Origin of the sequence: Streptomyces montanus (assembly GCF_005786655.1) — a bacterium.
GTDB classification, from domain to species: Bacteria; Actinomycetota; Actinomycetes; order Streptomycetales; family Streptomycetaceae; genus Streptomyces; species Streptomyces sporangiiformans.
Genome location: NZ_VBZC01000070.1, coordinates 1 through 48,227, shown reverse-complemented (window position 1 = coordinate 48,227; position 48,227 = coordinate 1). Strand labels below are relative to the sequence as shown.

The 48,227-nt window shown below is 67.9% G+C and carries 42 protein-coding genes, 2 tRNA genes and 1 pseudogene; 15 read left to right on the top strand and 30 right to left on the bottom strand.

Features of this window, described 5'->3' with window-relative positions:
• The 5 genes and pseudogenes from FE633_RS47935 to FE633_RS39985 all read right to left on the bottom strand — a co-directional run.
• Positions 1 to 550 (bottom strand): annotated as a pseudogene (locus tag FE633_RS47935) (class E sortase); the annotation flags it as partial.
• Positions 547 to 1,185 carry an aminodeoxychorismate/anthranilate synthase component II gene (locus tag FE633_RS39995; protein ID WP_138050075.1) on the bottom strand — a complete coding sequence of 213 codons (639 nt, stop codon included), beginning with the start codon at positions 1,183 to 1,185 and terminating at the stop codon, positions 547 to 549. The pseudogene FE633_RS47935 and the gene FE633_RS39995, both read right to left, overlap by 4 nt.
• On the bottom strand, positions 1,182 to 1,343 hold the full coding sequence (locus FE633_RS47550; protein WP_171060312.1) for a hypothetical protein: 162 nt from the start codon (positions 1,341 to 1,343) through the stop codon (positions 1,182 to 1,184). The genes FE633_RS39995 and FE633_RS47550 overlap by 4 nt, the downstream gene beginning before the upstream one ends.
• 32 nt (positions 1,344 to 1,375) lie before the next feature.
• A complete protein-coding gene (locus tag FE633_RS39990; RefSeq protein ID WP_138050074.1) occupies positions 1,376 to 2,071 on the bottom strand; it encodes a class E sortase in 696 nt (231 codons plus the stop codon).
• Positions 2,072 to 2,089: 18 nt separating this feature from the next.
• Complete coding sequence (locus tag FE633_RS39985; RefSeq protein WP_138050073.1) at positions 2,090 to 2,869, bottom strand: DUF881 domain-containing protein; 780 nt, start codon at positions 2,867 to 2,869, stop codon at positions 2,090 to 2,092.
• Between the two features lie 142 nt (positions 2,870 to 3,011).
• Between FE633_RS39985 and crgA the strand changes: the two genes are divergently transcribed.
• The gene (crgA, locus tag FE633_RS39980) at positions 3,012 to 3,266 is read left to right on the top strand and encodes a cell division protein CrgA (RefSeq protein WP_119101110.1); all 255 of its coding nucleotides are present in this window, start codon (positions 3,012 to 3,014) and stop codon (positions 3,264 to 3,266) included.
• 281 nt (positions 3,267 to 3,547) lie between these two features.
• Here crgA and FE633_RS39975 read toward each other — a convergent pair whose 3' ends face one another.
• Positions 3,548 to 4,444, bottom strand: a complete 897-nt coding sequence (locus tag FE633_RS39975; protein WP_138050072.1) for a rhomboid family intramembrane serine protease — start codon at positions 4,442 to 4,444, stop codon at positions 3,548 to 3,550.
• Between the two features lie 250 nt (positions 4,445 to 4,694).
• The gene (locus FE633_RS39970; RefSeq protein WP_119101108.1) at positions 4,695 to 5,222 is read right to left on the bottom strand and encodes a peptidylprolyl isomerase; all 528 of its coding nucleotides are present in this window, start codon (positions 5,220 to 5,222) and stop codon (positions 4,695 to 4,697) included.
• 330 nt (positions 5,223 to 5,552) lie between these two features.
• Between FE633_RS39970 and FE633_RS39965 the strand changes: the two genes are divergently transcribed.
• The gene (locus FE633_RS39965) at positions 5,553 to 6,275 is read left to right on the top strand and encodes a DUF5324 family protein (RefSeq protein WP_138050071.1); all 723 of its coding nucleotides are present in this window, start codon (positions 5,553 to 5,555) and stop codon (positions 6,273 to 6,275) included.
• Positions 6,276 to 6,465: 190 nt separating this feature from the next.
• Here FE633_RS39965 and FE633_RS39960 read toward each other — a convergent pair.
• Positions 6,466 to 6,538, bottom strand: a tRNA-Ala gene (locus FE633_RS39960).
• A gap of 181 nt (positions 6,539 to 6,719) precedes the next feature.
• Between FE633_RS39960 and FE633_RS39955 the strand changes: the two genes are divergently transcribed.
• Positions 6,720 to 7,268 (top strand): helix-turn-helix domain-containing protein, encoded by a 549-nt coding sequence (locus FE633_RS39955; protein WP_119101106.1) that lies wholly within the window; start codon positions 6,720 to 6,722, stop codon positions 7,266 to 7,268.
• A gap of 133 nt (positions 7,269 to 7,401) precedes the next feature.
• Positions 7,402 to 8,817 (top strand): serine/threonine-protein kinase, encoded by a 1,416-nt coding sequence (locus tag FE633_RS39950; RefSeq protein WP_138050070.1) that lies wholly within the window; start codon positions 7,402 to 7,404, stop codon positions 8,815 to 8,817.
• A gap of 65 nt (positions 8,818 to 8,882) precedes the next feature.
• Here the strand turns inward: FE633_RS39950 and FE633_RS39945 are convergent, their stop codons facing one another.
• Together FE633_RS39945 and FE633_RS47930 are read right to left on the bottom strand one after the other, a co-directional pair.
• The gene (locus FE633_RS39945; protein ID WP_212747332.1) at positions 8,883 to 10,316 is read right to left on the bottom strand and encodes a hypothetical protein; all 1,434 of its coding nucleotides are present in this window, start codon (positions 10,314 to 10,316) and stop codon (positions 8,883 to 8,885) included.
• A 229-nt stretch (positions 10,317 to 10,545) separates the two neighbouring features.
• Positions 10,546 to 10,674, bottom strand: coding sequence for a DLW-39 family protein (locus FE633_RS47930; RefSeq protein WP_003999697.1), 129 nt, complete (start codon positions 10,672 to 10,674; stop codon positions 10,546 to 10,548).
• 326 nt (positions 10,675 to 11,000) lie between these two features.
• Here FE633_RS47930 and FE633_RS39930 point away from each other — a divergent pair, with 326 nt between their 5' ends.
• Positions 11,001 to 11,360, top strand: coding sequence for a DUF6344 domain-containing protein (locus FE633_RS39930; protein ID WP_138050067.1), 360 nt, complete (start codon positions 11,001 to 11,003; stop codon positions 11,358 to 11,360).
• A 431-nt stretch (positions 11,361 to 11,791) separates the two neighbouring features.
• Here FE633_RS39930 and FE633_RS39925 read toward each other — a convergent pair.
• The 9 genes from FE633_RS39925 to dnaA form a co-directional block, all read right to left on the bottom strand.
• Positions 11,792 to 11,868 (bottom strand) — tRNA-Ile (locus FE633_RS39925).
• Between the two features lie 145 nt (positions 11,869 to 12,013).
• The gene (locus tag FE633_RS39920) at positions 12,014 to 12,766 is read right to left on the bottom strand and encodes a DUF3566 domain-containing protein (protein ID WP_138050066.1); all 753 of its coding nucleotides are present in this window, start codon (positions 12,764 to 12,766) and stop codon (positions 12,014 to 12,016) included.
• A gap of 19 nt (positions 12,767 to 12,785) precedes the next feature.
• Entirely contained in the window at positions 12,786 to 15,374 is a 2,589-nt protein-coding gene (gene gyrA, locus FE633_RS39915) for a DNA gyrase subunit A (RefSeq protein WP_138050065.1), read from the bottom strand.
• Positions 15,375 to 15,416: 42 nt separating this feature from the next.
• Entirely contained in the window at positions 15,417 to 17,459 is a 2,043-nt protein-coding gene (gyrB, locus tag FE633_RS39910; protein ID WP_171060311.1) for a DNA topoisomerase (ATP-hydrolyzing) subunit B, read from the bottom strand.
• 309 nt (positions 17,460 to 17,768) lie between these two features.
• Complete coding sequence (locus FE633_RS39905; RefSeq protein WP_138050063.1) at positions 17,769 to 18,311, bottom strand: DciA family protein; 543 nt, start codon at positions 18,309 to 18,311, stop codon at positions 17,769 to 17,771.
• A complete protein-coding gene (recF, locus tag FE633_RS39900; RefSeq protein ID WP_138050062.1) occupies positions 18,308 to 19,432 on the bottom strand; it encodes a DNA replication/repair protein RecF in 1,125 nt (374 codons plus the stop codon). Before recF ends, FE633_RS39905 begins: the two co-directional genes overlap by 4 nt.
• Before the next feature lie 108 nt (positions 19,433 to 19,540).
• Positions 19,541 to 20,416, bottom strand: coding sequence for a phosphogluconate dehydrogenase (NAD(+)-dependent, decarboxylating) (gnd, locus tag FE633_RS39895; RefSeq protein ID WP_138050061.1), 876 nt, complete (start codon positions 20,414 to 20,416; stop codon positions 19,541 to 19,543).
• Positions 20,417 to 20,643: 227 nt separating this feature from the next.
• Positions 20,644 to 21,774 carry a DNA polymerase III subunit beta gene (dnaN, locus tag FE633_RS39890; RefSeq protein ID WP_138050060.1) on the bottom strand — a complete coding sequence of 377 codons (1,131 nt, stop codon included), beginning with the start codon at positions 21,772 to 21,774 and terminating at the stop codon, positions 20,644 to 20,646.
• A 903-nt stretch (positions 21,775 to 22,677) separates the two neighbouring features.
• Entirely contained in the window at positions 22,678 to 24,633 is a 1,956-nt protein-coding gene (dnaA, locus tag FE633_RS39880) for a chromosomal replication initiator protein DnaA (RefSeq protein WP_138050059.1), read from the bottom strand.
• A gap of 421 nt (positions 24,634 to 25,054) precedes the next feature.
• Between dnaA and rpmH the strand changes: the two genes are divergently transcribed.
• The 9 genes from rpmH to FE633_RS39835 all read left to right on the top strand — a co-directional run bounded on the left by rpmH (position 25,055) and on the right by FE633_RS39835 (position 32,149).
• Positions 25,055 to 25,192 (top strand): 50S ribosomal protein L34, encoded by a 138-nt coding sequence (gene rpmH / locus FE633_RS39875; RefSeq protein ID WP_003949374.1) that lies wholly within the window; start codon positions 25,055 to 25,057, stop codon positions 25,190 to 25,192.
• A gap of 19 nt (positions 25,193 to 25,211) precedes the next feature.
• A complete protein-coding gene (gene rnpA, locus FE633_RS39870; RefSeq protein ID WP_138050058.1) occupies positions 25,212 to 25,583 on the top strand; it encodes a ribonuclease P protein component in 372 nt (123 codons plus the stop codon).
• On the top strand, positions 25,580 to 25,945 hold the full coding sequence (yidD, locus tag FE633_RS39865) for a membrane protein insertion efficiency factor YidD (RefSeq protein WP_119101962.1): 366 nt from the start codon (positions 25,580 to 25,582) through the stop codon (positions 25,943 to 25,945). The genes rnpA and yidD overlap by 4 nt, the downstream gene beginning before the upstream one ends.
• A 3-nt stretch (positions 25,946 to 25,948) precedes the next feature.
• Positions 25,949 to 27,256 (top strand): membrane protein insertase YidC, encoded by a 1,308-nt coding sequence (yidC, locus tag FE633_RS39860; protein ID WP_138050057.1) that lies wholly within the window; start codon positions 25,949 to 25,951, stop codon positions 27,254 to 27,256.
• Positions 27,257 to 27,271: 15 nt separating this feature from the next.
• Positions 27,272 to 27,784, top strand: a complete 513-nt coding sequence (locus FE633_RS39855) for a Jag family protein (protein WP_138050056.1) — start codon at positions 27,272 to 27,274, stop codon at positions 27,782 to 27,784.
• A gap of 220 nt (positions 27,785 to 28,004) precedes the next feature.
• Positions 28,005 to 28,721, top strand: coding sequence for a 16S rRNA (guanine(527)-N(7))-methyltransferase RsmG (gene rsmG, locus FE633_RS39850; RefSeq protein ID WP_138050055.1), 717 nt, complete (start codon positions 28,005 to 28,007; stop codon positions 28,719 to 28,721).
• 310 nt (positions 28,722 to 29,031) lie between these two features.
• On the top strand, positions 29,032 to 30,105 hold the full coding sequence (locus FE633_RS39845) for a ParA family protein (protein ID WP_138050076.1): 1,074 nt from the start codon (positions 29,032 to 29,034) through the stop codon (positions 30,103 to 30,105).
• Positions 30,102 to 31,205, top strand: coding sequence for a ParB/RepB/Spo0J family partition protein (locus FE633_RS39840; RefSeq protein ID WP_138050054.1), 1,104 nt, complete (start codon positions 30,102 to 30,104; stop codon positions 31,203 to 31,205). The genes FE633_RS39845 and FE633_RS39840 overlap by 4 nt, the downstream gene beginning before the upstream one ends.
• A 326-nt stretch (positions 31,206 to 31,531) precedes the next feature.
• Positions 31,532 to 32,149, top strand: coding sequence for a GNAT family N-acetyltransferase (locus FE633_RS39835; RefSeq protein ID WP_138050053.1), 618 nt, complete (start codon positions 31,532 to 31,534; stop codon positions 32,147 to 32,149).
• 119 nt (positions 32,150 to 32,268) lie between these two features.
• On the opposite strand, the gene trxA is transcribed toward FE633_RS39835, so the two are convergent.
• From trxA to FE633_RS39800, 7 genes are all read right to left on the bottom strand, one after another.
• Complete coding sequence (trxA, locus tag FE633_RS39830) at positions 32,269 to 32,601, bottom strand: thioredoxin (protein ID WP_119101956.1); 333 nt, start codon at positions 32,599 to 32,601, stop codon at positions 32,269 to 32,271.
• A 42-nt stretch (positions 32,602 to 32,643) separates the two neighbouring features.
• Positions 32,644 to 33,615, bottom strand: coding sequence for a thioredoxin-disulfide reductase (gene trxB / locus FE633_RS39825; protein ID WP_138050052.1), 972 nt, complete (start codon positions 33,613 to 33,615; stop codon positions 32,644 to 32,646).
• A 174-nt stretch (positions 33,616 to 33,789) separates the two neighbouring features.
• The gene (locus tag FE633_RS39820) at positions 33,790 to 34,710 is read right to left on the bottom strand and encodes an anti-sigma factor family protein (protein WP_138050051.1); all 921 of its coding nucleotides are present in this window, start codon (positions 34,708 to 34,710) and stop codon (positions 33,790 to 33,792) included.
• Positions 34,707 to 35,423, bottom strand: coding sequence for an RNA polymerase sigma factor SigM (sigM, locus tag FE633_RS39815; RefSeq protein WP_138050050.1), 717 nt, complete (start codon positions 35,421 to 35,423; stop codon positions 34,707 to 34,709). The genes FE633_RS39820 and sigM overlap by 4 nt, the downstream gene beginning before the upstream one ends.
• A 25-nt stretch (positions 35,424 to 35,448) precedes the next feature.
• Complete coding sequence (locus tag FE633_RS39810; RefSeq protein ID WP_138050049.1) at positions 35,449 to 37,173, bottom strand: protein kinase family protein; 1,725 nt, start codon at positions 37,171 to 37,173, stop codon at positions 35,449 to 35,451.
• 118 nt (positions 37,174 to 37,291) lie between these two features.
• Positions 37,292 to 39,598, bottom strand: coding sequence for a murein biosynthesis integral membrane protein MurJ (murJ, locus tag FE633_RS39805; protein ID WP_138050048.1), 2,307 nt, complete (start codon positions 39,596 to 39,598; stop codon positions 37,292 to 37,294).
• Between the two features lie 46 nt (positions 39,599 to 39,644).
• On the bottom strand, positions 39,645 to 42,002 hold the full coding sequence (locus FE633_RS39800) for a DUF6049 family protein (protein ID WP_138050047.1): 2,358 nt from the start codon (positions 42,000 to 42,002) through the stop codon (positions 39,645 to 39,647).
• A 234-nt stretch (positions 42,003 to 42,236) separates the two neighbouring features.
• Here FE633_RS39800 and FE633_RS39795 point away from each other — a divergent pair, with 234 nt between their 5' ends.
• Positions 42,237 to 43,703: a CCA tRNA nucleotidyltransferase gene (locus FE633_RS39795; RefSeq protein WP_138050046.1), complete on the top strand. Its 1,467-nt coding sequence runs from the start codon at positions 42,237 to 42,239 to the stop codon at positions 43,701 to 43,703.
• Positions 43,704 to 43,819: 116 nt separating this feature from the next.
• On the opposite strand, the gene FE633_RS39790 is transcribed toward FE633_RS39795, so the two are convergent.
• The 4 genes from FE633_RS39790 to FE633_RS39775 form a co-directional block, all read right to left on the bottom strand.
• Positions 43,820 to 44,299, bottom strand: a complete 480-nt coding sequence (locus FE633_RS39790; RefSeq protein WP_138050045.1) for an LppU/SCO3897 family protein — start codon at positions 44,297 to 44,299, stop codon at positions 43,820 to 43,822.
• Between the two features lie 115 nt (positions 44,300 to 44,414).
• Entirely contained in the window at positions 44,415 to 45,680 is a 1,266-nt protein-coding gene (locus FE633_RS39785; protein ID WP_138050044.1) for an MFS transporter, read from the bottom strand.
• 77 nt (positions 45,681 to 45,757) lie between these two features.
• Positions 45,758 to 46,840, bottom strand: a complete 1,083-nt coding sequence (locus tag FE633_RS39780) for an inositol-3-phosphate synthase (protein WP_138050043.1) — start codon at positions 46,838 to 46,840, stop codon at positions 45,758 to 45,760.
• 44 nt (positions 46,841 to 46,884) lie between these two features.
• A complete protein-coding gene (locus FE633_RS39775) occupies positions 46,885 to 47,568 on the bottom strand; it encodes a PadR family transcriptional regulator (RefSeq protein WP_138050042.1) in 684 nt (227 codons plus the stop codon).
• Positions 47,569 to 48,227 lie beyond the last annotated feature (659 nt).

Below are 48,227 nucleotides of genomic sequence, written 5' to 3'. Positions count from 1 at the left end.
TGCGGGAGAGGGGCGCCGCGCCGGGCTCCGCCGACCGCTCCTGCGCCCCGACGGACGCGCCTGACGCGCCCGACGCGCCATGGCGCCCGTGGCGCTTGGCGGACTTGCGCCGGGCCGCACGGCCGCCGGTGGCCGGTCTCGTGGCCGCCGCAGGTATGGCCCCGCTGCCGGGTAGGCGCAGCGCGACGGTCTCTTCGTCGATCGGGGGATGTTCGAACGACGGGGAGAGTGGCTCTTCCTGCCAAGCCTCCCCGTGCTGAGGCTCGTTGTACGAAGCCTCAGCATGCGTAGGCTCTGCGTGCTGATGCTCTTCGTACAGAGTGCCCCCGTGCGAGGGCGAGAGCTGAGGCTCCGCGTACTGCGCGTACTCCTGGTACGGCGGAGGCTCCGGCGAAGCCGTCTGCTCCCCGTACCAGTCCCGCGCGTACCCCTGGGGGTCGTACCACTCCTGCTCCGGCGCCGCAGCGCCTCCGTACACGGCAGCGTCCCCGTACGCGGTGTCCTCACCGTACGGGGCGGCACTGTCGCGCTCGGGGCGCAGGGCGGTCACGCCGTGGCCCTGCCCACCACCGGGGCGAGCCCCGCCGACCTCGCCACGGCCTCCGGGTCGCCGCATTCGACCAGCCAGTTGGCGAGCATGCGGTGGCCGTGCTCGGTCAGCACGGACTCGGGGTGGAACTGCACGCCCTCGACGGGCAGTTCACGGTGCCGAAGCCCCATGATGATCCCGTCGCGCGTACGAGCCGTGACCTCCAGCTCGTCGGGAACCGTGGCGGGCTCGGCGGCCAGCGAGTGGTAACGCGTCGCCGTGAAGGGCGACGGCAGGCCCGCGAAGACGCCTCGGCCCTCGTGATCGACGAGCGAGGTCTTGCCGTGCAGCAGCTCGGGGGCGCGATCCACCACACCGCCGTACGCCACCTGCATCGACTGCATACCCAGACAGACCCCGAAGACGGGGACGCCGGTGGCCGCGCAGTGGCGGACCATGTCGATGCAGACGCCGGCCTGCTCGGGAGCGCCGGGGCCCGGCGAGAGCAGCACCCCGTCGAATCCGTCCTGGGCGTGCGCCGTCGACACCTCGTCGTTGCGCAGCACCTCACACTCCGCGCCCAGCTGGTACAGGTACTGGACCAGGTTGAAGACGAAGCTGTCGTAGTTGTCGACGACGAGAATCCGTGCGTTCACTGGTTGTCCACCGTCACATCGTTGAAGGGCAGCAGAGGTTCGGCCCACGGGAAGACGTACTGGAACAGCACGTAGACCACCGCGAGCACGAGCACGAGCGAAATCAGGGCCCGCACCCACGCGTTTCCCGGCAGATGCCGCCAGATCCAGCCGTACATTGCCGTCCCTTCCGTCGCCGTACCACACCAGACTAACGGCGTAGGGCCTCTGGTTTCCCAGCCTCCGCGGGCTGTGTGGCATCAAGGTGTGCCCAGACGATCAGTCGGTGGCTGTGACCCCATTCCGGTTCACAAGTCGTCAGCGTCAGATAGCGGCCCGCGCGCGTGTATCCGGACTTCCTCGGTACCGGGTCGATGACCGCGATGTCGTTGGGCAGCGTCTTGTAGGGCTCGGTGTCGACGCGGTACGTGAACCATGTCCTGCCGTCGGTCAGCACCACCGCGTCGCCGGGGCGGAGCTTGGGAAAGTCCTTGAACGGGTCCCCGTAGGTGCGGCGATGACCCGCGACCGCGAAGTTGCCCTCCTGGCCCAGCTGCGCGGTGCTCGCGTAGTGACCGAGGCCCTTCTTCAGGGTGTCGGTCTTCGTGCCTTCGAGTACCGGCTTGTTCCACGTGAAACCAAGCCGCGGAATGTACATGACGGCGAAGGGCTTGCCGTCCGTGTACGGAGCCGGCGGCTCGGGGTTCTCGGCGGTGGGCGCCTGGGACGACTCGGAATCGGCCGCGACCGCCCCCTTCGACCACTGGTCCTGGAGATGGTCGATCTGGTCGTCCATCGCGCTGTCGGCCTTCAACCCCGTCCATAACAGTACGTAGACGACGAAGAGTACGATCACGCCGCCCACGGTGATGCACAGTTCGCTGAACGTCCTGATGACCACTCGCACCGGCAACTCCCGACGGGCTTACTCCACAGGCTTCGCGTAGTGGAGATCCACTGTGCCCGAGTAGCCGGGAAGAGTCACCGCCCCCTTCTCCTCGACTTTCCAGCCGAGCCCGTAGACGTTGACGTACACCATGTAGTTCTGGATCGCCGCGGACGCCGTGAGCGCCTTCTGCAGCTTCTCCGGGTCACCGACCGCAGTGATCTTGTACGGGGGCGAGTAGACGCGGCCCTGGAGGATGAGGGTGTTGCCAACGCAGCGTACGGCGCTGGTGGAGATCAGCCGCTGGTCCATGACCTTGATGCCCTTGGCGCCGCCCTGCCACAGGGCGTTGACGACGGCCTGCAGGTCCTGTTGGTGGATGACCAGGTAGTCGGGCTGCGGCTCGGGATAGCCGGGGAGCTTGGCGGTGGCGTTCGGGGGCGCGTCGTTGAGCGTGACCGTGAGGGCCTTGCCCTTGACCTTCTGGGTGCCCGCGTTCTCCTCCAGGGCGGCGAGCTTCTTGTCCTCCGCCTCCGTACGGCCGTCGTCGCGCTCGGCCAGGGCCTCGACGTCCTCGCGCAGCGTCCCGTTGCTCTCGTCGAGCCGACCGTTCTTGTGACTGCGCTCCTGAATGAGGTCGGAGAGCTTCAGCAGCGAGCTGTCCGTACGGATATTGGTGCCTTTGGCCGTGTTGAAGCTGGTGAAGAAGATCAAACCGGCGAGGGCGAACACGGCAGCGGTCAGCACCCGAACCGGCCGGAAACGCCGGATACGACCAGGGCTGGAACCCGCCTGGGGCGAGTCGGCAGAATTGCTCAACGTACCCTTATCTCCTTCGGCACCGCGGAAGCACTACGCTAACGGACGCCCGGGGGAGCGCTAAGAGTCCCCTTGTACGCTGGCCCGGAGCCAGCCCACGTTCCCTGCGCGGCCACGCAGCGCATCGACAGGAGAGACCCTCGTGCCGAAGTCACGTATCCGCAAGAAGGCCGACTACACGCCGCCCCCGGCGAAGCAGGCGACCAACATCAAGCTGACCAGCCGCGCCTGGGTCGCCCCGGTCATGCTGGCCATGTTCCTCATCGGCCTCGCCTGGATCGTCGTTTTCTATGTGACGGACGGCTCACTGCCGATCGATTCCCTCGGCAACTGGAACATCGTGGTCGGCTTCGGCTTCATCGCGGCGGGATTCGGCGTTTCCACGCAGTGGAAGTAACGCGGCTTCCAGGTGTCGGCAGCTTGTACAGCAAGCCCTGGCCCAAGTTGTCCACGGAGTTATCCACAGCTATCCACAGCAGTGGAAAAGGTCAGAAGATCTGTGGATAACCCATCGGATGTTGACGCCGGTGTGACTGACCCACCGGGATCCGGAAGTCTGTTCGCCCCTTGCCCTGCCTGGGGAAACCCAGGTCAGAGGCAAGGGGCACAACTGTTCCCGCACAGCATGCACAAGATCCGACACAGTCTGTGGACAACGCCGACGCCTCGGCCGACTCCTCAGGTGAGCTGGCCGGTCCTGACGAGTGTCATGACCACAACAGCAATCAATACCAGCGCGCACACGCCGTACTGGATCAGAGCCCGCCGCCCGCGGGGCGCGTGGACCATGGCGTAGCCGATCACCACACCGCCGACGAGGCCGCCGATATGGGCCTCCCAGGCGATGTTGCTCCACCCGAAGGTGAAGATCAGGTTGATCACCAGCAGGGCGATGACCGGGCGCATGTCGTAGTTGAGCCGTCGCATCAGGACGGCGGTCGCGCCGAAGAGCCCGAAGATCGCACCGGAGGCGCCGAGCGACGGCTGGTTCGGTTCGGCGATCAGATACGTGAGTGCGCTGCCGGCGAGGCCTGACGCTGCGTACAGGGCGATATAGCGGGCGCGGCCGAGCGCTGCTTCCAGAGGGCCGCCGATCCACCACAGGCTGAGCATGTTGAAGGCGATGTGGATAACGCTGCCGTGCAGGAACATCGCCGTGACCAGCCGGTACCACTGCCCGTCCGCGACGCCCTCGACGCTCCCGAGGCCCGGCACATACGCGAGGCCGAGGAGCTCGAAGCGCTCGGTGAAGCGGTCGCCCACGGAGAGCTGGACCAGGAAGAGGGCGAGGTTGAGGCCGATCAGGATCTTGGTGACGAGCCGGGGATCCGCGGAGACCGTGCCGCCCGCGAGGGTACGCGGCTGGCTGGCCGCGGGGGCGTGCCCCGTGCCGGAGCCGCTGCGGACGCACTCGGGGCACTGGAAGCCGACCGAGGCGTTGACCATGCACTCGGGGCAGATGGGCCGCTCGCAGCGGGTGCAGCGGATGCCGGTCTCCCGGTCCGAGTGCCGGTAGCAGGTGGGCAGACTCTGGGCATCCTGCGGGCCCTGTGGGCTGCCTGGCGCCTGGTCCATGGGGTCCCCTCATTTTCTCCGTACGGCGGGCACACGGCGGTGGTCCAGGGACGCGTACCCAACGCACCGCCCCGCCCTTCCTTCTACGGATGGGCGGGGCGCTTTGGTTCCCTGGCGAGCGTGGCGGCTCGAGGCTCGGCCTCGGCGGTGGTCCGGCTCAGCGGCCGGTGCGGATTCGGCGGGTCGATGCGCTTCAGCGGGTTCGTGCGGTCTCGGCGGACCCGTGCGGTCTCACCGGACCCGTGCGGCTTCAGCGGGTCTCGACGACGACCGACTCGATGACCACGTCAGTGATCGGGCGGTCGGTGCGCGGGTTGGTCTGTGTCGAGGCGATGGCGTCGACGATCTTCTGGCTGGCCGCGTCGGTGACCTCGCCGAAGATGGTGTGCTTGCGGGTCAGCCATGCCGTCGGGGAGACGGTGATGAAGAACTGCGAGCCGTTGGTGCTCGGGCCGGCGTTCGCCATGGCCAGCAGGTACGGCCTGTCGAAGGCGAGATCCGGGTGGAACTCGTCCTCGAACTGGTAGCCGGGGCCGCCGGTGCCGTTGCCCAGGGGATCGCCGCCCTGGATCATGAATCCGCTGATCACCCGGTGGAAGACCGTGCCGTCGTACAGCCTGTCCGTGGACTTCGCGCCCGTCTCGGGGTTGGTCCACTCACGCTCGCCCTTGGCGAGTTCGACAAAGTTCCGGACTGTCTTGGGCGCGTGGTTCGGCAGGAGCCGCACTTCGATGTCGCCTTGGCTGGTCTTCAGGGTGGCGTAGAGCTGCTCAGCCACGATCTGCCTTCCGTTGTCCGTTGTGACTCCCCGATCCTCGCACGGACCGCGCCCCTCGTCGTTTGTCACCGCTGTTCCGAGCCGCTTCGTACCAATCGGGCGCGCGGGCCGGGGATCCGTGGCATTGTCGTCAACAAGACCCTCTTGCACCGTGTTGATCAGTCATTGTCCCGAGTACGCCCGTGGTCGGCATTCTTGACCCGGATGCCCGTCCTCGCGCGCCCCGGAGCGTGCCAAGAGGCATGATCCCGTTAAGGGTGGAAAGGTGAACTGTGACTTTCTGGGGGATCGCCCCAAATCCCCACGTACGCCACCGAGGAGGAGGATCCCGTGACCCGCATCGACAGCGTGCGCGCCGCGACCGGCTCGGCGAAGGACAGCGTGCAGCACGCCGCGGAAGTGGTGGCGCCCTACGCCGACACGGCCAAGGACCGAGCCGCGCACTATGCGCATGAAGCACGTGTGAAGCTCGCGCCGAAGGTGTCGTCCGCCGCTCACCAGGCCGCTGAGCAGGCTCGCACGCAGTACGGAGCCCATCTCGCGCCGCGCCTGGAGCAGGCGCGCACTCATGTGCCACCGAAGGTCGATCGTGCCGCCCACGAAGCCGCGGTGCGCACCCGTAAGGCCGCTCGGCAGGCCGCCGACTATTCCCGGCCGAGGATCGAGCAGGCCAGGGCCGCGGCTGGGCCTGCCCGAGTGGAGGCCGCGTCCCGCAGCGTGGCGGCGCTGGCGGCGCTGCGCGGCCAGGTCTCGCGCAAGGAGGTCGAGAAGCTGGCGCGCAAGCATCAGCGGCGGGCCAGGGCCGGGCGTCTCGCGAAGGGGCTGGCGGTGCTGGGCATCCTGGCGGGTGGCGCCTTCGCCGCCTGGAAGTGGTGGGACAAGCAGGCCAACCCTGACTGGCTGGTGGAACCGCCGGCTGCCACGGAGGTGCCGGACACCGGCCGGCTGACCTCGGTCGACGGCAGCGGTCAGGACGTACTCGACCCCGAGGTCCAGGCCAAGCAGGCCGAGGCGGAGGCGGCGGAGCGGAAAAAGCGGGGCGAGAGCGGCTGACGCCGTCGGCCCGTACCACCGCGTTTCTGCCTGTAACCCCTCAGATCAACTCGTATCAGCTCAGATCAACGTCGCTGTGGGGCGGAGGACTTGAGGTCCTCCGCCCCACAGCGACGTTTCACGTGGAACCACGACACGAAAAAGGACCCTCTGACCAGCGTTTCCGCTGGTCAGAGGGTCCTTCGAGGTGTGGAGCCTAGGGGAGTCGAACCCCTGACATCTGCCATGCAAAGACAGCGCTCTACCAACTGAGCTAAGGCCCCGGAAGGGAGGCGTCCGCCGGAAGAAGCTCCTCAGGCGGGGTGCCGCAGCCCAGAGTACCGGGTCACCCCCGGAATCCCGCAAAAAGATTAGGGGTCCCCGCGCAAGACCACTCTCCGTAAGATGCTCGACGTGGTTCGCGACAGCGAACCGCGGTACTTGGGGACGCGATGGGGAGACGCAATGGATGCCGCACAGCAGGAAGCAACCGCAAGAGCCAGGGAGCTCCAGCGGAACTGGTACGGGGAGCCGTTGGGGGCGCTCTTCCGTAAGCTCATAGATGACCTGGGACTCAACCAGGCCCGCCTGGCAGGCGTACTGGGACTGTCCGCACCGATGCTGTCGCAGCTGATGAGCGGTCAGCGCGCCAAGATCGGCAATCCAGCGGTGGTCCAGCGGGTGCAGCTGCTGCAGGACCTCGCCAGTCAGGTCGCCGACGGCAGCGTGAGTGCCGGCGAGGCCACCGAGCGCATGGACGAGATCAAGAAGTCACAGGGGGGCTCGGTGCTCAGCAACACCACGCAGACGACGAGCAGTTCAGGCGCGCCCACGGTCAAACGCGTGGTCCGTGAAATCCAGTCGCTGCTGCGTTCCGTGGCGGCCGCGGGGGACATCATCGAGGCGGCGGACACCCTCGCCCCGACCCACCCGGAACTGGCAGAGTTCCTCCGGGTGTACGGCGCCGGCCGCACTTCCGACGCGGTCGCGCACTACCAGTCCCACCAGAGCTGAGCACACCGCCCGGCCGCCGAACCCACCGCCGCCGCAGGCCTGTTGGGTCTGCTGGACGGACAGGGAAGCAAGGCAGCCGGGCACCTCGATGAGGCCGCCGTGCCGACCGCCGAAGGGGGAGCGACGAACGACCATGGGTGAGGTCTTCGCCGGCAGGTACGAGCTCGTCGACCCGATCGGACGTGGGGGAGTCGGTGCGGTCTGGCGCGCCTGGGATCACCGCAGGCGCCGGTATGTGGCCGCCAAGGTGCTGCAGCAGAGCGACGCGCACTCGCTGCTGCGCTTCGTGCGGGAGCAGGCGCTGCGGATCGATCATCCGCATGTGCTCGCGCCCGCCAGCTGGGCCGCCGACGACGACAAGGTCCTGTTCACCATGGACCTGATCGGCGGCGGTTCGCTGGTCCACCTGGTCGGGGACTACGGTCCCCTGCCGCCGGCCTTCGTGTGCACCCTGCTCGACCAGCTGCTGGCGGGGCTTGCCGCGGTGCACGAGGAGGGGGTCGTGCACCGCGACATCAAGCCCGCCAACATCCTTCTGGAAGCGACCGGTACGGGCCGGCCTCGGCTGCGACTGTCCGACTTCGGCATCGCGATGCGCCTGGGCGAGCCGCGGCTGACGGAGACCAACTATGTGGTGGGAACGCCCGGTTACTTCGCGCCCGAGCAACTGCTCGGCGCCGAGCCGGACTTCCCGGCCGACCTGTTCGCCGTGGGTCTGGTCGCCCTTTATCTGCTGGAGGGCGCCAAGCCCGACGCCAAGGCTCTCATCGAGCACTTCTCGGCGCATGGCACCCCGGGTGCGCCGAAGGGTGTGCCCGAGCCGCTGTGGCAGGTCGTGGCCGCGCTGGTGCAGCCGGACCCCGAAGCGCGTTTTCGCACCGCCACGGGCGCACGCAAAGCGCTCGCCTCGGCCAGGGAGCTGCTGCCGGAGCCCGGCCCCGACGACGAACTGATCGAGATCTTCGACCAACTGGGCCCGCTTCCGGCGGGTTTCGGCCCCGAGGGCCCGCTCCGGGCCGCACCCGGCCAGGGTCACGACACCGTCCCCGAGACAGGTTCTGCCGCTCCAGAGGTCCTGCCCGGGGGCGTCGTTCCGCCAGGATCCCGCACAGGCCCCGCATCCGGCGCCGTACCGCCTCCCCCCATTCCCGCGGTGCCCCCGCAGTCCTCCCCGATCTCGAACACCGGCAGCTTCCACCTGCCACCCCCACCCCCGCTTCAGCCTCAGCCGCCCTCCACTCCCCCCGCTTCGCCCGTTCATCCGGCTCCCGGCCACGCTCCGTCGTACGAACCCCCGCATGAGCCCTCCCCCCAGGTCACGCCCCTCGCGCCACAGCCGCCCGCGTTCGCCTCCACTGCTTCATACACCGCTCGCGACGTTCGGGTTCCACCCCACCCGCAGCCGGTTGCGCAGCCGCAGCCGGTTGCGCGGCACCGCGCCAGGCGGGCGCAGCGGCGCCCCGGACCGCCCACAAGGGTGGCGGTACCGGTGCTGCTGCTGGCGCTGCTCTGTTTCACCGTCGGCTTCTGGGCGCTGACCCGCATCTGAGCCGGTGCGCACCGGGCTCGCCAAACGCGATGGTGACCCAACGGGGCGACGCAAGAATCGGTGAACTACCGGGCCCGCGACGACTCGTACTGCCGCGAAGCCGCAGCGCCGACCGGTGCCGCCGCAGCCGCTCGCCGCCGTGCGACCATCGTCCACACCCCGAGCCCCAGCACGAGCACGCTCCCCGCGCCGATCCCGCCCACCGCCACCAGCTTCATCGCGGCGTTCCCGCCTCCGCCGTCACGGTCGCCCGCCGCCGAGGCACCGTTCGCCGCCGCGGCCCTGTCCCCCGCTGTGACGTCGAACACACCGCGCGGCTCGGCCGTCCCCGCGTACGCCGGCCCCTCTCCGCCGCTACCACTCACCCGGACGCGCAGCGTCAGGTCGTACGGCCCGTCACCGAACTTCTCAGCCACCGCGGCACCGAGATGGACGGCGAGGTAGTACCAGCCGGCGAAGCGCATCCCGCTCACCTGGTCGTCGATGGCGTACCGGTTCTCGTAGGCGACCGAGGGCAGCGGCTCCAGGGCGGCAGGCTGCGCCTTGCCGCCGTATCCGGTACGGGCGTCGTCCACGAACGCGCGTACCGGGTTGTAGAGCGCCATGACGAGGGCGTTGCCCAGGAAGCCGTCGCCTCCGCTCGCGCCGCCCAATTCGGCGGTGGCGTAGATCTGTTGCCCCCAGTCGACGGGAACCCTGTAGTAGAGCGTCCGTCCGGCCCGGATCCCGTCTCTCCAGGCGCCCTGCTCCAGAGCGGATGCCTCGTTGAAGCTCGTGCCGCCCCTGCGGGTCTGCGCCGCGCCGCCGACGGCCTCGGGGGAGGCGGAGTTCCAGGTCTCCGGGGCTGTGGCCCGACCGGTCTTCTTCAGGGCGGGCTCCGAAACGTATTGAAGCTCCAGATCCCAGTCGTCCGGCGAGGAACCGGCCCTGCTGGTGCGCTCGACGACCACCGAGTACGTCCCTGCCGCCTGGCAGCTGTACTCGTCGGCACCGATCCTGCGTGACGCCCAGGCGGTGAGGGGACGAGGGCTCTCGGTGGCCCCGAATCGTGCGTCACCGGCGTCACCGGAGAAGCATTTGTTGCCCGCGGGGTCCTGTACGAACACCTTGATGCCGTCCGAGTACGCGACCTTCGTCCCCAGCCTGGGGATGGCCGTGGCCGAGACGTACGCGTTGGAGGCGCTGTCGAGCCGGAGGCGGTAGTACAGCTTGCCGTTGTTCCCGACGGAGCTCTTGTAGGTCTTTCCCGGGGCCAGCCGCGCGGCATCCGCGGCAGCCGCCGTACCGTCGACGGGCTCGGCGTCAGCGGCGAAGGCGTACGGATCAGAAGCACCGGCCGCCACCGGCCGGCCCCGTACTTCCCCTTGCCCCTGCCCCTGCCCCTGCCATTGCGCCGACGTCTGCGCCTGCGCCTGAACCGGCAGCGCCGCGATGACGCACAGGGCAGCCGTCCAGGCCAGAACCGTACGGCCGCGCCACCACACCGTGCGCCGCCCCATCACGCGCCCCCTCGCCGTAGACCCGGATCGTCACTCACCGGGCTCCCGCGGACGGGCTCATGGCGCCCCGAACGCCCGCGAAGCCCCGACCATCCTGCCCCGCGCGTCACCGGGTCATCCCCGCTTCACGCGAGGCAAGCGCCTTCTGTCCCGAAGACACCGCATCGGGACAACACAAAACCCCGACCGCGAGGGCGGCCGGGGTCTGTACTGAGACTGTCGTCGCTACTCACGAACCCGTGGGCACGGAGTCGGTCGCCTCCGTCCACAGATCCTGCTCGGCGCGATCCGCCTGGATCTGGCGGTACACGAGGAGCCCGCCGATGGCGGCCAGTGCGACCAGGAGAAGCTTCTTCACCGCGCGACCTCGTCTTTCCTTGACGTAGGGGACTTCTGGCGCCCGACTATACACACCGATCGATACCGATCGGTGACCTGCGTCGGTCCTCAACTCCCGCCCGGCGAACAGCTGTAGAAGCGGACGACCCCACTCTGAGCACAGGGTGACCAATCACCACACACCGTAGCTTTCGCGGTGCTTTCTCACTTTTCGGTTCTGTTGGGTCCATCCGGGTGGTGTTCATCCGAAGATCCCTGCGCCACGGGCGCAGGTCCACCACTTCGCAGCCCTCATACACATCATGAGGAAAGTACGCAAATCGCCCGACCCGAAAGTGAGGGGCCATGACCAGGAACAAGGTCATGAAGCTGTGGACAGCGGTCATCACCGCCTTCATCACACTGTTCACGACGCTCGGAATCATCGCGACGGCCAGCGCGGCCGGCGCCACCACGGTGGTACCTCAGGCCGAGACAGCTCGCAACACCAAGCCGAGCTTCACGGTCGCGGTCCCCGCGATGTCCCACTGGGCGTGGTCCTTCTGCCGGGCCCTACCCCCCACGATGAAACAACGCATCCACGCCGAGGCCCACGGCTCCTCACCCAGCTGCCGCCACCGCCCGCTGCCGGACGCGAACACATCCTCCGAGGAAGACGAGGAGGAGGCGGCGGACTCCGCCGCCCCGCACACCGACCTGACGTAGGCCTCTCCAGACCGGCCCAGGCCGCATCAGACCCCACGGACCCTCTGTTTTTCTCCTGCTCTTCCTGCTCTTCCTGCTCTTCCGGCCCTTGTGGCCCCTGTGGCTCTTCCGGCTGCCACGAACTCGCAACCTGCCTTTCCGCCCCATCGAGGCGCCAAGGCTCTGCGTAGCTCCGGAACACCGCCGGCAACCCTCACGTCCGGGCGAACTTGCGTACGCACACCACCGGACACAGCAAGACCCCCAACCACAACTGGTTGGGGGCCTTCGCAGTGTGCGGTGGCCAACGTGATGTGGGGGGTCAGTCCCCCGAAGAACCGAAGAAGCCAACGCCACGGCCACCTCACGCCACCTGAGGCGGGGCCCCGGCGGCTGATGTCAGCCGTGAATGTCAAAGACCCCCAACCATGATCGAGTGGGGGTCTTCTCGCTGGTGGGGCTAACAGGATTTGAACCTGTGGCCTCATCCTTATCAGGGATGCGCTCTAACCAACTGAGCTATAGCCCCGCCGCGCTGTGCGGTGTATGTCCCGCGCGCTGACCTCTGAAGATTAGCGCACGACGCGGCCAGTCCCAAAATCGATAGTTACAGGGCCTTCTCCGCCCCGTTCAACCGACTCGGCGAGCCCCGGCCAGCAGGCCCGGACAACGTTTTACTCGTCCTCCGCGAGGGTCAGCTCGACGCCGCCCACGAAGCCCGCTGAGAGGTTGTAAATGAAGGCGCCGAGGGTGGCGAGCGCGGTGGCGAGGACGACGTCGATGACCGCGATGACCGACGTGAAGATGAGCACGCGCGGCAGCGACAGGAAGGACTGCAGGTCGAAGCCGTTGGACTCGTTCGAGCCCGTGGCCTCGGAGATCGTGCCGCCCACGGTGGAGAAGACGCCCATGGCGTCCATGACCATCCACAGCACCGCGGCCGCGACGATCGTGCAGATGCCCAGCGCGATGGAGAGCAGGAAGCTGACCTTCATCACCGACCAGGGGTCGGCCTTGGCCACGCGCAGGCGTGCCTTGCGCGTCCGAGGTGTCGTCCGGGCTCCGGTGCGCGGCCGGCGGACCGCGCCCTGGGGGCCCGCGCCCTGAGGGCCACCGGACGGAGGCTGCGGCGGCGGCTGCTGCGGCTGATACGCCTGCGGCGGGTGGTACGGCTGAGCGGGCTGGGGCTGGGGCTGCCGTTCTCCCGGCAGCGGCGAGCCGGGGGCCGGAGGCACCGGCGAGCCTGGGACCGCGCCTGCCGCGTACTGCGGCGTCTGCGAGCCTCTGGTGTCCGTCACAGCTCCCCCTTGGGATCCATGAGAGTCAGGGGAGGAGTCCGTCGTTTCCGCGGCGGGGCCACGGCCGCCGTCCGATTCCGTACCGGTCGATTCCGTACCGGTCGATCCGGCGCCCGTGGCTCCGCTCACGAATAACTCACTCCTCGCGCTACTCGGCCGTGGCCTCGTTGCCCTCGTCCGTACCGACGACCGTCTCGACCTCGTCCGATTCGTCGACGCCCACTGCCTCGACTTCCTCGGCCTCGCGACCGGCCTCGGCGTTACGAGCGATACCGACTACGGCATCGCGCTTGCCCAGGTTGATCAGTTGGACACCCATGGTGTCACGACCCGTCTCCCTGACCTCGTTGACCCGCGTACGAATCACACCGCCCGACAGTGTGATGGCGAGGATCTCATCCGTCTCCTCGACCACCAGCGCGCCGACGAGCGAGCCGCGATCCTCCACGATCTTGGCGGCCTTGATGCCGAGGCCACCGCGACCCTGGACGCGGTACTCGTCAACGGCGGTCCGCTTCGCGTACCCACCGTCTGTGGCGGTGAACACGAACGTACCGGTTCGAACAACATTCATCGAGAGCAGCTCGTCGCCCTCACGGAAACTCATGCCCTTGACGCCCGAGGTCGCCCGGCCCATGGGGCGGAGGGCGTCATCCGTCGCCGTGAACCTGATCGACTGTGCCTTCCTGCTGATCAGAAGCAGATCGTCTTCCGCCGAGACGAGTTCGGCACCGATCAGTTCGTCGTCGGAACCGTCCTCTGTTTCACGGAGATTGATCGCGATGACGCCGCCCGAGCGCGGAGAATCGTAATCCTTCAGTGGCGTCTTCTTCACGAGGCCACCCTTGGTGGCCAGCACCAGGTAAGGCGCCGCTTCGTAGTCGCGGATCGCGAGGATCTCGGCGATCGCCTCGTCCGGCTGGAAGGCCAGCAGGTTCGCGACGTGCTGGCCGCGCGCGTCACGTCCGGCGTCCGGCAGCTCGTACGCCTTGGCCCGGTAGACGCGGCCCTTGTTGGTGAAGAACAGCAGCCAGTGGTGAGTCGTCGACACGAAGAAGTGGTCGACGATGTCGTCTTCCTTGAGCTTCGTGCCGCGTACGCCCTTGCCGCCGCGCTTCTGGGAGCGGTAGTCGTCGGTCTTGGTGCGCTTGACGTAGCCGCCGCGCGAGATGGTGACGACGATGTCCTCTTCGGCGATGAGGTCCTCGATGGACATGTCGCCGTCGAAGGGCACCAGTTTGGAGCGGCGGTCGTCGCCGTACTTCTCGACGATCGCGGCGAGCTCCTCGCTCACGATGCCGCGCTGGCGGACCGGAGAGGCCAGGATCTCGGTGTACTCGCGGATCTTCGCCTGGAGTTCGTCGTGCTCCTGGACGATCTTCTGGCGCTCGAGGGCGGCGAGACGGCGCAGCTGCATCTCGAGGATGGCGTTGGCCTGGATCTCGTCGATCTCCAGGAGGCCCATCAGGCCCTCGCGCGCGATCTCGACGGTGTCACTGCGCCGGATCAGCGCGATGACCTCGTCGATGGCGTCCAGCGCCTTCAGGAGGCCGCGCAGGATGTGCGCGCGCTCCTCGGCCTTGCGCAGCCGGAACTTCGTGCGCCGGACGATGACCTCGATCTGGTGCGCCACCCAGTGCCGGATGAACGCGTCGAGCGACAGCGTGCGCGGTACGCCGTCCACCAGCGCCAGCATGTTGGCGCCGAAGTTCGACTGGAGATCCGTGTGCTTGTAGAGGTTGTTCAGTACGACCTTGGCGACGGCGTCGCGCTTCAGGACGATGACCAGGCGCTGTCCGGTCCGGGACGAGGTCTCGTCCCGGACGTCCGCGATGCCGCCGATCTTGCCGTCCTTCACCAGGTCGGCGATCTTCTGCGCGAGGTTGTCCGGGTTGACCTGGTAAGGGAGTTCGGTGACCACCAGGCACTGGCGGTTCTGGATCTCCTCGACCTCGACGACCGCGCGCATCGTGATGGAGCCGCGGCCCGTGCGGTAGGCCTCCTCGATGCCCTTGCGGCCCACTACCAGGGCGCCGGTCGGGAAGTCGGGGCCCTTGATGCGCTCGATCAGGGCGTCCAGGAGCTCCTCGTGCGAGGCCTCGGGGTTCTGCAGGTACCACTGGGCGCCGGCCGCGACCTCGCGGAGGTTGTGCGGCGGGATGTTGGTGGCCATGCCGACCGCGATGCCCGCCGAGCCGTTGATCAGCAGGTTCGGGATACGGGCGGGCAGGACGGTCGGCTCCTGGGAGCGGCCGTCGTAGTTGTCCGTGAAGTCGACGGTCTCCTCGTCGATGTCACGGACCATCTCCATCGACAGCGGCGCCATCTTGCACTCGGTGTAGCGCATGGCCGCCGCCGGGTCGTTGCCCGGAGAGCCGAAGTTGCCGTTGGAGTCCACCAGCGGCATCCGCATCGACCAGTGCTGCGCGAGACGAACCAGCGCGTCGTAGATCGAGGAGTCACCGTGCGGGTGGTAGTTGCCCATGACGTCGCCGACGACGCGGGCGCACTTGTAGAAGCCCTTCTCGGGGCGGTAGCCGCCGTCGTACATGGCGTACAGCACGCGGCGGTGGACGGGCTTGAGACCGTCCCGTACGTCGGGCAGCGCACGCGACACGATGACGGACATCGCGTAGTCGAGGTACGAGCGCTGCATCTCCGTCTCGAGCCCCACAGGCTCGACACGCAGGGCCAGGCCCTCGTTCTCAGGAACGGCTGGAATGTTCGCGTCGGTCATTGCTGGTGAAGATCCTTCCTGGTGCGGTCAGCTGAGACCGACTCAGATGTCGAGGAAGCGGACGTCCTTGGCGTTGCGCTGGATGAACTGGCGGCGCGCCTCGACGTCCTCGCCCATCAGCACCGAGAACAGGTCGTCGGCCTGGGCCGCGTCGTCGAGCGTGACCTGGCCGAGGACGCGGTGCTCCTGGTCCATGGTCGTGATGCGCAGCTCCTCGGCGTTCATCTCGCCGAGACCCTTGAAGCGCTGGACCGAGTCGTCGCGGATGCGCTTGCCGTTCTGACGGCCCAGCTCGATCAGTGCGTCGCGCTCGCGGTCCGAGTACGCGTACTCGAAGTCGTCACGGCCCCACTTGATCTTGTAGAGCGGGGGGCGCGACAGGAAGACGTGGCCCGCCTCTACCAGCGGCCGCATGAAGCGGAACAGGAACGTCAGCAGCAGGGTGTTGATGTGCTGGCCGTCGACGTCGGCGTCCGCCATCAGGATGATCTTGTGATAGCGCAGCCGCTCGATGTCGAAGTCCTCGTGGACTCCGGTGCCGAAGGCCGAGATCAGCGCCTGGATCTCCTGGTTCTGAAGGATCTTGTCGATCCGCGCCTTCTCGACGTTGAGGATCTTGCCTCGGATCGGGAGGATCGCCTGGTACTCCGGGTTGCGGCCGGACTTGGCCGAGCCGCCGGCGGAGTCACCCTCGACGATGAAGATCTCGCACTTGGTGGGGTCGTTCGACTGGCAGTCGGAGAGCTTGCCCGGCAGGGACGCCGTCTCCAGGAGGCCCTTGCGACGCGTCAGGTCGCGCGCCTTGCGGGCCGCCACGCGCGCGGTGGCCGCCTGGATGCCCTTGCGGATGATGTCCGCGGCCTCGTTCGGGTTGCGGTCCAGCCAGTCGTTCAGGTGCTCGTAGACGACCTTCTGGACGAAGGTCTTCACCTCGGTGTTGCCCAGCTTGGTCTTGGTCTGGCCCTCGAACTGCGGCTCGCTCAGCTTCACCGAGATGATCGCCGTCAGACCCTCGCGGATGTCGTCACCCGTGAGGTTGTCGTCCTTCTCGCGCAGCAGCCTCTTGTCGCGCGCGTACTTGTTGACCAGGTTCGTCAGCGCCGCGCGGAAGCCCTCTTCGTGTGTACCGCCCTCATGCGTGTGGATGATGTTGGCGAAGGAGTACACACCCTCGCTGTAACCGCTGTTCCACTGCATCGCGAGTTCGAGGGAAAGACTCTTGTCCTTGTCCTCGGCCTCGAGGTCGATCACAGTGGGGTGCACCACGTCTCCCTTGCGGGAGTTGAGGTACTTCACGAAATCGACGATGCCGCCCTCGTAGTGGTACGAGACGCTCTTGACCTCGTGCTTCTCGTCCTCGCCCGCCTCGTCCGCCCCGGCCGTGGCCTTCGCCGACTCGCGCTCGTCGGTGAGGTTGATCCTCAGCCCCTTGTTGAGGAACGCCATCTCCTGGAAACGCCGCGAGAGCGTCTCGAAGGAGTAATCGGTGGTCTCGAAGATGTCCGGGTCGGCCCAGAAGATGACCGTGGTGCCGTGCTCGTCCGTGGCCTCGTGCTGGGCAAGCGGGGCCGTCGGGACCCCCAGCTTGTAGTCCTGCGTCCAGCGATAGCCGTCGGTCTTGATCTCGACGGAGACCTTGGTCGACAGGGCGTTCACGACGGAGACACCCACGCCGTGCAGACCGCCGGAGACCGCGTAGCCGCCGCCGCCGAACTTTCCGCCCGCGTGCAGGACCGTCAGCACGACCTCGACGGCCGGCTTGCCCTCGGAGGGGACGATGCCGACCGGGATGCCACGGCCGTTGTCGACAACCCGCACGCCGCCGTCGGCGAGGATCGTGACGTCGATGGTGTCCGCGTGGCCGGCCAGCGCCTCGTCGACGGAGTTGTCGACGACCTCTTGTACGAGGTGGTGCAGTCCGCGCTCACCGGTCGAGCCGATGTACATGCCGGGTCGCTTGCGGACCGCGTCCAGACCCTCGAGGACGGTGATGGCGCTGGCGTCGTACGACGAGGCTGTGACCTCGCCGTTCTCGCCGGCGTCGATGGACAGGATGTTCTCGTTGGGGTTGCCGGAATCGGCCACGAAGCGCCCTTTCTGGCACAGCACAAGCCAAGCTCCCGGCGGGTGGCCGGAGCGGCTGCGGCGTGTTGCGTTGGTAAGCCTTAGTCAGCGTTGCTCGGTGTGTCCCACAAGTGGGGCGGGATTAGCCCCCAGTCTACCGGTAGCGCCGACAGTGATGGGCGTTTGCCGGTACCTGAGTCCGCATGTGCCGCCCTGAACCGGTCTCGGCCGACTCCCCATACGCCGCCCAGGCCTCCAAGAGGCTCACAGCGGCACTCAGCGCTTCGAGGTGTCAACCCCCCGCTACCAACGCCGTACCGCCCGGTCTGCCTACCCGTAGGTGTCACCGGGGCCCGTGCTGCCGGGCGCGCGAAGGGGGCCGAAGCTGCGTGCGGGACCCCCGGGGCCGTACACCTTGATCAGCCTCACCGTGCCGTGCCCGAGGTCCTCGTTCAGCCGGGCCACCAGCTGCGGAGCGAGGAGGCGCAGGTTCGTCGCCCAGGCCGTGGAATCGCACCGCACCGTGAGGACCCGCTCGTCCTCGTCGTACTTCTCCGGTACACAGTGCTTGGCCAGGTCGTCGCCGACGATCTCCGGCCAGCGGCCCATGACACCGCCGACGGCGGCCGGGGTCTCCCAGCCGCGCTCGGTGATCAGCCGGTTGACGGCGGCGCCGAGCGCCATGGGATCGCGCCCGTCGGCGCCGGAGCCCGAGCGCAGGCCACCGCGCCGTGCCTGCTTCTTCTGCCGCGCCGCGTCCCCACGCGCGCGTGCCTGCTCCTTCGCGGCGCGCAGGGCCACGCGCGCGAGGTCGACTCCGGACGGTTCGGGGGCTTTGGGCCTCTCTTGCGGATCCGGTGTGTTTTCGGTCATATGCGCTCCACCGTGCCCTCCGACACGACGTACCGCGTCCCCGTGAGCACGCTCGGTACATCGTCGTCGACCGCCGCGGTCACCAGGACCTGCTCCCCAGGGGCGACCAGCTCGGCGAGGCGCTCACGGCGCCGGGTGTCCAGCTCCGCGAACACGTCATCGAGAACGAGCACCGGCTCGTTGCCCTCGGCCCGCAGCAGGTCGTACGAGGCCAGGCGCAGTGCGAGCGCGTACGACCAGGACTCACCGTGTGACGCATATCCCTTCGCGGGCATCTGACCGAGTTTGAGCAACAGCTCGTCCCGGTGCGGGCCGACCAGGGTGACGCCCCGCTCGACCTCCTGCTTACGGGAGTCCCCGAGGGCGGCCATCAGCTGTTCGTAGAGGTCCTCGCGCGCGTGGCCGACGATTTCCGGTGACGAGGGCCTGTACTCCAGCGCGACGGGACCGCCGCCGGGTGCCAGCTGCTCGTACGCCTTGTCGGTCAGCGGCTGGAGCGTGGCTATCAGATCGAGCCGCTGGGCGAGCAGCTCGGCGCCCACGCGCGCGAGGTGCTGGTCCCACACGTCCAGCGTCGACAGGTCCAGGGAGCGGCCGCCGTGGCGGCGGGCGAGCGCGGCGGACTTGAGGAGCGTGTTGCGCTGCTTGAGCACGCGCTCGTAGTCGGAGCGCACGCCCGCCATGCGTGGGGCACGCGCGGTGATCAATTCGTCGAGGAAGCGCCGGCGCTCGCCCGGATCGCCCTTCACCAGCGCGAGATCCTCGGGAGCGAACAGCACCGTCCGTACGATGCCGAGGACGTCACGGGGTCTGACCTGCGACGACCGGTTGATTCGGGCACGGTTCGCCTTGCCGGGGTTCAGCTCCAGCTCGACGAGCTGCTGGCGCTCGCCCTGTCGGACCTGCGCCCGGATGATCGCGCGGTCGGCGCCCATGCGGACCAGGGGCGCGTCGGAGGAGACACGGTGACTGCCGAGCGTCGCCAGATAACCGACCGCCTCGACGAGGTTCGTCTTGCCCTGCCCATTGGGGCCCACGAACGCCGTGATGCCCGGATCGAGCGGGACCTCGACCCGGGCGTACGAGCGGAAGTCGGCCAGCGACAGATGCGTGACGTGCATGGTCGTTCGCCGACCTCCCCCAACGTGGTGCTTCCGGTGGTCCCCGGGTTGTCCCCCGCTGTGGACAACCGGGTCACCCCGAGTGTGGAGAACCCGGGGTGGTGTGGATTACTTCTTCTCGACCGCGTGGCCGCCAAACTGGTTCCGCAGCGCCGCGACCATCTTCATCTGCGGCGAGTCGTCCTGCCGGGACGCGAAGCGTGCGAAGAGCGACGCGGTGATCGCCGGCAGCGGCACCGCGTTGTCGATGGCGGCTTCCACAGTCCAGCGGCCCTCGCCGGAGTCCTGTGCATAACCCTTGAGCTGCTCCAGGTGCTCGTCCTCGTCGAGGGCGTTGACCGCCAGGTCGAGCAGCCAGGAGCGGATGACCGTGCCCTCCTGCCAGGAGCGGAAGACCTCGCGCACATCGGTGACGGAGTCGACGGCCTCCAGCAGCTCCCAGCCCTCGGCATAGGCCTGCATCATCGCGTACTCGATGCCGTTGTGGACCATCTTGGAGAAGTGGCCGGCACCGACCTTGCCCGCGTGCACGGCGCCGAGGTCTCCCTCGGGCTTGAGAGCGTCGAAGATCGGCTGGACCTTGGCGATGTTCTCGGCGTCGCCGCCGTACATCAGCGCATAGCCGTTCTCCAGGCCCCAGACGCCGCCCGAGACACCGCAGTCGACGAAGCCGATGCCCTTGGCCGCGAGCTCCTCGGCGTGCCTCTCGTCGTCGGTCCAGCGCGAATTGCCGCCGTCCACGACGATGTCCCCGGGATCCAGGAGCTCGGCGAGCTCGTCGATGGTGGACTGGGTCGCCGCTCCGGCCGGGACCATCACCCACACCACGCGCGGACCCCTGATCTTGCCCACAAGCTCCTCGAGGCTGTGGACATCGGCGAGGTCCGGGTTGCGGTCGTATCCGATGACGGTGTGGCCTGCGCGGCGTATGCGCTCGCGCATGTTGCCGCCCATCTTGCCGAGACCGACGAGACCGAGCTCCATCAGGTTGTTCCTTCACTAGCGACGTGGCGTGGGGGCACTTTCGTACCCGCGTCCGAGCCTAAACCCGGACGCTCCCGCACATCTGTGGGCATAGCCGCTCAGACGTACGCCCTCACCTGCGGACTTCCGTCAGCCGCTGAGCCGCACCGGCATACTGCGATCTTGTGGGGGACAACCCCCACGCCCCCGGCCGGGACCACCGGCAGGGCGGAGCGGGCTCACCAGGCTCAGCCGCTGAGCCGCACCGGCATGATCAGGTACTTGTACGCCTCGTCCGCCTCCGCGTCCACGGCGGGCTTGCCGCTGAGGAGCGCCGGCTTGGTGGACGTCGTGAAGGAGAGCTGGGCCACCGGGGAGTCGATGGCGCTCAGGCCGTCGAGCAGGAACGTCGGGTTGAAGGCGATCGAGACATCGTCGCCCTCCAGTTGGGCGTCGACCCTCTCCACAGCCTGTGCGTCGTCACTGGAACCGGCCTCCAGGATCAGCACACCCTGCTCGAAGCTGAGCCGCACCGGGGTGTTCCGCTCGGCGACCAGGGCCACACGCTTGACGGCCTCCACGAAGGGGGCGGTCTCGATGACGGCCACCGAGTTGAACTCCGTCGGGAACAGCGAGCGGTACTTCGGAAGGTCGCCCTCCAGCAGCCGGGTGGTCGTACGCCGCCCCGCGCCCTCGAAACCGATCAGGCCCTCACCCGCACCCGAACCGGACAGCGCCAGGATGACGCTGTCGCCGCTCGTGAGCGCCTTGGCGGTGTCCAGGAGCGTCTTGGCGGGCACCAGGGCGACCGCGGACGCCTCCGGGTTCTCCGGCTTCCACAGGAACTCCCGGACCGCGAAGCGGTAGCGGTCGGTGGATGCCAGCGTGACCGTGTCGCCCTCGATCTCGATGCGTACACCGGTCAGGACGGGAAGCGTGTCGTCACGGCCGGCGGCGATGGCCACCTGGGCGGCGGCGGAGGCGAAGACCTCACCGGGGACGGTGCCCGTCGCCGACGGCATCTGCGGCAGCGCTGGGTACTCCTCCACAGGCAGTGTGTGGAGTGTGAAGCGCGACGAGCCGCAGACCACCGTCGCCCGTACACCGTCTGTGGAAATCTCCACCGGCCGGTTGGGGAGGGCGCGGCAGATGTCGGCGAGCAGCCGGCCGGAGACGAGCACCGTGCCTTCCTCGTCGACCTCGGCGTCCACGGAGACGCGTGCCGAGACCTCGTAGTCGAAGCTCGAGAGGCTCAGCGCGCCCTCCTCGGCCTTCAGCAGAAGGCCGGCGAGCACAGGAGCCGGCGGGCGTGCCGGGAGGCTGCGCGCCGCCCAGGCCACTGCCTCCGCGAGTACGTCGCGTTCCACCCGGATCTTCACCGTTGCCGCCTCCGTCTGTTGCCGGCGCTCTCGCCCTGCTTCGCCTTCGTCGTCTGACTCGGTGTGCCTCGGCCCACTGATGGGGAGAACACCGGGGACCAGTCTGACGCACCGCACTGACAGTAGGTGCCTCTCGGGGTCAAGTCGTGCCGAGCGGCACCTGGGGCGCCGAGCGCGAGTTGTGCACAGCCCCCTCTTCGAAGCGAATTCCCAGCTCTCTCTAGTTGGGAGTAGTAGTAGGGGCTGTGGATACCGTGGATAACTCCGTTTGCGCAGGTCAACGCCGGTTTTTTGTCCACGGGCCCTGTGGGCGGCAACGGTGGACAACCGGGGTGCGCTGTGGACGGGGAAAAGTTCTGCACACCCGATGCACAGACACGGGGCACTTCTCCCCAACGCCGTCCCCAGCTTTACCCACGTTCCCCACAGCCCAACCGGGCACCTTGGTGTGACGCCTTTCACTCGACGCGGTGAGAGGGCGCGTCCCGTTGCCGAACAGTGGACAGCCATGTGGAGAAGCTGGGGATCACTGGGGACAACCCGCCTCAGCCTGTGGGTCACCAGTGGACAACTTTCTGCACAGCCTGTGGATCCAGTCGTCGTCCACAGACTGTGGAGATCATTCGTCCACGAATCCACAACCAACTGACCTGGCTCGATGGTTCGTGAACAGCTCACCCTGTGGACACGATCTGAACAACTTCCCGGTCCCCAGGGTGTGGATGCGAGAAAGTCCCCAAATCTGTGGAGGATGGCCGTAACGGAGCGCGTATTCGAACAGCGGGTGCCGGCGCGGTGGCCGCGGAACGACGGGAGGCGCCCCCGGGACCCGGTCCCGGGGGCGCCTCCAGCGGTGTGTGGCAGTGGACGGATGGCCGTGCACCGGACGTACGGAAGGGTCTGTCAGCCGTTCTTGATGCGGTTCGTGAGCTCGGTGACCTGGTTGTAGATCGAGCGCCGCTCGGCCATCAGCGCACGGATCTTGCGGTCGGCGTGCATGACGGTCGTGTGGTCGCGGTTGCCGAACTGCGCGCCGATCTTCGGCAGTGACAGGTCGGTGAGCTCCCGGCACAGATACATGGCGATCTGGCGGGCCGTTACCAGCACGCGGCTGCGCGAGGATCCGCACAGATCGTCCACCGTGAGCCCGAAGTAGTCGGCGGTCGCCGCCATGATGGCCGTCGCCGTGATCTCCGGCGCCGCGTTCTCGCCGCCCGGGATCAGGTCCTTGAGGACGATCTCCGTCAGACCGAGGTCCACGGGCTGCCGGTTGAGCGACGCGAACGCCGTCACGCGGATCAGCGCGCCCTCCAGCTCGCGGATGTTCCGGGAGATGCGCGAGGCGATGAACTCCAGGACCTCCGGCGGGGCGTTGAGCTGCTCCTGCACCGCCTTCTTACGAAGGATCGCGATACGGGTTTCCAGCTCGGGCGGCTGGACGTCCGTGATCAGACCCCACTCGAAGCGGTTCCGCAGCCGGTCCTCCAGGGTCACCAGCTGCTTGGGCGGCCGGTCCGAGGACAGCACGATCTGCTTGTTCGCGTTGTGGAGCGTGTTGAAGGTGTGGAAGAACTCCTCCTGCGTCGACTCCTTGTCCGCGAGGAACTGGATGTCGTCGACGAGAAGGATGTCCATCTCGCGGTACCGCTTGCGGAAGCTGTCGCCCTTGCCGTCGCGGATGGAGTTGATGAACTCGTTCGTGAACTCCTCCGAGCTCACGTACCGCACGCGTGTGCCCGGGTAGAGGCTGCGGGCGTAGTGCCCGATCGCGTGCAGCAGATGTGTCTTGCCGAGACCCGACTCCCCGTAGATGAAAAGGGGGTTGTACGCCTTCGCCGGTGCCTCGGCGACAGCGACCGCGGCCGCGTGGGCGAAGCGGTTCGAAGCGCCGATGACGAACGTGTCGAAGAGGTACTTCGGGTTGAGGCGCGCGGTGGGCTCGCCCGGACCCGTCGCGGGGGCCGGCTGCGCGGCCAGCGGGCCGGGTGCCCCGCTGGGCGCGGGCAGGGCCGAGCCCACGGGTCCGCCGCGATGGACGTGACCGGTGACGGACGGCGACGGCGGCTCTGGCCGCTCGCGGCGGTCCGGGCGCTGGTCGTACTCGGAGCGCGGCTGGTCGTAGTCCGGACGCGGCTGCTCGTAGTCGGGCCGGGGCTGGTCGTAGTCGGAGCGCGGCTGGTCGTAGTCGGGCCGTTGCTGCTCGTACGGCGGGCGCTCCAGGGACTGCGGGCGGTAGTCCTGCGGGGGCGTGGCGTACGGGTCGCGCTCAGGGAATCCGAGCCGCTGCTGCTGCCAGCCGTAATCGTCCTGCGAGGGTCGCGGCCAGCTGCCCCGCTCGGGACGCTGATAGTCGGGATACGCGGGACGGGCGGTCGGGAGCTGGTCCCCGCGGGCGGGCGGCCGCTGGTCGGAACGGCCCTGGGGGTGGTCGTGCGTGCGGTCGTCGGCCCGGTGCCGGCCGTACCCCTCGTACCCGTCACGGCCCTGGTCGTACCCGTCACGGCCCTGCACCGAGGGGAGCTCGGGCTCCTCGTAGCGCGGCTGGGGCACGGTGGGGGGTGGGGGCGTAGCCGGTGGCTCACCGGCGGAGTCGTCCACGGTGATCGCGATACGGATCGGGCGGCCGCACTCGCGGCTGAGCGTCTCGCTGACGATCGGCGCCAGGCGTCCTTCGAGCACGCCCTTCGCAAACTCGTTCGGGACGGCGAGCAGCGCGGTGTCCGCGACCAGTGCCAGCGGCTGGCAGCGCTTGATCCAGTGCTCGTCCTTGGTCTCGACACCTTGCCCGCGACCCTCACCGAGGAGTTCTTCCAGTACGCGTGGCCACACTGCGGCAAGATCGGCAGGTACGTCAGCCACAGGGCACGCTCTCTCACGGGTCCCACGAACGTGTGGTTCTTGGGACGGGTTGGGATGAAACTCAGTGGGCGGGCGGAACGAAGCAGTTGGGCGGGGTGGCACGAAGCGGCTGAGGCCGGGGGAAGGGAACGAATCGAAGTCCAGCCACGGTAGTCAGGGCGACCGGTGCGGTTCAAGTTGCTGTCCCCAGCCTGTGGATAGTGTCTCCCGGCAGGAGCTGGTTTGACCGGATGGCGTAGCCGCGCGTACCGTAACCAGGTCGAGTTGTCGATGGCTGCTGCCGCCTGCCTCCGATGGGCATAGATCACGTACGAGTGATCGGGAAGCGGTGCACTCGGGCGTTAATACGAGCTACTCGTGGGCGCACGGTGACAGCCAGGACGGCACCCCGCCACCTACCGATTCTTTCTGGAGCCCCCGAGTGAGCAAGCGCACCTTCCAGCCGAACAACCGTCGTCGCGCGAAGACCCACGGCTTCCGGTTGCGTATGCGCACCCGTGCCGGCCGCGCGATTCTCGCGTCCCGCCGTGGCAAGGGTCGCGCCCGCCTGTCCGCCTGATCGCAGTACAGGTCATGACGTGCTGCCTACCGAGTATCGGCTGAGGCGGCGCGAGGACTTCGCGACCGCGGTACGCCGGGGGCGCCGGGCCGGACGCCCGCTCCTCGTCGTCCACCTACGCAGCGGTGCAACGGACCCGCACGCGCCTGGGGAGAGCCTTCCCCCGTCGCGTGCGGGTTTCGTCGTCAGCAAGGCGGTGGGCGGCGCAGTTGTGCGCAACAAGGTGAAGCGCAGGCTTCGCCATCTGATGCGCGACCGAATGGCCCTGTTGTCCCCCGGTAGCCTGGTAGTCGTACGAGCGCTGCCCGGCGCGGGCGACGCCGACCATGCACAGCTGGCCCGAGACCTGGATGCCGCCTTGCAGCGGCTGCTGGGAGGGGGTGCGCGATGAAGTACCCACTGCTGGCTCTCATCAAGCTGTACCAGTGGACCATCAGTCCGCTGCTCGGGCCGGTGTGCAAGTACTACCCGTCGTGCTCCCACTACGGGTACGAGGCCATCGACCGCCATGGCGCGGTCAAGGGAACGGCACTCACCGCCTGGCGCATCCTGCGGTGCAATCCGTGGTCGCTGGGCGGTGTGGACCATGTCCCGCCGCGCAAGCGTCCGCGGTGGCACGAAATGCTGCGTAACGCCTGGCGCTCACGCAAGGGCGGGACCTCCGCCGCCGAACCGGCCACCGAAGGGCACGGTATGTCCGACCACCCCTCGAGCCCGGCCGCCGAGACTCCGTCCCATGCTCAAGGAGCCTGATTAGTGGACACGATTGCCAGTCTTTTCAGCTTCATCACGACACCCGTTTCCTGGGTCATCGTCCAGTTCCACTCGTTGTACGGCGCTATCTTCGGCCCGGACACGGGCTGGGCCTGGGGCCTGTCCATCGTGTCCTTGGTGATCCTGATCCGAATCTGCCTGATCCCGCTCTTTGTGAAGCAGATCAAGGCGACCCGGGCCATGCAGACGCTCCAGCCCGAGATGAAGAAGATCCAGGAGCGTTACAAGAACGACAAGCAGCGTCAGTCCGAAGAGATGATGAAGCTGTACAAGGAGACGGGCACCAACCCGCTCTCCTCGTGCCTTCCCATCCTGGCGCAGTCTCCGTTCTTCTTCGCCCTGTACCACGTGCTCAACAGCATCGCGTCGAACGACACCATCGGTGTGATCAATACGCGCCTGCTGGAGAGCGCGCAGAAGGCACACATCTTCGGTGCCCCACTGGCCGCGAAGTTCACGGACAGCTCGAGCAAGGTCGAGTCGCTCGGCGCCACGCTGACCGACGTTCGCGTCGTCACCGCGATCATGATCGTCCTGATGTCGGCCTCGCAGTTCTACACGCAGCGCCAGCTGATGACGAAGAACGTCGACACCACGGTGAAGACGCCGTTCATGCAGCAGCAGAAGATGCTGATGTACGTCTTCCCCGTCATGTTCGCCGTCTTCGGCATCAACTTCCCCGTCGGTGTCCTCGTCTACTGGCTGACCACCAACGTGTGGACCATGGGCCAGCAGATGTACGTGATCCACCAGAACCCGACCCCGGGCTCCAAGGCACAGGCCGCTTTCCTTGAGCGTCTGCTGAAGCACGTCACGCACCACGGCAAGACCCGCAGCCGCCGTGAGCGCGCCGTCGTCAAGGCGATCGTGGTCAAGGGCCGTGACCGCAACGAGCACGAGCGCAAGTTCATCAACGGTCTGAGCAAGGCAGGACTCGCGGCCCAGTCCGACGGCACCGTGGCGAAGAGCGATGTCGCGACCGTCGCCGAGACCGAGGACGGCACCCCGGCGACCGGCGCCCCCAAGCGCCAGCAGCCCAAGCGGCAGAGCAAGTCCCAGCGTCAGTCGGGCGCCACCCACGGTTCCGCCAAGGAGGCGGGCGACTCCGGGGCGAAGACCTCCCTGAGCAAGTCCGACGAGCCGCAGGACGCCAAGCCGGCGGGCGGCAAGTCCGCGACCGGCGGCAAGGCAGCCTCGGGTGGCAAGTCCGCCTCGGGTGGCACACGCAGCAAGGCCCAGTCCGGACAGCGCAAGGGCCCGCAGCGGCCCAAGTCCCCCTCCAAGAAGTAAGAAGGAGTCCATCCCGTGACGGAAGGCACCACCTCCGAGGCCACCGAGGGCGGCGACACCCTGAGTCGCCTGGAGCAGGAGGGCGAGATCGCGGCGGACTACCTCGAAGGTCTGCTGGATATCGCCGACCTCGACGGCGACATCGACATGGATGTCGAGGCCGATCGCGCCGCTGTCTCGATCATCAGCGACACGGGTAGCCGTGATCTGCAGAAGCTGGTCGGCCGTGACGGTGAGGTGCTGGAGGCGCTCCAGGAGCTCACGCGGCTGGCCGTCCACCGGGAGACCGGGGACCGCAGCCGGCTCATGCTGGACATCGCGGGCTACCGCGCGAAGAAGCGTGAGGAGCTTTCCGAGCTGGGTGCCAAGGCCGCGGCCGAGGCCAAGAGCTCCGGTGAGCCGGTGAAGATGAATCCGATGACGCCCTTCGAGCGCAAGGTCGTGCACGACGCGGTCAAGGCCGCGGGCCTGCGCAGCGAGTCCGAGGGCGAGGAGCCGCAGCGCTTCGTCGTCGTGCTTCCCGCCTGAGTCGGCACGTACGTTCCTTCGGCCCCGTCTGTTGCGCAGGCGGGGCCGAATTTTGTCAGCCTGGTCCTGGCGGTCCTGGCGGTCCTGGCGGTCCTGGCGGTCCTGGCGGTCCCGGCGGTCCCGGCGGTCCCGGGCCCAGTCCCTGGCAGTCCCTGATAATTCCTCGTGGTCCTGGTGGTCAGCGCTCAGTGCGCTTATGCGGTATGGAAGGACGGTTCCCGTGACGGAGGCAGCGGAGCTCCCCCCTGCGCCCGAGCAGGCTCAGGCGGTATTCGGCGATCGCTTCGCAGACGCGGTCCGATACGCGGAACTGCTGGCGGACGCGGGGGTACAGCGCGGGCTGATCGGCCCCCGCGAAGTGCCCCGCCTCTGGGAACGGCACCTGCTGAACTGTGCGGTGCTCTCGGAGGTCGTGCCCAAGGGCGTGACCGTGTGCGACGTCGGCTCGGGCGCCGGGCTGCCCGGTATCCCGCTGGCCCTTGTCCGCCCCGACCTGAAGATCACGCTGCTTGAGCCGCTGCTGCGCCGTACGAACTTCCTCACCGAGGTCGTCGAACTGCTCGGCCTCGAGCATGTCACCGTCGTCCGCGGCCGCGCCGAGGAGGTCCTGGGCACGCTGCCCGCGGTCCATGTGGTGACAGCACGGGCCGTGGCACCTCTGGACCGCCTTGCGGCATGGGGTGTGCCGCTGCTTCGCCCGTACGGCGAGATGCTCCTACTCAAGGGCGACACGGCAGCGGAAGAGGTCAAGAGTGCCGGGGCCGCCCTGAGCAAGCTCGGTGCCGTGGAAACCTCTGTGCTTCATGTTGGCGAGGGCGTGGTGAGTCCACTCGCCACCGTGGTGCGGGTCGAGGTCGGGGAAAGTCCGGGTGGAGTGCGTTTCGCGGCCAAGCGGGCCAAGGCGGCGCGGACGGGGCGGGCGCGTCGTCGTCGCTGATCCGTCCTGACGACGAGCCGTACTCCACACAAGCTGCCCAACCCATGCATGTCGGAGTGTCACCCAGGCATGGTCGCGGGCGCTGTGCATCGTGTTTCACGTGAAACGTCGCTCACTGTTGCACGGAATCATCAGCCGCGGCCGGGCTGCGGCCGAACCCCGCGACCGCAGTCCCCTTGGGGCCCTCGGATCCCGCGGAGGCAGACCTTCTCCTGCGGACAAAACATCCCCCGAAGAGGGGGCGGAGTTGTCCACAGAGGTGGATTTCTCCACAGAAGCACGGGCCTCGCTGGTTCACGACCCCGAAGGCATGGGAGGCTCTGTTCATTGCGAGCCTGAAGTCGAGGAGAGTGAATCCTTGCGGTCCGACGCCAACATCGCGGGACCGATGACCGATCCGGTCCCCGGTCCCCGTACCGAGTCGATGGGGGAGGATGTTTCACGTGAAACACCGCCCCCGATGGACGACACTCCCATCGGTCGTGCTGCCCAACTGGCGGTGGAGGCTCTGGGCCGCGCCGGCGAAGGTTTGCCACGGCCCGAGCAGACCCGTGTGATGGTGGTTGCCAACCAGAAGGGCGGGGTGGGCAAGACCACGACGACGGTGAATCTGGCCGCCTCGCTCGCCCTGCACGGTGGGCGGGTCCTGGTGGTCGACCTTGATCCTCAAGGTAATGCGTCCACCGCGCTGGGCATCGACCATCACGCCGAAGTCCCGTCCATCTATGACGTCCTGGTTGAGAGCAGGCCGCTCTCCGACGTCGTCCAGCCAGTCCCCGATGTCGAGGGGCTGTTCTGCGCACCCGCCACGATCGATCTCGCCGGTGCGGAGATCGAGCTGGTGTCCCTGGTGGCGCGGGAGAGTCGACTGCAGCGGGCGATCCAGGCGTACGAGCAGCCGTTGGACTACATCCTCATTGACTGCCCGCCGTCGTTGGGTCTGCTGACGGTCAACGCACTGGTTGCCGGTGCGGAGGTCCTGATCCCCATCCAGTGCGAGTACTACGCGCTGGAGGGTCTGGGCCAGCTGCTGAGGAACGTCGACCTGGTGCGGGGGCACCTCAACCCCGCCCTGCATGTGTCGACGATCCTCCTCACCATGTACGACGGCCGGACCCGACTGGCATCCCAGGTCGCGGACGAGGTACGCAATCACTTCGGCGAGGAGGTGCTGCGGACGAGCATTCCCCGTTCGGTCCGTATCTCTGAGGCGCCGAGCTACGGGCAGACGGTGCTGACCTACGATCCGGGGTCGAGCGGTGCCCTGTCGTATCTTGAGGCGGCACGGGAAATCGCGTTGCGGGGTGTCGGTGTGTCGTACGACGCGCAACATGCCCACCTGGGCGCACACAACGATCAGAGCATGGTGGAGGGGACTCAGTGAGCGAGCGACGGAGGGGGCTGGGCCGCGGTCTCGGCGCACTGATCCCTGCTGCCCCAACAGGGGAGAAGCCGGCGTCCCCGGCAACGGGTGGGCCACCGGGCTCATCCGCCGCAGTGCCGGTACTCACCGCAGAGCGTGGGGTGGCGGCGGCGAAGGTGGCCTCGCTTCCGCAGTCCAATGTTTCACATGAAACAGAGGAGCCCTCGGCGAGCGGTCTCGGGGAGACGCCTGCGGCTCCTCTAGGAGCGCACTTTGCCGAGCTGCCCCTTGACGCCATCACGCCGAACCCGCGTCAGCCCCGTGAGGTGTTCGACGAGGACGCTCTCGCGGAACTCGTCACCTCCATCAAGGAGGTCGGGCTTCTCCAGCCTGTCGTCGTGCGGCAGCTGGGACCGGCGCGTTACGAGCTCATCATGGGCGAGCGGCGCTGGCGGGCCTGCCGTGAGGCGGGACTCGAGGCCATTCCCGCGATTGTGCGGGCCACGGAGGACGAGAAGCTTCTCCTGGACGCGCTTTTGGAGAACCTGCACCGGGCTCAGCTGAACCCCCTGGAAGAGGCGGCTGCCTACGACCAGCTGCTGAAGGACTTCAACTGCACGCATGATCAGCTGGCGGACCGCATCGGTCGGTCCCGTCCGCAGGTCTCCAACACTCTGCGTCTGCTGAAGCTCTCGCCCGCGGTGCAGCGTCGTGTCGCTGCCGGGGTTCTGTCCGCCGGCCATGCGCGTGCCCTGCTCTCCGTGGACGACTCGGAGGCGCAGGACAGGCTGGCTCATCGCATCGTGGCCGAAGGGCTCTCGGTGCGGGCTGTCGAGGAGATCGTCACCCTCATGGGGTCGCGACCGAAGGCCGCTCCACGCTCCAAGGGACCCCGAGCCGGTGCCCGGGTGTCGCCCGCGCTGACCGATCTCGCCACACGTCTCTCGGACCGCTTCGAGACCCGGGTGAAGGTCGACCTCGGCCAGAAGAAGGGCAAGATCACCGTCGAGTTCGCCTCGATAGACGATCTGGAGCGGATCCTCGGCTCGCTCGCCCCGGGCGAGGGGCCGGTTCTGCAGAAGAGTCTCCTGGACGACGACTCCGAAGAGTCCGAGGCCTGAGCGTCAGGAGGTGGGCACGATTCCCATCGGCCGACCTTCTGAGCGGGCCGTGTCCGGTGTGTACCGGAACACGGCCCGCTCTTTGCTTTCTGGCGGTATCGAACAAATCACATCGTGGATACGATGCGTTCGGGTATGGCGTATTCACCTGGCAGCACCTTCTGTGGGGAGGCGGGGGCCATGCGAACGGTGAGCCGCACCGGACTGGTGGGCGCGGGCCTAGGGCTCGGAGCGGTCGGCGGGTTCGTCGGCAGCCTGCTCAGGGAACGGAGCGCTCTGACAGCCGCCCGTGGCGCTGCGGGCGAAGGAAGCGAGGAACTGCCTTCATGGGGCGTCGGCTCGTACCGCTCACGCTGGACAACCTTCCGGACCTTCCCAAGCGCTGTCGGGCGTGTGTCTTCTGGGAGTTGGACCCAGTCAGCGGTCAGGCCGCGGTAAAGGCAGGCACACCCGAGTTGGAGAAGGAGGCGTGGATCTCCGCCGTTCTACTGGAGTGGGGATCCTGCGGCCGTGTCGTCTACGTCGACGACATGCCAGTGGGCTTCGTGCTCTACGCGCCTCCCGCATATGTGCCGCGCGCTACGGCATTTCCCACAAGCCCGGTCTCCCCTGACGCGGTCCAACTGATGACCGCCTTCATCATGCCCGGTTATCAGGGGCAGGGGCTTGGGCGCGTGATGGTTCAGACGGTCGCCAAGGATCTGCTGCGACGGGGGTTCAAGGCGATCGAGGCCTTCGGTGACGCCCGCTGGGATGAACCGGCCTGCGTCCTGCCCGCTGACCATCTGACGGCTGTGGGCTTCAAGACCGTACGGCACCATCCCACGTACCCGAGGCTGAGGTTGGAGCTGCGGACGACGCTCTCCTGGAAGGAAGATGTGGAGTTGGCGCTCGACCGGCTACTGGGGGCGGTACAGAAGGAGCCGGCTCTGCGTCCGCTGTAAACGCACCGGGCATCGCCGTGCATGTGAATGAGCGAGCATGCGAATGGGCCAACCCGTCCGGGTTGGCCCATTCGTGTTTCACGTGAAACAACGCCGCTTCTGTCGGACGGCGTCGCCGACTACTCGGCGATGAAGTCCTCGAGATCCCGCACGATCGCGGCCTTCGGCTTCGCACCGACGATGGTCTTGGCGACCTCGCCACCCTGGTAGACGTTCAGGGTCGGGATGGACATGACGCCGTACTTGGCGGCCGTACCCGGGTTCTCGTCGATGTTGAGCTTGACAACCTCGATCTTGTCGCCGTACTCGGTGGCGATTGCCTCGAGAGACGGCGCGATCTGACGGCACGGACCGCACCAGGCGGCCCAGAAGTCCACCAGGACGGGCTTGTCGCTCTTGAGGACGTCCTGCTCGAAGGAGTCGTCGGTCACGTTCTTCAGGGTGCCGGCCACGGCGGGCTCCTTAACTGGTTGGTGCGGTGGGGCGGGTGGGTGTCAGACGGTGGTCTTCTCGGGCTCTGCCGCGGCTTCGCTGTCCGCGAGAGCAGCAAGGAAGCGCTCGGCGTCGAGGGCAGCGGAGCATCCGGTGCCGGCCGCGGTGATCGCCTGGCGGTAGGTGTGGTCCACGACGTCGCCGGAGCCGAAGACCCCCGTCAGGTTCGTGTGGGTCGAGGGCGCGTCGACCTTGAGGTAGCCCTCGTCGTCCAGATCGAGCTGGCCCTTGAAGAGCTCGGTGCGCGGGTCGTGGCCGATCGCGATGAACAGGCCGGTCACCGGGAGCACAGACGTCTCGCCGGTCTTGAGGTTGCGCAGTTTCAGGCCGGAGAGCTTCTGGTCGCCCTGGATCTCGGCGACCTCGCTGTCCCAGATGAACTTGATCTTAGAGTCGGCGAACGCGCGCTCCTGCATAGCCTTGGAGGCGCGCAGTGTGTCGCGGCGGTGGACGATCGTCACGGACTTGGCGAACCGGGAGAGGAAGGTGGCCTCCTCCATCGCTGTGTCACCGCCGCCGATCACGGCGATGTCCTGGTCCTTGAAGAAGAAGCCGTCACAGGTCGCGCACCAGGAGACGCCGCGCCCGGAGAGCGCGTCCTCGTTGGGCAGCCCCAGCTTACGGTGCTGAGAACCGGTGGCGACGATGACGGCCTTGGCCCGGTGCACGGTGCCGGCAGTGTCCGTGACCGTCTTGATCTCACCACTGAGGTCGACCGCGACGACGTCGTCCGAGACCAGCTCGGCACCGAAGCGCTCGGCCTGCGCCCGCATGTTGTCCATGAGCTCGGGGCCCATGATGCCGTCCTGGAAGCCGGGGAAGTTCTCCACCTCGGTGGTGGTCATCAGCGCGCCGCCGGCGGTGACGGCGCCCTCGAACACCAGCGGCTTCAGCGACGCGCGCGCGGTGTAGAGCGCCGCCGTGTAGCCGGCGGGCCCGGAGCCGATGATGATCACGTTACGGACGTCGCTCACGGCTTGATTCCTCGTCTCTGGAGACTGCTTCGTACGACCGGTGGGAGCTTCTCTCAGAACTCTCACCCCACCCAACGGATCCTAAGGGGCGCGCATTCCCACTGTGTCCGGGCACACGAAGACGCGTAACCGCGCGGGGACAGGACCGGACGCCATGGACGGAGCGTGACTCGCTCAGTCTCGTGTGTAGGACTGCTTCAGCAGCACCTTGCCGGCAGCAGCGGCTGAGGACTTGCCCACGCAGCTGGAGTCGACGATGTAGGCCGTGACCCGAGTCTCGTCTGAGGCATCGGGCAACACCACGAGAAGCGCGCTCGTACCGTCGTAGGTGCCCTTCTTGGCGGCGAGAGCGGCCTCGTTGCGGCCGATGCCTCGTTGGATGCACTCGGGCACCGGAGCCCCGGTCTCCTTCAAAGTGCTCGGCCCGTCGGAGGAGGTCGCGGGTCCCCAGTTTCGGTTGCCGTTTTCACGGTCCGTGCTCTTGGCGAGGAGATCCGCGACCTGGCCTTCCAGCTTGCCCTTGCTGAAGGTGTTCACCGAGTCGGTGTGGTTCCGCCCGGCGGTGTCCCCCGAGGGGTCGTCGTTCAACGACTGGAGGAGCAGACCGCTGATTCCCAGCGCGGCAGCCGTGAACATGGCGCCCAGGATCACGGTCCCGCGACGGCGACGGCGCATGCGGTTCGGTCGACCCGGACCGGTGGAGGCGCGTGGGCGTTCGGCGGGGCGGTCGGCCGCGGTCGACGTTTCACGTGAAACAGGGGGGCCGTCGCTGTCCTCGGACAGGGGGCGGGCGACGGTGATGACTGCAGGGACGTCCGTGGCACCGGCATCGTGTGTCGTGGCACTGAGTAGGGCTTCGGCGGCGAGGGCGGCATCGATGCGCCCAGCGACATCGTCGGGCATACGGACCGGGCCCGGCAGTGTGCCGAGCATGCCGCGGATCTCTTCCAGCGATGCGTACACGTCGGCACAGAGGGCACAGTCGTCCAGATGCCGTCGTACGTCCTCCGTACGCGAGGGCGGCAGCAGGCCTTCCGTGAGGTCGGAGATCTCCGTGACTTCCGGGTGTCCGGCCGTGTCGGTCGTGGATGTCACGCTCGCCCACCTCCGCCCTTCACAGCAGTTGAATCGTTTGGCCCTGCGCCGTGTGCTCCCGCTGCGGGTGGGACGGATGTCCCCTGCGTGCGGTTCCGTCCCTCACCCGACTTCTTGCTGTCTCCGCCACTACCGGCGTCCGTACGCAGGTGTCTGAGCAGCGGAACGAGCCTGGCCCGGCCGCGTGCGCAGCGGCTCTTGACCGTGCCGGTCGGCACATCGAGCATGCGGGCGGCCTCAGCCACCGGGTATCCCTGCATGTCCACCAGGACGAGGGCGGCGCGCTGGTCGGGTGGCAGTGTGCCGAGGGCTTCGAGGAGCTCCCGCTGCAGATCATTGCGCTCGGCCGGCGCGGACGCCGACTCGTGCGGATCAAGGAGGTGCTCCAGACGTTCCGTGTCGTCGACCGGCGAGGTCTTCCGTGAGGCGGCCTTGCGCGCGCGGTCGAGGCAGGCATTCACCGTGATGCGGTGCAGCCACGTCGTGACGGCCGACTGGCCGCGGAAGGTGTGGGCGGCGCGGTAAGCGGAGACCAGAGCGTCCTGGACCGCGTCTGCGGCCTCCTCACGGTCTCCGAGAGTCCGCAGGGCCACCGCCCACAGCCGGTCGCGGTGACGGCGCACGAGCTCACCGAAGGCCTCCGGGTCGCCCTCCACATGAAGGGCCAGGAGGTCCTGATCGCTTGCTCCGTTGTATCCGGCGCCGTCCGCCATCGGACCCTCCCCCCTCGGTAGGCTGTCAGCCCGTGAACTTTACGTCGGTGATCGCCTGCTTGTACCCGGCGCTGCTGTAATCGTCGCGCGGTGCGCTGGGCACGTCCGTGATCCACAACAACACGTACTTCGTCTTCACGGACTTCTTGGCCTTGATCTTCGCGGTGGTGCCGCTCGTCGTGACGGACCCGATCTCCTTCATCGCGCTGACCGAAGTTGAGGGAGACAGCGAGTCAGCGGCGTAGAGGTGGATCGTCGTGTGGTCCCCGTCGTACAAGAGCCCTATCGACGCAGCCGAAACCTCCTTGGACGAGCCGAGGTCGTAGACGATTCCCACGCCGGATTTGTACGGAGCCAGCTTCGGCCCCCCGAGGAACGACTTGGTGCGCCAGTATGTGGAGCTGTCGCCGTCGTACGTCTTGGGCACTTCGTCGGCTGCCTGGGCAGAGCCCTCGGCGACGTACTCCTGAGCTCCTTCAATGGTTATCGGCTTCGCCGGCCGCTTGATGTTGTCGTTGTCCTTGTCGTTGCCGTCCGTCGTCTGCGACTTGTTGGTGTCGTCGGACTTTCCTCTTTCCATGAGCGCATCCGCCAACTGCCAACTGCCAAGGCCCAGCGCGGCGATGAGCAAGGCGGACACGGCCCACTTGAGCGCCTTGCCGGTACGGCTCTGCAACGGGAGCGGTGGAGCGGTCATCGGCTGTGTGGCGCCCGGGGGCGTCTGACGGCCGTACGTGCCCTGCTGGTACGTGGTGCGCTGATACTCGGGCGGCGCGGTGAACGCGGGCTCCGGCGGGCGGATGCGTGGCATCTCGCCGATCGCCTTCACCAACTCCTCCGGAGTGGTGCACGGCGGCTCCTGGCGGGACGCGGTGGCGCCGTCGTTGACGAGCGCGCGCATCGCCAGCTCCGACAGGCCGCGGTGCACCCCGGCGCGCACCTGGTCGGGTGCGATGAGGCCGACGCCCTTGGGCAGGCCGGAGAGGCCGAAGGCGTCGTCCTCGTACGGCCAACGCTGGGTGAGGGCGGCGTACAGCAGTGCGCCGATCGCCTCCGTGTCCGTGCGCTGCGGGGTGTCGGAACTGATGCCGCGCAACGCGGCGTTCACGGCAAGGCCGCGGACGCGCCATTGGCCGGAGGAGGAGCGCAGCACAGAACCGGGGGTCAGCCGCAGATGCGCCAGCCCTTCGCGGTGTGCGGCAGCCATCGCCTGGGAGATCTGGCTGACCATCTGGTACGCGTCGTGCACCTCGAGCGGGCCGGACGCCAGGAGCGTCGTGAGCTCCGTGGAGTCCGGAAGCCACTCGTGCACCACGTAGACGAGGTCGTTCTCCTCGACCGCGTCCAGGACCTGGACGAATCGGGGATCGCCCAGGAGGGCTGAGGAGCGGGCCGCCGCCAGGACAGAGCGCGCTCGGGGATGGTCGGCGGGCAGCAGATGCACGCCGACGGCGCGGCGCAGCTTCTCGTCCACCGCACGCCAACTGCTGAATCCGTCCAGACGGGTGACGCACTCCTCGAGCCTGTAGCGTCTGGCGAGCTTGTGGCCGCTGTGCAACTCGGGCGGTGAGGGCTTGGCGGGGCTTTCATCCCCGCCGCTCCCCTGTGCCTCTTCGCTCTCCGAGCTGTCCGTGTCCTGCTCCCGGTTCTGGGCCACCCCGTCGGCTGTGGCCTGGTCCGCCTTCGTGGTCAGCGGCTCGTCGCCGCTGTTGTCTGCCACGTCGACGGCAGCCGTGCTCCGTTCCGCCACCGTCGTTCCTGCCTCCCCATCCATTGCCCGCTGTCCGACGCCAAAGCCAATTGTGCCCACAGTCCGCCGCTATGCACGACACGCGATCGCGGACGATGGTTGTGCGCGTGCCCCCGACTCAGCGCCCGAGGCGCCCGCGGACCATGCCGACCATTCCGTTCAGTTCCTCGATACGCATCCGCCGAGCGGCGACGAAGAAGACGCCGAGCAGGGCGATGCCGCCGCCGAGGAGGGCGGCAAGTGAGCCGAAGACGCCCTGTCCGAGCACCTGGGTGATCCCGTAACAGGCTCCGGCGGCGAGCAGCGTCGCCGGTACCGAGGCGATGCCGAGACGGGCGTAGGTCCGCAGCACGCGAGCTCCGTCGAGGTCGCCGCCCAGCCGCACCCGCAGCCGCCGCCAGGCCACGCCCACGCCGATCGCGTACGCGACACCGTAGGAGGCGGCCATGCCCGCCACGGCCCAGCGGGTCGGCAGCAGGAGGTAGCAGAGCGCCGAGGCCCCGGCGTTGACGGCCGCCACGATGACCGTGTTGTAGAAGGGGGTCCGGGTGTCCTCGTACGCGTAGAAGGCGCGCAGCACGACGTATTGCACGGAGTACGGGATCAGGCCGAGGCCGAAGGCCATCAACATGTAGCCCATGTTCGTGGCCGCGTTGGTGCCGGAGGAGCCGAAGATCAGGGTGCACATCGGGATGCCGAGAGCGACGAAGGCGAAGGAGATGGGCACGATCGCCACGGCGGTCGTGCGCAGCCCTTGTGAGATGTCGTCGCGGACGGCGCCGGAGTCGCCCTCATGGGCGGAGCGCGACAGCCGCGGCAGCAGGGCGGCCATCAGCGAGACGGTGATGATGGCCTGCGGGAGACCCCAGATGAGCTGGGCGTTGGCGTAGGCGCTGAAGCCGGTGCCGGCGGTTCCTGTGTCTGCGACCGCCGCGGTGGCCAGCTGGGTGACGACGATGGCGCCTGCCTGGTTGGCGAGGACGAACAGGATCGTCCACTTGGCGAGCATCGCGGCCTTGCCCAGGCCGTGGCCCTTCCAGTCGAAGCGCAGCCTCAGCCGGAATCCGGTCTCGCGGAGATACGGGATCATCGCGAGGGCTTGGACGACAAGGCCGAGCAGGACACCGGCGCCGAGCAGCCGCTGGCCCTCCGGCGGGATGTTCGTGACCTGCATCCCGGAGGTTTCGGCGGTGCCGTACACCCAGAGGAACATTCCGAGCGTGACGATGATGACGATGTTGTTGAGGACCGGCGTCCACATCATCGCGCCGAACCTGCCGCGGGCGTTGAGGATCTGCCCCATCACCACGTGGATACCCATGAAGAAGATCGTGGGCAGGAAGTACAAGGTGAAGGTGACACCGACGTCCCTGGCCGCCGGGTCGGTGGCCACGGGGTTCGACAGCACACGGACCAGGAGCGGGGCCGCCAGCATCGCCAGCCCGGTCAGCACACCGAGCGCCACCATGACGAGGGTCAGCAGCCGGTTGGCGTAGGCCTCGCCGCCGTCGTCGTCCTCCTTCATGGCGCGCACCAGCTGCGGTACGAAGACGGAGTTGAGGCCGCCTCCGACCGTGAGGATGTAGATCATCGTCGGCAGCTGGTAGGCGACCTGGAAGGTGTCGCCCAGGAGGGCGGTGCCCAGCGCCGAGACAATCAGCGCGGACCGGATGAAGCCGGTGAGGCGGGACACCATGGTGCCCGCCGCCATCACCGCGCTCGACTTCAGCAGACTCGATGCGCGGCCCCCGGCCTTCTTCGGAGCGGGCGCGGGCGCCGGTGTCGCCACCTGAGACGGTGACTGCGCGGCGGCCGGCGTCGGCTCGGGAGCCGGTGACGGTACACCAGGCGGGCTGACAGGCGGGTGCCCGCCGCCCTGCTGCTGGTCGCGGAAGAGATGGGCGAAGGCATCCGGCTCGTGGCGCTCTGCGCCGGACTGTGCGACCAGGTCGTCCACGCCCACGAACTGGGTGGTACGAGGGTCGTCGCCGTACGGCAGATGCTGCGTCAGGCCTTCCGGCTCGGGAGCCGGGGTCTGCGCCCACACCCGGGGGTCGGGGGCGTGGGGCGACTGGGGCGGCTGGGCGTAGAGCGGCTGCGGAGGATACGTGCCGGGCGACGGCGGGGGGTGCGCGGCACGGTCGTACAGTGCCTCGGCGACCGGGTCCTGGGCGGCGGGGTCCTGTGCCCGGTACGGATCCTGGGTGTAGGCGTCCTGGGTGTACGGGTCCTGGGGGTAGGCGTCCTCGGGGTAGCCGTCCTGGGGGTAGCCGTCCTGCGCGTAGGCATCCGGAAGGCGCCCGTCGGCGGCGGGCTGCGGTGGCACCTGGCCGTGGCCGGGCTCCGGCGGCCCCTGCGGCGGGCCGTCGGGGTAGCCGGAGCCGCCCACGCCCTGGCCGTGGTCACCCTCGTACGGCGCGTTCATGGTTACCCCACCTCATCGTCCCCGGGCCCACCGGCCACGACATCGCTCAACGGTCCACTCTCTCACCCGTGGCGGACGGCTCGGTGCTTTCCGGTGCGGTGTCCGGTGAAGGGTCACTCGGCTGCTCCGGGGCGTCTGCCCCCGACTCCGTGTCGGAAGCCTCTTCGGGACCGTCCGTCTCGTCGTCGGTCTCGAAGCCGTCTTCCGATTCCTTCTCGGCCTGCCGGGCGGTCGCGCGCTTGCGCTGTGTGTACATCCGGAATCCGGCCAGCACGAGCAGCAGGACGCCACCGGCGATGACCAGCATCACCGTGGGAGTGATCTCGGTGACCCTCACGTCGAAGGTGACGGCAGGGCCGTACTTCTCGCCGTCCTCGGTGTAGAGCTGGGCGACCACCGAGGCCCGGCCGTTGGCGCGGCCGTTCGCGGTGAACTTCACCGACTGGCTGTGCCCGCCCGACACCTCCACCGGCTGCTCCCAGTAGGCACGATCACCGATGCGCAACCGGGTGGGCTGCTCCGACGTCAGGCGCAGCACCAGGTGGTCGACGCCTTGGACGAGGTTGTTCTGCACGGTGACGGGAATGGTGGCGCTGCGGCCCGACAGCTTCGCCTCGGACTTCTGGATCAGTCTGACCTGCTTGACGAGGTCGTTGAGATACGACTCCACACCGCTGCGATAGACGACCGCGTCGGGAGCATGGCCTCGCCAGGACGTGGACATCGCCCGGTTCATGGCCCGCCCGAAGGGGGTGACCACGCGGGACTCGTCCGTGAGGATCACCTGGAAGTTGTCGAGCTTCCACTGCGTGTTCTCGATCTGCTCGAAGGCCGCCTGCGGCAGCTGCTGCTTGCGCAGCGAGGAGGGGTACGAGGAAGCCGACGGGACCTGTGTGGCGGCGCCGGGGTCCGGCTTGGCCTTGGTGGCTGCGGACAGGCCCGCCGACTGCGACCAGTTGCCGTCCTCGAGGGCCGTGAGCGCCTGTGCCATCGTCTGGGCCTGACTCGCGGACGGCATGCGCTGCGGGGCGACCACGATGCTGCGTTGCCTGTCCGGTGCCTGCCGGTTGATCATCAGACTCTGGGCGAGGAACCTCTGCACGGCGAGCGTGGAGTTGCCGGCCACCGCCATGTCGCCCTGGAACGCCTGCGAGAGGCGGGCGTCCGCGACCACCGCCGTGGTGCCGCCCCCGATGGGGCGGGCCGACGTCGGCGTGTACGGAAGGCTGCCGGTCTCTTTCAGGGTGTCATTGCGGGCGATCACCGTGTCGGCGCCGGCGGAGGTGGCGACCTTGACGATCGACGGGTCGATAGCGCCGTCCACGGGCCAGGCGTACTCCGTGCTGGGCGTCACATGGAGGATCGACTCCACCGTGGTGGCGGCCACGTCCGTGGCGTCCTTGAGGTGGCTCAGCGAGCTGGTCACCTTCTTGCCGTTGTGGGCCAGTGACGCCAGATCCGGGTCGGCGAAGGGGAGGGCGACGATCTCCTTGCCCTGGACCGTCTCCTCCAGCTCGCCGAGCCACTGTTTGGCCACCGCCTGCTGCCTGCCCGGCGTGGTGGATTCGCCGTCGCTCCGGATCTGATAGCCGCGCGCCATCGCGGCCGCGGAGGCCAGGAGATCCGGGTCGATGACCCAGGTGACGTCAAGGTCCTTGCCGAGGGCGAGGAGCTGCTGCAGGCGGCCGCCGGGCGCGAGCTCCGCGGCCAGGCCGTCGTCGTTGAAGACGGGGGTCTGCTGCTCGTTGGAATCCGTCTCGGCCGTCATGTGGGAGCTGGAGATCAGTGGCCAGAGGTACGTCGTCTTCGTCCTCGTGTCCGCCGCGTCGGGCTGCCACGGCAGAAACGTCCGCTCGATGCCGAGGATCTGCTCGTACGGCTGTGCTGCGGTCTGCCCGGCGAGCGTGACCCCCAGCTGGTAGACGCCGTCTGCGCCCAGGTCCAGCTTGTCCACGGGGACGGAGATGCTGAAGGTCTGTGGGACGCCCGGCGCGAGCTTGGGGAACTCCTGGGTGTACTTGTCGTCGACTTCCCTGCCCGCATACGGGTTGTTCCTCGCGGCGTCATCGATCGCCGACCGGCCGTCCATCGTCGGGCCCACGCGGAGGCCGACGTGGGCGCTCGTGATGGTCTTCTTGCCCTTGTTGGTGATCCTGCCGGAGACGGTGAGCGTGTCCCCTTCCGAGGGGACGCTGGGAGTGAGCGAGTCCAGGGAGACGTCGACCGTGCTGGCCCCGGTTGCGTCGGCGACGGCAGTGCGCTCGGCGGCGTCAGCGGAGGGTGAGGCGGGCAGCTGGAGAAGGCCGGCCAGCAGCGGCGCCGCCGCGAGCAGTGCTCCGGTGCGCCGAAACCACCGGCGGGCAGGTGAGGGACTCATCCCCTGGAATTCTGCCGCCTCGGCCACGCGCTCGCCCGTCCCTCGTCGTCGTCAGTGGTCGTCGGAATGTGCGTCCAGGCATGGTAACGATGCGCGCTGAAGGGAAGTGCCGCGGTCTGCACTACAAGATCGGAATCCGGTACAGGGCTGTCCCGTATGTGCATCTATTACCAGAGGCGCCCGGGTGCGCCCAGCGGGAAGCACCCAGGCCCGCTCAATGGGGGCGACCGCGGCCACCCGCGCCACGTACCCTTTTCTGTTGTGCCGAACGCCAACGAAGACAATCCCAGTGCACTGAGCCAGGTGCAGCACCGCGCGGTGAGTGAACTGCTGCGGGTGTCCCCCGTCGCCGATGATCTCGCCAGTCGTTTCCGGGAGGCCGGGTTCTCCCTCGCCCTGGTGGGTGGCTCGGTCCGGGACGCCCTCCTGGGCCGGCTGGGCAACGACCTGGACTTCACGACCGACGCCCGCCCTGAGGACGTACTGAAGATCGTGCGGCCGTGGGCGGATGCCGTGTGGGAGGTCGGGATCGCCTTCGGGACGGTGGGGGCGCAGAAGGACGCGCGCGTCGGAGACGCTGTTCAGCGTTTCGACATCGAGGTGACGACGTACCGCTCGGAGGCGTACGACCGGACCTCACGCAAGCCCGAGGTGTCCTACGGCGACTCCATCGAGGAGGACCTCGTACGCCGCGACTTCACCGTCAACGCGATGGCCGTGGCGCTGCCGGAGAAGGAGTTCATCGACCCGCACGGCGGTCTCAGGGACCTGGCGGATCGTGTGCTGCGTACACCGGGCACCCCGGAGGCGTCCTTCTCCGACGACCCGCTGCGGATGATGCGGGCCGCTCGCTTCGCCGCGCAGCTCGACTTCGAGGTGGCACCAGATGTCGTCGCGGCGATGAAGGCCATGAGTGAGCGCATCGAGATCGTCTCCGCAGAGCGGGTCCGGGACGAGCTGAACAAGCTGGTCCTCTCCGCGCACCCGCGCAAGGGGCTGACGCTGCTCGTGGAGACCGGGCTCGCCGAGCGCGTGCTGCCCGAGTTGCCCGCGCTGCGCCTGGAGCGGGACGAGCACCACCGGCACAAGGATGTCTACGACCACACGCTGATCGTGCTTGAGCAGGCGATGGAGCTGGAGGAGGACGGTCCCGACCTCACTCTTCGCCTTGCCGCGCTGCTCCACGACATCGGTAAGCCACGCACGCGCCGTTTCGAGAAGGACGGCCGGGTGTCCTTCCACCACCATGAGGTGGTGGGCGCCAAGATGACCAAGAAGCGCATGACAGCCCTCAAGTACTCCAATGACCTTGTGAAGGACGTTGCCCGACTGGTCGAGCTGCATCTCCGCTTCCACGGGTATGGCACCGGAGAGTGGACGGACTCCGCGGTCCGCCGCTATGTGCGAGACGCCGGCCCGCTGCTCGACCGCCTCCACAAGCTGACACGCTCCGACTGCACCACTCGTAACAAGCGCAAGGCCGCCGCCCTCTCCCGCGCGTACGACGGTCTGGAGGAGCGCATCGCCCAGCTGCAGGAGCAGGAGGAGCTGGACGCGATCCGGCCCGACCTCGACGGCAACCAGATCATGGAGATCCTGGGCGTCGGTCCTGGTCCGGTCATCGGCCAGGCGTACAAATTCCTGCTGGAGCTGCGCTTGGAGAACGGGCCGATGGAGTACGACGCCGCGGTGTCGGCGCTCAAGGAGTGGTGGGCCGCGCAAAGCTGAGGGCGTGCGATGCGGGTCATGTTTCACGTGAAACATGACCCGGCGCTGCCGCAAGATCTGCATACGCCGAGGGCCGTTGTTTCACGTGAAACAACGGCCCTCGGCGTTGGTGACCTCTACTTGGCGGAGTACTCAGACAGGCAGAGGGTGAAGTCGCTGCTGCCACCGGTCTCGGTGTACTCGGCGTACTTGTTGCGGTCGCAGCCGGAGTCGTCGGACTTCTTCTGCTCGACCTTGTAGGCGGCCTTGGAGCTGCCGCAGTCCACCACCTCGAGTTCCGGGTTGGTGGCGCTGTCCGGGTTGCCGATGCTCATGCAGTCGCCGACCTTGGCGGTGTTGGCGTCGTCACGGCTCGCCATCCAACCGATGCCCGCAGCTATGAGGCCGACGATCACGACAGCGATACGCAGGTACTGCTTGATGCCACGCTTCGGTCGCTGGGGCGGGACCGGGGCGTACGGCGCCGCCGGCTGCTGCGGGTAGCCCTGAGGTGCCGTCTGCCCCTGAGGCGGCTGTCCCTGAGCGAATGGGTTCTGGCCCTGAGGCGGCTGTCCCTGAGCGAATGGGTTCTGGCCCTGGGGCGGCGGAGTGGTCACTTGGGGTCCCCCTAGAACGTTAGGAGCGCGTGGCGCGAAGTAAGACGCACGTAAGCTATCGGCCCCCACTGACAACTCTGTAGCTCAAAAAGGCTCTGTGTCATTGATGTGACACTTACTGAGGTGCAAAGCGGGCCATAGACGCAGCAATCGCTGCGTAGATCACGGCCACCGTTACCACCAGGGGGACTGAGCGGCCGTCAGGAGGCAGCATCAGAGCGGCCACCGCGGCAGCGGCCACGAAGGCGACGTTGAACAGGACGTCGTACACGGAAAAGATCCGGCCGCGGAAGCCGTCGTCGACGGACGACTGAACCATTGTGTCAGTGGCGATCTTCGCGCCCTGGGTGGTGAGGCCCAGGACGAAGGCCGCGACCAGTATGGGCGCTTGGGTGAATGACAGACCGAGCGCGGGTTCCAGGACCGCGGCGGATCCCGCGCAGGCGACGATCCAGCCGCCCGGCCCGAGCCTCCCGGCCGCCGACGGTGTCACCACCGCCGCGGCGAAGAAACCCGCCCCGGAGATCGCCACGGCAAGCCCCAGAAGAGCGAGACCGTCGTCATCCTGCCCGGACGACCAGGCGTACCGGCAGAGCATCAGCACCATCACCGTCAGGGCGCCGAAACAGAACCGCATCAGTGTCATGGCGGCCAGTGCCCAGGCGGCCGCGCGGCGTGCGGGCTCGGCCAAATGGCGCACGCCGGCCCTCAGGTCCCGTGCCGTACCGGCCAAGGCCGCCTTCAGACGCGGCTGCACCAACTCCTGATCGGGGCCGAGCAGTTCCGGTGCCATGCGCAGTGAGGCGAGCGCCGCGCACAGGTAGAGCGCCGCACCGACGAGGACGACCGCGGCGTCGGAGTCCGAGACGACGATCCGTACGACGAAGGCGAGACCGCCACCTGCGGTCGCGGCGAGCGTCCCGGCCGTGGGCGACACGGAGTTGGCCATCACCAGGCGCTCGGAGTCGACGACACGGGGCAGCGCCGCGGACAGGCCCGCCAGGACGAACCGGTTGACCCCCGTGACGCACAACGCGGAGGCGTAGAACAGCCAGTCCGGCACGCTGCTCACGATCAGGATGGCCGTCAGGGAGGCCAGCAACGCCCGCAGGAGGTTCCCGTACAGAAAGACCTGGCGACGCCGCCAGCGGTCCAGCAGAACGCCCGCGAAGGGGCCGACGAGCGAGTACGGGAGGAGGAGCACCGCCATAGCCGAGGCGATCGCGGCCGCCGAGGTCTGCCTCTCCGGCGAGAAGACGACGTACGTCGCGAGCGCGACCTGATAGACCCCGTCCGCGCCCTGAGACAGCAGCCGCACGGCGAGCAGACGCCGGAAGTTCCGGAAGCGCAGGAGTACGCGCAGGTCACGTACGACAGCCATGGGCACAGCCTCACATACGTTGAGGGTCCCCGGGCGTACGACCCGGGGACCCTCAACGGCCCTCAAAGCGAAGCGTCTTAGCGCTCGACCTCGCCCTTGATGAACTTCTCGACGTTCTCGCGGGCCTCGTCGTCGAAGTACTGGACCGGCGGGGACTTCATGAAGTACGACGACGCGGAGAGGATCGGGCCGCCGATGCCGCGGTCCTTGGCGATCTTCGCGGCGCGCAGTGCGTCGATGATGACACCCGCGGAGTTCGGGGAGTCCCAGACCTCGAGCTTGTATTCCAGGTTCAGCGGAACGTCACCGAAGGCCCGGCCCTCGAGGCGGACGTAGGCCCACTTGCGGTCGTCCAGCCACGCGACGTAGTCGGACGGACCGATGTGGACGTTGTCGGCACCCAGCTCGCGGTCACGGATCTGCGAGGTGACGGCCTGCGTCTTGGAGATCTTCTTCGACTCCAGGCGGTCACGCTCGAGCATGTTCTTGAAGTCCATGTTGCCGCCGACGTTCAGCTGCATCGTGCGGTCCAGGATCACGCCCCGGTCCTCGAACAGCTTCGCCATCACGCGGTGCGTGATCGTGGCGCCCACCTGCGACTTGATGTCGTCACCGACGATCGGGACGCCGGCCTCGGTGAACTTGTCCGCCCATTCCTTGGTACCCGCGATGAAGACCGGAAGGGCGTTGACGAAGGCGACCTTGGCGTCGATGGCGCACTGGGCGTAGAACTTCGCCGCGTCCTCGGAGCCCACCGGCAGGTAGCAGACCAGGACGTCGACCTGCTTGTCCTTGAGGACCTGGACGACGTCGACCGGGGCCTCGGCGGACTCCTCGATGGTCTCGCGGTAGTACCTGCCGAGACCGTCCAGAGTGTGACCGCGCAGGACGGGCACACCGGAGTTCGGGACGTCGCAGATCTTGATGGTGTTGTTCTCGCTGGCGCCGATGGCGTCCGCCAGATCGAGGCCGACCTTCTTCGTGTCGACGTCGAAGGCGGCGACGAACTCGATGTCACGGACGTGGTAGTCGCCGAACCGGACGTGCATCAGCCCCGGGACCTTGGCGGCCGGGTCGGCGTCCTTGTAATACTCGACGCCCTGTACCAGTGAGGCGGCGCAGTTGCCCACGCCTACGATGGCTACGCGAACCGAACCCATTCCGGTTGCTCCCTGTGTGTACTCGGTGAAGCCCTGAGCGGACTTCACGTGGCGGTGTCGTCGGACGGATCCGGCCGGGTGCTGTCCCCGTGCCGGGGCAGGCCGCCCGACTCTCCAGATGTGCTGTCCTGCTGAGCGGAACCGTCGGAGTCGGGACGCCGCTGGTCCCGTCCGGCCCGCTCGGTCTCGATGAGCTCGTTCAGCCAGCGCACTTCGCGCTCCACGGACTCCATCCCGTGTCGCTGGAGCTCAAGGGTGTAGTCGTCGAGGCGCTCCCGGGTGCGCGCCAATGAGGCACGCATCTTCTCCAGACGGTCCTCAAGACGACTGCGGCGGCCTTCGAGGACCCGCATCCGTACATCCCGGGACGTCTGTCCGAAAAAGGCGAAGCGAGCGGCGAAGTGCTCGTCCTCGTACGCGTCAGGACCTGTCTGCGAGAGCAACTCCTCGAAGTGCTCCTTACCTTCCGCCGTCAACCGATAGACGATCTTGGCGCGGCGTCCCGCGAGCGGAGCGGCCAGGGCTTCCTCGCGGGCACCCCCGGACTCCTCGATCAACCAGCCGTTGGCGACCAGCGTCTTGAGGCAGGGGTAGAGCGTCCCGTAGCTGAAGGCACGGAACACACCCAGTGACGTATTGAGCCGTTTACGCAGCTCATAGCCGTGCATCGGGGATTCGCGGAGCAGGCCGAGAACTGCGAACTCGAGGATCCCGGAACGCCGGCTCATCGTCGCCTCCTCTCTGCCGCGGCCCCGCCGTGACGGTCTTTATGCCGAGCTGATGTATCGACTCGATACATCAACACGATAGAACGGCCTTCCGCATGCGACAAGAGGGGGCATGGTGAACATCACCGATTCGTGGGATTCGAGTTGCCCGATTTGAGTCGAACTTCGGCGCTCTGCGGGTTTTGCCGGTGCGTAGTCTGTGCGCCATGCACATCACCGGGAACCAAGTGACGTCTGGTGACGTCCTCGTCCTCGGTGCAGTACGGGTGAATGCCACAACGACCGCATCCGTACTTTGGGGGGACCGGAAACCAGCCGCCGTTTCCAGGCGCGCAAGGGTGCGCCTGCCCGAGGAGTAATCGTTCGATGAGCGAGCACCGTCGCAAACCGCCGCAGCCGCAAGGCGGCGGACGCGCCGCGGCCCGACGCGGCCTGACAGGCTCGGCCTCCGGCCGCCGTGCGGCACCGCGAGGCGCCACCGGGTCTCCCTCCGGTTCCTATGGCTCGGGAGGTGAGGAGGAGCGCCCGTACGGTGGCCGTGCCGAGGCCCGACGGGCGGCACAGAGAAGCAGCAGCGGCGGCGGTCGGCGCAGAGCTGCCGACGGCGCGGGGCGCGGAGGCTTCGGCGGCCTGGGCGGCGGCGGCCGCCGCGGCGGTCC

What these genes read in the sequence shown, in the direction of transcription:
- FE633_RS47550 (WP_171060312.1), bottom strand. Translation starts at nt 1,343, where the DNA reads ATGTACGGCTGGATCTGGCGGCATCTGCCGGGAAACGCGTGGGTGCGG.
- FE633_RS39975 (WP_138050072.1), bottom strand. Translation starts at nt 4,444, where the DNA reads ATGGACCAGGCGCCAGGCAGCCCACAGGGCCCGCAGGATGCCCAGAGT.
- FE633_RS39955 (WP_119101106.1), top strand. Translation starts at nt 6,720, where the DNA reads ATGGATGCCGCACAGCAGGAAGCAACCGCAAGAGCCAGGGAGCTCCAG.
- FE633_RS39950 (WP_138050070.1), top strand. Translation starts at nt 7,402, where the DNA reads ATGGGTGAGGTCTTCGCCGGCAGGTACGAGCTCGTCGACCCGATCGGA.
- FE633_RS39945 (WP_212747332.1), bottom strand. Translation starts at nt 10,316, where the DNA reads ATGGGGCGGCGCACGGTGTGGTGGCGCGGCCGTACGGTTCTGGCCTGG.
- FE633_RS39930 (WP_138050067.1), top strand. Translation starts at nt 11,001, where the DNA reads ATGACCAGGAACAAGGTCATGAAGCTGTGGACAGCGGTCATCACCGCC.
- gyrA (WP_138050065.1), bottom strand. Translation starts at nt 15,374, where the DNA reads ATGACCGACGCGAACATTCCAGCCGTTCCTGAGAACGAGGGCCTGGCC.
- FE633_RS39905 (WP_138050063.1), bottom strand. Translation starts at nt 18,311, where the DNA reads ATGACCGAAAACACACCGGATCCGCAAGAGAGGCCCAAAGCCCCCGAA.
- recF (WP_138050062.1), bottom strand. Translation starts at nt 19,432, where the DNA reads ATGCACGTCACGCATCTGTCGCTGGCCGACTTCCGCTCGTACGCCCGG.
- gnd (WP_138050061.1), bottom strand. Translation starts at nt 20,416, where the DNA reads ATGGAGCTCGGTCTCGTCGGTCTCGGCAAGATGGGCGGCAACATGCGC.
- yidD (WP_119101962.1), top strand. Translation starts at nt 25,580, where the DNA reads ATGAAGTACCCACTGCTGGCTCTCATCAAGCTGTACCAGTGGACCATC.
- FE633_RS39845 (WP_138050076.1), top strand. Translation starts at nt 29,032, where the DNA reads ATGGGAGGCTCTGTTCATTGCGAGCCTGAAGTCGAGGAGAGTGAATCC.
- FE633_RS39835 (WP_138050053.1), top strand. Translation starts at nt 31,532, where the DNA reads ATGGGGCGTCGGCTCGTACCGCTCACGCTGGACAACCTTCCGGACCTT.
- sigM (WP_138050050.1), bottom strand. Translation starts at nt 35,423, where the DNA reads ATGGCGGACGGCGCCGGATACAACGGAGCAAGCGATCAGGACCTCCTG.
- murJ (WP_138050048.1), bottom strand. Translation starts at nt 39,598, where the DNA reads ATGAACGCGCCGTACGAGGGTGACCACGGCCAGGGCGTGGGCGGCTCC.
- FE633_RS39785 (WP_138050044.1), bottom strand. Translation starts at nt 45,680, where the DNA reads ATGGCTGTCGTACGTGACCTGCGCGTACTCCTGCGCTTCCGGAACTTC.
- FE633_RS39780 (WP_138050043.1), bottom strand. Translation starts at nt 46,840, where the DNA reads ATGGGTTCGGTTCGCGTAGCCATCGTAGGCGTGGGCAACTGCGCCGCC.
- FE633_RS39775 (WP_138050042.1), bottom strand. Translation starts at nt 47,568, where the DNA reads ATGAGCCGGCGTTCCGGGATCCTCGAGTTCGCAGTTCTCGGCCTGCTC.